The following is a 42484-nucleotide window of genomic DNA, read 5'->3' on the forward strand; positions in this document are numbered from 1 at the left end:
TCCAGTCGGGTGCTCGGAAAGTTCGGCTGATTCGGCGAGTCCGGATAGTGCTGGGTCTCCAGGGTGAACGCGCCCCAGTGCGGATAAACCTTGCCTCCCTTGCCCTTGACCGTGCCGTCGAGAAAGTTGCTGGTGTAGAACTGCACGCCCGGTTCATTGGTGAACAGCTGCAAGTGGCGACCGGATTGCGGGTCGCTGACTTCGGCGGCGAGTTTGCTTGCGTCCCCTTTGGTGTCCAGCGCCCAGTTGAAGTCGAAGCCGCCGTGTTTCGGTTCGGCGAATTTCAACTGCGGGTGATCGGCCTTGATGTGCTGGCCGATGGCGGTGGGTTGGGTGAAGTCCATTGGCGTGCCGGCCACGGGGGCCAGTTCGCCGGTCGGGATCAGTTTGGCGGTGACCGGGGTGTAATGGCTGGCGTGCAGGGTGGCGACTTGCTTGAGGATGTCGCCATTGCCGGCGCCGGCGAGGTTGAAGTAACTGTGGTTGGTCAGGTTGAGCACCGTCGGTTTGTCGGTGCTGGCCTTGTAGTCAATGCGCAGCTCGTTGTTGTCGGTGAGGCGGTAGGTGACTTCGGTGGTGAGGTTGCCGGGGAAACCCATTTCGCCATCCGCCGACAGGTAGGTCAGGGTCACGCCGACCGAATCCTGGTCCTTGGTTTCCTTCGCCTTCCAGACTTTTTTGTCGAAGCCCTGAGTGCCGCCGTGCAAGGCATTGGTCTTGTCGTTCTGCGGCACTTGATAGCGTTTGCCGTCGAGTTCGAAGGCGCCATCGGCCAGGCGATTGCCGAAGCGGCCGATGGTCGCGCCGAAGTACGCGGTGCCTTTCTGGTAACCCTGCACATCGTCGAAGCCGAGGACGATGTCGTCGAATTTGCCGTGTTTGTCCGGCACCTGCAGCGCCTGCAAGGTCGCGCCGTAGGTGATGACCGTGGCCTGCATGCCGTGGCTGTTGCGCAGGATGTATTGTTCGACGAGCGTGCCGTCATTGGTTTTGCCGAAGGCTTTGTGTTCGCTGGTCAGGCCGGCGGCCTGGGCGGAGAGGGTGGCGATCATCAGGGACAGTCCGAGGCCGCAGAGTGAGTGTCGGGATTGAAGCATGGTTGACCTTCCATTTTGTTGTTGTTTTGAAAATCGTTAAATAGTCATGCTAATTATCGTGTGAATGGAAATTTATAGCGGATTAAACGTTTATTGCAAAAATAAAGTCCGACTAAATTGAAGAGGCAACCCGCGCCGAAGGTCGGGAAATCGCTGCGGCACTGCACTTTTGCGAAATCCCCGGCTCTATCCATGGCCAGGTTGCGGTGACTCCCGCCGCACAGGAATGTGTCCTTCAAAGAATTCATGTCGAGAGTTTTTCGCCCAATCGCTGCATTTATTCATCGCCCGTGCCTGTTGCTGGCCTGCCTGTCGACGCTGTTGCTCGGCGGCTGCAGCCATCAGGACGGCAACAATTTCATCAACCAGATGCGCGAGGGCAGGCCTCAGGAGTTTCTCCAGTCCAGCGTCGATCGCATGGCCACGCTGGCGATGCGAGACAACCTCGACAGCCTCTATCGCTTGATGGGCAAGTTGTACTTGCGCAACCCGGACGAGCTGCGCAAATCCGGCTTCCTCGACATTCGCACCGCGGTCAAGCAGGTGCGGCTGGCGATCGAACAGCAGCAGCCTTTGCCGACGCTGGGCGGCAAAAAAGATCTCGCAGCGTTGAGCTATGCGATGAGCCCGGAGTTTCTCGGTGACCGGGTCGGTGCGTTTATCTATGCGATCGGCAGCATGCTGGTCACCGCCCACGGCAACCGCACCGAGTTCTACATGACCGACGAGATCAACCCGACCTTCGTCAACAACGCCGCGCGCAACATCGAGAAAGCCACGTGGATCCTCGCCCAGCGGCAGAACAAGGAAGGTCAGCCGCTGCTGTTCTCCAACGAGATTTCCGAGGAGGGCAGCAATCTGAGCTTCGCCACGGAGTTCGGCAAAGTCGTGGCGCGTCTGGACTTGCTGACCCAGATGCTCGACGAGCGCTACCGGCGCATCGGTTTGAATTACGCCCAGAGCCTGCTGTTTTTGAATTTTTTACCAGTGCAGTAAAAGTGTCGGACCGACTCTCTTTTATTGGTTGGGGAGACGGCAGACGACACTCGCGATTTTTTGATCGTAGAATTTCAGGTTGATGAAAACATGGCCTGGGTAGTCGATGATTTGATAGGCGAAATACTGCGGGTTCAGGCCATGGCTTGGAAACTCTTCAAAATCGCAGTGCGCCAAGGCAATCAGGTCGAGAATTTTTTCGCGTGCCTCAGGTGTCGCACTTTCGTCGATGCCCAGAAAGAGAGGGTGAACTGCAAGCACCGAGTCAATTTTCTGTTCCTCTTTCGTGTGATGGTGATAGACACCCTTGGCAATTTTTTCGAGTGCCTGTTCGATTACCTCGAAATTAACTGGCCCGGTCGGATGCTGGATGTACTGTTTTGGCGCGACTTTTTCTATGCCGAAACGGCCAATGATCTGACTGTCCTTCTTAACGTGGCGAATAATCCCTCGCACAGTCCGCTGGAGTACTTCCGGGTGTACGCCAGCTGAGGTCCCGACCAGCATTTGCATGAGTTGCTCATCAATGTGAGATTGATCAGGGTTGTGTTCGGCGCAGGAAGGCACAGTGATCAGATCTGCCAACCCTGCATCTTCGCCTTTGGGGAACAGGCAGCGTGGGGGGACATGCTCCCGTCCTTCACTCGGTTTGTCACAGCAATAACACGTCTCTTCAGTGGTGCTCGCTTGCATTTCTTCTTCCTTGGAATGTTTCAGTGGGTGACAGCCTTCACATACTGAATGGTGTGCCTGTGACTAGTGGCTGAATGATGGCGTTGCCGAGCATGTCACAGGACTTTCTCTACAAACCACTATCCGAAGGTATCAGGACGATCCATGGTCCATCGGTTGCCTGATCGGTTGCCGTTGCCCATGAAAAGTTGATGAATGAAAAAGAATAACGATAGATCCTATCGATATAGGGCGTTATAAGAAAACTGGTTATGCTGCGGGCCGGATTTTCCTGTGGTTCGTCTGGACGTCTTAATGGAATTGGCAAATTTCGGCCTGGTGATTGCCGGGCTGGTCGTGGGGTTCATCGTCGGCATGACCGGTGTCGGCGGCGGTTCGTTGATGACGCCGATCCTGCTGTGGTTCGGCATCAATCCGGCCACGGCCGTGGGCACGGATCTGCTGTACGCTGCCATCACCAAATCCAGCGGTGTGCTGGTGCACAGGAAGAACAAGAACATCGACTGGGCCATCACTGGCTGGCTGACCCTGGGCAGTGTCCCAGCGGTGGCGATGACCTTGTGGTTCCTCAGCACCCTGCACACCGCGCCGGACGCGATGAACGCGATCATCAAGCAGGCGCTGGGTTTTGTGCTGTTCGCCACGGCGCTGGCGATTCTGTTCAAGAAACGCCTGCTGGAATTCGCTCACAAACGTGCCGGCGGCAACTACAACCCCAGCGGTGCACGCCTGAATGTCATGACCGTCATCACCGGTCTGATCCTCGGCACCATGGTCGCCCTGACCTCCATCGGCGCCGGCGCCCTCGGCACCGTCGCATTGTTCATCCTTTATCCGCTGCTGCCGACCCGCCGTCTGGTCGGCACCGAAATCGCCCACGCCGTACCGCTGACCCTGGTCGCCGGCCTTGGTCACGCGAGCATGGGCAACATGGATTGGGGCGTGCTGGGCTTTTTGTTGATCGGCTCGTTGCCGGGCATCTGGCTCGGCAGCCACCTGACCGGGCGCGTCTCCGATGAACTGCTGCGCCCGTGCCTGGCGACCATGCTGGTGCTGATCGGCTACAAACTGGCCTTCTGATCGGCAGGCAGCCATGAGCGAAACCACATTCCATTGCAATGGCCGCCTCGCCATCACGGTCGAGCCCCGGGAAATACGCATGAGCCACTGGCTCTACGCGCCACTCGTCGTCGATCGGCAGCGCCAGCAGACGCTGCTGGACTTGAGCGACAGCCAGTGGGATCTGATGTCCACCAGTAAAGAAAGCGACCACGGCATCGAGTTGTTGTTGCGCAAGTATCCGGGCGACAAGCCTGCGGTGACGTTGAGCCTCAGCCTCGATGACGGAATAATTCGGCTTGACGGCCGATGCGTTGATTCATCCGGGCTGGAAGCGGCGCTGAACCAAGCGATCACTGGCTGATAGAACGTTTCATCACCGTCACCGGCAAGCCGTCGTATTCCATTTCTTCCACCACCTCCCAACCCAGTCGCGCATACAGCGACTGCGCCGCATCGGTGTACAGGTACAACTGTGGCAGGCCCAGCGCGGCGGCTTCCTCGACGATGCGGTTGACCAGTTGCGAGGCGATCCCGCGGCCACGCTGTTCGGCCTTCACGTAGACCCCGGCCAGCCACGGCGTCAGTTGCGGACGCGAGTCCATGTCGCTGTCGATCAGCAGCGCACCGCCGAGCAGTTTTCCGTCTTCGATCGCCACCACCACGCTGGGGATCGCACCTTTGCCGCAGGCGGCGCGCATACGTTCGGTGCGGCTGGCGAGGGTGTCTTCGGGTTTGTACTCACCCCACTCCTTGAAGTTGAGCTCGGCCAGTTCTTCAATCAGTTCGGGGTGATCGCACAGGTAGTCTATGTGCATGGGGCTTGAACTCCGTTTCATCAGCAGGACAAACACCCTAATGCGGTCATGAAAGGTAATCAAATGCACGACATGATCGAGCGCATCCGGTTGCGCAAAATCGTTGCTGACCTACGCTTTGAACAAGGCGAAACATATTTGCCGGGTAACCCCGGAACAATCGCCACGATGCGCAATCATTAGAGCGTGGATATCAAAAGGAGATGCGCATGCTCATCAGGTCACTGACCCTGACACTCTTGCTGGCGATTGCCGGCCCCCTGTTCGCTGGCGACAACGATTCCCCGCTGGACGTCGACAAAGGCAACTACCGTCCCTTGATCGTGATCGCCAGCAGTACGGTCGACCCTGTCTGGCTAGGCCTGAAAAAGTCGCTGGAAGATCCGGCCAACAAGCAAGGCATCGCCGACCGCAAGCTCAAGGTCTACACCATCCTCAACATGTTCGGCCAGCTCGACGGCAAGGACCTCGGCCAGCAGGACACCATGGGGCTGTTGCGCTCGTTGAAGCTGGGTGCCGGGGCTTACCCGAAAATTTTCCTGGTGGGCAAGGACGGGGAGACCAAGCTTTCCGTTTCAGGTGACGAGGCGAAATCGGTCGACCTGAAGAAAGTCTTCGACACCATCGATGCACTGCCTGCCGCCGAGAAAGAACTCGCAGCGCCGCCTCCAGCACCGGTGGCCGCTGAAGCGGCACCCACCAAAGGGACGAAGGGCGGCAAACCGGCGAAACCCGCGAAGCCAGCCAAACCTGCGGAAATGCCGGATGATTGATGGCGTGAGTCGAATGACCTGAACAAAAAATGGCGAACGGTTTTATCCGTTCGCCATTTTTATTGCCCGGCCATTACCAGTTGAAGCGATACCCGACATTCACCGCCCAGGGCTGTTCGATATCGTTGCCTTTGACGTACTGCCCCTCGACATACACCTGATGGTTTTGCGCGGCCGTCAGCATCAATCCGCCCCCCAGCTCCGCCCGTGAGCCCGGCAGCTGGCTGTCCAGCCGTGCGCCGTTGACCTTCACGGCGCTGTCGCCGGCATGTTCAGTCACCCAGGCGGCTTTGACGTACGGCTTGATCCGCAGGCCCTTGTCCAGTTGCAGTTCGCGCCCGAACAGACCGCCGACCCGGCTCTGCACCGAGGTCATTGCATCCTGTTGCACCTCCAGTCCGTTGCTGGCGGTGTAACCCGCGCCGCTGATGCGCGTCACTTGCATGCCGATCTGAGGTTCGACGAACCAGTCCCGCCCCAGATCGATGACCTTGCCGATCTGCGCCTCGGCACTCAGGGCGTGGTTGTTGTAACGGGCCTTGACCGGTTCACCGAGGTTGCTGATGATCTTGATCTCGTTGTCCAGCCGCGAATATTTCAGGGCACCGTCGACATACAACCCGCCCTGATCCTGATAGCTGGCGTAGGCACCGAGTGTGGTGCTGTCGATCGTGCCCTTGCTGCGCTCACCGAAATCCTGGCGGCCCTGACCCTGGCCGAACAGGGCTCCGACGTACAGCGTGCCATTGGCCATTGGCAGCGCCTGGTCAGCACCGATTTCCATGCCGTTGGCCTGCTGCCGGAAGGCGCGACTGGTGCGAGTGTCCAGACGTTGTTCGGCGCCGTAACCGCGAGCCCAGATGCCGCCCTGATCCTTGCCCGAACGCAAATCCGAAAAGTGCTGTCGGGTGCTGCCGTTCTGTGCGTCGAGCAATGCGGCGGTGGCGGCCTGACTGGCGATAGCGGCGTTCGCGCCTTTACTGAGCGTTTGCGGTTGTGGCTGCGGTGTTGCTGGCGGCTGAATCACCAGCGGTTGCACCACGGTTTCGGGCTGGCCGTCGACGGGGGGAATCTGCGGCTCCTGAATATTTTCATCCGGCGTACTGATCGCCGGTTTGCCCAGGTACCAGTCATTCCCCTGTTTTTGCAGCGAATAACGGTAGGCTCCGGCATCGACCGTGCCACCGAACAGCTGGAAGTCTCCGCTGCCGCCGTTGCCCTCGACCAGTTTCAGAGACTGCTGTGTGCCACTCGGCGCGTTACCGGAGTCGGCCACCACCAAGGTGTGCAGATCGCTGATCGAGCCTTGTACCTTGAGCAGGTCACCACGCAATGAGGCCAGATCGGTGTTCATCGCGAACGTCCCGGCGCCGTTCAGCGGACCGTTGATGGTCAGGGTGTGGAATGCTCCGCTGATGGCGGGGTCGGCAAACTCGACGCGGCCGTCGACGCGGTTGGCGCCGCTCAAGGTTGCATCGCCTTTGAGGCGCAGCATCGCACCGTCGTTCAGGGTGGTGTCGCTCGCAGCGGCTCCGGCGCCCAGTACCATCAAACCGCCCTGATTGACCGTAGTGCTGGAAACCGATGTGCCAGCCACACTGGTCATCGTGCCGCCCTGATTGATCTCGGTTTCGTCAGCCGATGCGGCGTCGTTGATCGCCAGTTCGCCTCCGGCATTGACCGTGGTCTGCTGCGCATGGCCGCTCTGATAGACCGTCATCAAGCTGTTGGCGACGCGGGTGTTTTTGGCCAATGCATCGCCGTAGACATACATCTGGCCACCGTCGAGCCGGGTGTCGCTGACCGCCGCATTTTGCGTCACTTCAAAAAAACCGTCGTTGACCCGGGTCGTCAGCGCCGTGGCGGAACCGGTCAATAACAGTATGCCGTTATCCATCACGGTGTCGGCGAGCTTCGCGCTGTCCTGGGCGTGCAGCCTGCCGCTGTCCTTGATCGTGGTGCCGCTGGCCACGCCGGCATCCAGCAACCGAATCTCCCCGAGGCTTACGGTGCTGTCGCTCAGCATTGCGTCGGTGCCGGCATAAACCGTCGAGCCGTTATCGACCAACAGGTTGGCCTGTGGCGAGGTCAGGCAAGGCACGCTGTCGCAACTGGCCGCCTGCGCGACCATGGGTAACGCACCCAGCGCCAACATTGCACCCGATATCGAAACCCGAGAAAACCGCATACCCGACACAAACATGATGATCCGCCGACAACAGGGAGAAGAGGCGGCGAATTCTGCGCAGGCGAGGGGGCGGGGTAACGCAGGCACTTCCCAAGTTTTTGTAGGAAGCGTCCTACACAGAGGCGCTGTGCAAGGCCATTTGCAGGTGTGACTGCAAACGCTTCATCTGCTGCCCGAAAGCTTCAAACAACCGATGCACTTCCTGGCGCGTGGTGCTGACTTCACAGGTCGACTCCAGTTGTTCGCACGCAGCGATCAACGGCGCGGCGTGAATGATCCGCGCGCTGCCGAGGATCTTGTGGCAGCAACGTTTCATCCCCGGTAAATCGCCGGCCTGAAACAACGCCTGCATCGCCTCGAAATCTTCCTGATTGGTGCGTAATACCGTCGCGAGCAGTTGCCGGGTAAGGCTCATGTCTCCCGCCGTGATAGCGGTGACTTTCGACAATTCGAAACACGGCGCGCTTGCCTGCCGGGTTTGTTCGGCATCGCGCAGATAACGTTCCAGCGCATCACGAGTCAGCGGCTTGAACAGGCAATCGTTCATCCCGGCATCGAGGCAGCGCTGGACTTCCTCAGATTGGGCATTGGCGGTCAGCCCCAGTACATGGGTGGGAGCGCGCCCCTCGGCGGCTTCGATGGCGCGTAACTGGCGGGTCATCCTGTCGCCGTTGAGCAGCGGCATGTTGCAGTCGGTGATCAGGTAATCGAACGTGTCTTCGCGCCACAGGCGCAGGCCTTCGATGCCGTTTTCGGCGCAGGTGACACGCATCCCCAGTGATTCCAGCTGACGCTGCAGCACCACGCGGTTGAACTCGTGATCCTCGACGATCAACACGTGGCGTGCGGGCAGCGGTGGCAGGTTTTCGTTGTCGATTGCCGGTTGCAACTCGTCATCCGGCAATCGCTTGAGCTGCAGGTCCAGGGTGAAACACGCGCCCTGTCCGGGCTGGCTGTCGCAGGTCAGACGGCCACCCATCAATTCGGTCAATTGCCGGCATATCGACAACCCGAGACCGCTGCCGACTTGCCCATCGTCGGCCTCGAACTGGGTGTAAGGCTGGAACAGGCGTTCGCGCTGCTGTTCGTCCAGGCCGATACCGGTATCGCGCACCGTCAGGTGCAGTCGGGCAAGGTCGCCGTCGGGCACAAGGCTCAGTTCGACCGTGACTGTGCCCTTGGCGGTGAACTTGATCGCATTGCTCAGCAGGTTCGAAAGAATCTGCCGAAAGCGCAGAGAGTCCAGCTCCACGGCGCTGTCGGCGTTGTCGCTGATGAAGTTCAGTTCGAGGTTTTTCTGTCGGGCCAGGCTGGCGAATCCTTGCAGCACTGTGCGCGCCAGCCGTTCGGGATGGCAGCGGCTGTTGCGCAGTTCGAACTGCCCGGCTTCGATCTTGGTCAGGTCAAGAATCTCGCCGATCAACTCCATCATGCCGCCGGCGGATTGCCGGGCGATGTCGATCAGTTCGGTGTCGTCCGGGCGCGGGGCGTGCTGGTGGCGCAGCAGTTCAAGCACGCCGATCAGCGCGCTCATCGGTGTGCGGATTTCGTGGCTCATCACCGCCAGGAAGTGGCTCTTGCCCCGGTTTGCGGCCTCGGCCTGATGCTTGGCCGCGAGCAAGGCGTGTTGCAGATGTTGCTGTTCGGTGAAGTCGATCCAGCCGCCGATCACTCCGGTCATGGTCCCGTCGGAATCGCGGTAGGGCAGGGCCCAATGGTAGATGTGATAAGTCTTGTCCTTGACCGACATGGTGAAGTTGTCGAACGACGGTTCGCCGCTTTCCAGTGTCGCGCGGTGGATGCGTTTGTACTGGTGGGCAGTGTCCAGCGGCAGTATGTTTGCCTCGATCAGCCCCTTGTTCAGCACCTGCTGCGGCTCGACTTCCATCACCTGCAGATACGCGCGGTTGCAGCTCAGCAGCAGACCTTTGCGGTCGCGCACGTAGATCGGATGCGGCGTGCCGTCGACCAGCACCTGCATGAACAGCAATTGATCACTCAAGGCTTTTTGCGCTTTTTGCCGCTCGGCGATCTGCCGGCGCAGGCCGTGGTTCCACGCCAGAATGGCCAACAGCACCGTCAACAGCGCGAGCACCGCGCGCAAAATCCAGTTCTTGTACGTGCTCCAGTCGTCCTGGCTGTCTTGCGAATTCTGCCAGCGATTGGCCAGGTCGCTTAACTCATCCGGCGCGATATCGAGCAGTGCCTTGTCGAGGATCGAGATCAACATGGCGTTCTGTTTGCCGCTGGAAAAACCGATCAGCGCCGGTTGCGCACCGAGTACCGAGTCGATTTGCAGGCGGCCGCGGAAGAAGCGATCGATCAGATACGCCGCGCCCATCTGCGGCTGTATCACGCCATCGACCTGGCCTTCGGCGAGCAGTTCGTAGGTCTCGATCGGTGTGTCGACCTGCACGGTGCGGATGTCCGGCCATTCACGCTCCAGCCAATTGGCGGCGGCCGAATCCTTGATGATCGCGACCCGTTGCCCCTTGAGACCGGCCAGGCCCGATCGTTCCGGTTGCGTGCGGGTGACCAGCACGAACGGGTTGATCACGTAAGGCCGGGAGAACGTCAGGCGCTCGTCGCGCCGGGCGCTGTAGGTCATCGCACCGATCAGGCTGGGCGGGTCCCGTTGCGCGCGGCCGGTCATGGCGTCGACGGAGGACATCTTGCTCGGCCGGAACGTCAGGCCGGTGCGGTCGTTGATCGTCTCCAGCAGGTCGGCCGCCATGCCGCGCAACTGGCCTGCGTTGTCGAAGAAACTGAACGGTGAATAGCGATCGTTGGCCAATACCTCGATCTGAGGATGATCCTTGATCCATTGCTGTTCGGCGGCCGTCAGTTGCAGGCGGTTGTAACCGAGTTTCGGGTTGGCGCCGATGCCCCAGCGTCGGGCGATGACGGTGCGCTCCTGAGGCGTGATCTTCGCCATCGCGGCATTGAGCAGGCTCAACAATCGCGCATCATCCTGTTGCACGGCGAAGCTGAAACCCAACCCCTCGGAGTCCCGTTGGATGGTTTGTTTCAGGCTCTGCTGGTAGCTGCGTTCGAGCAGGTACTGCGCGGTGATCGCATCGGTCAGCAGCACCGTGCCTTCACCGTAGGCCACCAGACCCAGACCTTGCTGAGTCGAATCGACGGCTCGCAGCGGATGACCCTGAAACAACGATGCCACCCGTTCTTCGGTGATCCAGTCCTGATCGAACAGCACGGTGGTGCCGGCGGGCAACCGATCATTGGGCCAGTGGGTGCCGAAGTGGCTGATCAGCACGGCCTGATCGTAAGCGTAAGGCGCGCTCAGGCGCAGATCGCTGTAGTTCGCCTCGAGGTGATTGATCCGTGGCACCAAATCGACTTCGCCCCGTTGCAGTGCGGCGAGGGCATCCGCCTGGTTGGCATATGGCTCGATCTCGACCCGCAAGCCAAGGCTGCGCGCCAGCAGGTCGAGGTAATCCGCCGACAGCCCTTCGTAATCCTTTTGATTGGCGGTGCTGTCCAGCGGTGGTCGATCCGGCGCATACACCCCGGCACGCAGCACGTTTTTGCTGGCCAGCCATTGGAGTTGGGCACTGGTGAGGGACAATGCGACCTGATCGTCGCCAGCGCGGCTGAGCAGGGTCAGTGGCCCGGCATTCGCTGCCAGTGCCAGCCATGTCAGGGTCAACGCGCTCAGCAGTCGCCCGAACCTCATAGTTCAGACCAGGTGATTGCGTTTGGCGAAATCGATCAGCTCAAGCAACGTGCCTGCGTTGAGTTTCTGCATCAGACGCGTCTTGTAAGTGCTGACGGTCTTGTTGCTCAGCAGCATGTCATCGGCGATCTCCTTGTTGCTTTTGCCCTGGGCCAGACCGTGCAACACCTTGAGCTCACGTCGCGACACGCCATCGAGCAGTTGCGCATCGTCCCGGGCAAAATCGCTGGACCGCACCGAGTTCAGCGCATTGACCGGAAACCACGTCTTGCCACTGGCCACCGCTTTGAGCGCGGTGATGATCTCCACCGGATCATCGACCTTGGACAAAAACGCCGACACCCCGGCTCGCAGGCATTGCGCCGCATAGGCCTGACTTTTCAAACCCGTGTGCACTAGCACATGAGCCTTGCTGCCGCCGATGCGCAAGCGGTCGATCACCGCCATGCCGTCGAGCTGCGGAATATCGAGGTCGAGCACAATCGCATCGGGCTTGAGTTCGAACGCCTTGCTCAACGCATCTACGCCGTTGTCACACTCACCGACAATTTCATGGCCCTCGCGGACCAGAATCATCCCTATCGCCATGCGTACAACCGCGTGATCATCGACCAACAGCACTTTCATGGATCAATCCTCAGGCCCAGTTTCAGCATAGTCCGCGGGGGCTGATGAACCCGGCGGATCGGATGCGTGGTGGGAGGCGATGAAAAAAAGAGGCGGATCCTACAAGGTTTGCGAGGGGAAGCAATGGGATGTGTCGCGCAGAGGTATTTTTGGCGCTGGGGTGTATCTTTTTGTCAGGAGTGGGTGAGGGAGTGCTTTTCAAATCCTTAAAAAACGGGCGACCCTCTCAGGTCGCCCATTTTTCAGTGCGTGATTACCGGGTCAATTCCCCCAGAATCTTGTGCGCAATCTTCACCCGCTCTCCATTCGGGTAGTTGCGGTTCGCCAGAATCACAATCCCGACTTTCTTCGATGGCACGAACGCGACATACGCGCCGAAGCCACCCGTAGCGCCGGTCTTGTTGAGCAGCACGTTCGCCGGTTCCGGCTGTGGCGGGTTGAGCCATTTGACCTTGTGCGCTTCCATGGCCATTGGCGTGGAGTTGCCGTCCAGCAGGCGGTCGAGGCTGATCGGGTAGGCGTAGCGTTCCCAGCCCAGGCCCTGGGTCATGTCGCCAACGGTGTAGTAACCGGTGTGGGTGAGGGCGATGGCTTTTTGCAGCGGTGTTTCGAGTTTGGCGGTGTCGAGGTTGGCTTCGACGAATTGCAGCAGGTCCGCAGCGCTGGTTTTCACGCCGTAGGCTTCGGAATCGAGTGCGCCGGGGCTGACTCGCACCGGTTGGTTGTTCTTGTCATAGCCCTGGGCGTAGAGCTTCTCTTCAGAGGCTGGCACTGACAAGAAGGTGTGCTTGAGTCCAAGCTTCGGCAGCAGGGTTTCGGTCATGACCTGATCGAACGGCTGGCCGAGGCTTTTCGCCGCCAGATAACCGAACAGGCCGATGCTCGGGTTGGAGTACAGGCGATGGCTGCCGGCGGGATACGTCGGTTTCCACTGTTGGTAATAGCCGAGCATTTTGTCGGAAGAGTCCGCAGCATCCGGGAATTGCAGCGGCAGACCGCCGGCGCTGTAGGTGCCCAGTTGCAGCAGGCTGATACGGTCGAACGCGCTGCCTTTCAGCTCGGGCCAGTGCTGGCTGGCCTTGTCGGAAAACGCCAGTTTGCCGCTGGCCTGGGCGTAGGCGCCGAGGGTCGCGGTGAAGGTTTTGCTGACCGAGCCGATTTCGAACAGGGTGTTTTCACTCACCGTTTGCCCGGTGCTTTTGTCGGCAACACCGTAGTTAAAGTAATGCGCCTTGCCATCGACGGTCACGGCCACGGCCAGACCCGCGATGTCCTGTTGCTGCATGACCGGTGTCACGGTGGCCTTGACCAGCGCCTGCAACTGATCGTCGGTTTGCGGGGCGGCCAGGCAGGTGGTGGCGCTGAAGAAAAGTCCGAAAGCGCAGAGGGACTTGAGTTTGTTCAGGTTGATCGAAAGCATGCTTGAACCACTCTCCATGAGTGTTGATGGTGTTATCCCGCTACACTGCGAGCGTTTTTCGTCGGGCCGGCTGATCGGCGCCGCCAAATCTAGGCAGTCCGGCGTCTTTCGACAAACGATGAAAACTCGGACGAGCCATTAGAAAAATTTGGGACTTGGCATGATTCGACCTCAATTGCCCTTGAATGCATTACGCGCTTTTGAAGCTTCTGCGCGTCATTTGAGCTTCACTCGCGCTGCCGTGGAGTTGTGCGTAACCCAGGCGGCCGTCAGCCATCAGGTCAAAAGCCTGGAGGCGCAACTCGGTGTGATCCTGTTCAAACGCTTGCCCCGTGGGCTGATGCTGACCGGCGAGGGCGAAACTTTGCTGCCGGTGCTGACCACATCGTTCGATCATATCGCGCAGATGCTCGAGCGTCTGGCGGGTGGGCAATATCGGGAAATGCTCACGGTCGGCGCGGTGGGCACTTTCGCCGTGGGCTGGTTGTTGCCGAGGCTGGCGGACTTCCAGGCGAAACATCCGCTCATAGATTTGCGACTGTCGACCAACAACAATCGGGTGGACGTCGCCGCTGAAGGGCTGGATTACGCGATCCGGTTTGGCGCCGGGGCGTGGCACGGTATCGAGGCGACCCGTTTGCTGGAGGCTCCGTTGTCGGTGCTCTGCGTGCCGGAAATCGCCCGGCAACTGCACGCGCCGGGGGATCTTCTGCAGCAGCGCTTGCTGCGTTCCTATCGCACCGATGAGTGGCCGGAATGGTTTCACGCGGCGGGTCTGGCGACCCATGCCGCGCCACCCCAGAGCATCGTGTTCGACTCGTCGCTGGCGATGATGGAGGCGGCGTTGCAGGGCGGTGGGGTGGCGCTGGCGCCGCCGTTGATGTTTGCCCGGCAACTGGCGGCGGACCTGATCCGCCAACCCTTTGCCATCGAAATCACCACCGGCAGCTATTGGCTGACGCGGTTGCAGTCACGGCCGGAGACCTCGGCGATGGCGGCGTTCAGGCACTGGCTGCTGGAGGCTGCGCAGGCTTAGCGCACCAGGCACGGCTTCTTGTTATCGAACGTCCAGCCCGGAATCAGAAACTGCATCGCCACGCTGTCATCCCGCGCGCCGAGTCCCATGCCTTTATAGAGTTCGTGGGCCTTGGCCACCTGATCCATGTCCAGTTCCACGCCCAGCCCTGGCTTCTTCGGCACCTGCACGCAGCCGTCGACGATTTGTAGCGGCGCCTTGGTCAGGCGCTGGCCGTCCTGCCAGATCCAGTGGGTGTCGATCGCGGTGATGTCGCCCGGTGCGGCGGCCGCCACGTGGGTGAACATCGCCAGGGAAATATCGAAGTGGTTGTTGGAGTGCGAGCCCCAGGTCAGGCCCCATTCATGGCACATCTGCGCCACGCGCACCGAACCCTGCATGGTCCAGAAATGCGGGTCGGCCAGCGGGATGTCGACTGACTGCAACTGGATCGCGTGACCCATCTCGCGCCAGTCGGTGGCAATCATATTGGTGGCGGTTTTCAGGCCGGTGGCGCGACGGAATTCGGCCATCACTTCGCGGCCCGAATAGCCGTTTTCCGCACCGCACGGGTCTTCGGCGTAGGCCAGCACATGATGCTGGTCGCGGCACAGACGGATTGCTTCTTTCAGTGACCACGCGCCGTTCGGATCAAGGGTAATGCGGGCGTCGGGGAAGCGTTCGGCCAGTGCGGTCACCGCTTCGATTTCCGCATCGCCGCTGAGCACGCCGCCCTTGAGCTTGAAGTCCTTGAAGCCGTAACGCGCATGGGCAGCCTCCGCCAGACGCACCACGGCGTCGGCGGTCATGGCTTTCTCGTGACGCACGCGGAACCAGTCGTTGTCGGCATCCGGTTCGCTGCGGTAGGCGAGGTCGGTTTCCCGGCGATCGCCCACGTAGAACAGATAACCGAGCATCTTCACTTCATCACGCTGCTGGCCTTCGCCGAGCAATGCGGCCACCGGCACGTCGAGGTGTTGGCCGAGCAGGTCGAGCAGCGCGGCTTCCAGCCCGGTGACGGCGTGAATGGTGATGCGCAGGTCGAAGGTTTGCAGGCCACGGCCGCCGGCGTCGCGGTCGGCGAAGGTCTGGCGCACCTGGTTGAGGATCTTCTGATACGTGCCGATCGGGCTGCCGACCACCAGGCTGCGGGCGTCTTCGAGGGTCTGGCGGATGCGTTCGCCGCCGGGCACTTCACCGACGCCGGTGTGCCCGGCGTTGTCCTTGAGGATGACGATGTTGCGGGTGAAAAACGGCCCGTGGGCGCCGCTCAGGTTGAGCAGCATGCCGTCGTGGCCGGCCACCGGGATGACTTGCATCTCGGTGATGAGCGGGGCTTTGGCGATGTCGTGTGCGGTCATTTGGCGTTGTCCTTTCAAGCGTGTTTCGGCGCGGCATCGGCCACGGCGACGTCAGGTGCGGATTTGGGTGTCATGCGAGCGGCGAACACGATGATCGCGGCGATGATCGAGGTCGCGGCCAGGCCATAGAGGCCGCCCTGGATCGAACCGGTGTGTTGTTCCAGCAGGCCGAAGGTGGTCGGGGCAACGAAGCCGCCGAGGTTGCCCACCGAGTTGATCAGCGCGATCACGGCAGCGGCGATCCGCGCATCGAGGTAGGCCTGCGGAATCGGCCAGAACAGTGACGAGGCGGATTTGAAACCCAGCGCGGCAAAGCAGATTGCGACGAAGGCAAAAATCGGCCCGCCAGTAGTGGACATGAACATCCCCGCGGCGGCGATCAACAGCGCCGTGGCGACCCACGCCTGCTGGTGTTTCCACTTCGCCGAGAACGAGGCGAACGCATACATGCCGATGATCGACAGCAACCACGGAATCGAGTTGAACAGGCCGACCTGGAAGTCGCTCATCTCGCCCATCTTCTTGATGATGCTCGGCAGCCAGAACGTTGCAGCGTAGATCGTCAGTTGAATGAAGAAGTAGATCAGGCAGAACAGGATGATCTGGCGATCCTTGAGCAGTTTGCCCAGCGACGGCTTGATCGGGGTCGCGGCTTCGCGAGCCTTCTGTTCATCGTCGATGGCCTTGACCAGCGCATCCTGCTCGGCGCGGGTCAGCCACTTGGCGTCGTGGGGTTTGGCGTCGAGCCAGAACCACACGAATACGCAGAGGCCGACCGAGAACATCCCTTCAATGAAATACATCCACTGCCAGCCATGCAGGCCCAGGCCTTCGATCTGCAACAGCAGGCCGGACAACGGGCCGGAAATCAGCGAGGCCACGGCCGAACCGCTGAGGAAGATCGCAATCGCTTTGCCGCGCTCGGCCCCTGGCAACCAGCGAGTGAAGTAGTAGATCACCCCGGGGAAGAACCCGGCCTCGGCCACGCCGAGCAGAAAACGCAGGATGTAGAAGTGGGTTTCGTTCTGGATGAACGCCATGCCGGCGGCCACCAGGCCCCAGGTGAGCATGATGCGGGTCAGCCAGATTCGCGCGCCGACCTTTTGCAGCAGCATGTTGGAAGGGACTTCGAACAGCGCGTAACCGATGAAGAACAGCCCGGCACCGAACCCATAGGCAGCGGCACCGATACCGAGGTCATGTTCCATGTGGGTGCGGACGAAACCGATGTTCACCCGGTCAATGTAATTGACGATGAACATGATCACGAACAGCGGCAGGACGTGGTGTTTGACTTTGGCAATGGCGGAGGACAGCACCGAATCGGCGCCCTCGTTCATCCCGGCAATGGATGATTTCACTTGGTTTTCTCCCACTCGTTATTTTTATGCGGGGTGTGGCTGAATGCTGCGTTGTTGATAGACATCATACAACTAGATTTTTTTGTCCTACAAGCGGGAGGGCTCAATCAAATTTGTCTACGGGGAGCGGTTTTTATGCTTTTCGGATTTTAAGTGCCGTATTTGTTGGGGTTTGAGAGATTTTATCAAGCGTGATACAGAGTTCTGTGTCAGTGATCGTTGGTTGATTGTCCGGCGAAATGGAAGTTTTTCTAGCTAAAATCGATTGTTGTCATACAAGTTGAGAGCCGGAAATCATAGGAGCTCATACAAGTCATCCCCCGCAGTGCTACGATCGGTTTGCCCCGATCACCGGAACCGACCATGCAAGAAGACCTCGACGCTCCCGCCCGTAAACGCGCGCACAACCTGGCCCATGACCTGGTGGAAAAACTCACCCAGAGCATCCTGCTCGGCCAGATGTTGCCCGGTGACAAGTTGCCGTCAGAAAACTCGATCGTTCAGGAACACGGCGTCAGCCGCACCGTGGTGCGTGAGGCGATTTCCAAGTTGCAGGCGTCGGGGCTGGTGGAAACGCGACACGGCATCGGCACATTCGTGATCGAGCGTGCGCCGGAGCAGGGGTTGCGGCTGAATGTCGACACCGCGCTGGGGGTACGCAGCATTCTCGAATTGCGCATGGGCCTGGAGACGCAAGCGGCAGCACTGGCCGCGCAGCGCCGCACCGAACAACAACTGGTGCAGATGCGGCAGGCGCTGGACGACTATCAGCGTCTATTGGCCAACAACGACAGTTGCGTCGAGGCCGACCGGCGCTTTCACCTGTTGATTGCCGAAGCCACCGGCAACGTCTGCTTCACCGAGATCATGCAGCACCTGGGCAACGCGATGATCCCGCGTACCCGGGTCAATGCCGCCGAGCGCGGGGCGGTGGATTTGAGCAAGCTCGGGCAACTGGCGAATCTTGAGCATGAGGCGATCCTCAACGCGATCAGGCGTCAAGACCCGGACGCGGCGCGTGCGGCGATGTGGCTGCACCTGACCAACAGTCGCGACCGGTTTTCGGCGGGCGGCGCATAACGGTGTCGCAACTCAAGTCTCAATGGCCCGCACCGCCGCCGGCCGTTCCAGATTCAACGCCAGGACACTGATCAACACCACCGCCGAACCCACCAGCACCAACAGGGTCGGTCGCTCACCCAAGCCCACCGAAGCAATCCCCATCGCGGTCGGCGGAATCAGGTACAGCGTCATCGTCGCCCGGCTCAGGTCCACATGCTTGAGCACGAATGCCCACGCCAGATAGGCGAGGGCGCTGGGAAACACGCTCAGACCAAGCACTGCCCATTGCACCCGCAGCGGCGCACTGGCCACGCTGTCGGCCAGCCCCGGCAAGTAGATCAACAGCAACAACGTGCCGGACCACACCGTGTAGCAAACCAGCGTCAGCCCGTCGTAGCGCCGGGCGTGGTGTTTTTGCAGGGCGAAGTAAACGCTCCACGACACGGCGGCCAGCAGGATCAGCAAACCGTGGGCGTCGATGCTGCCGAGGCCGCGATCGCCGCTGACCACAATCACCACGCCGACGAATCCCAGCAACACACAACCCCAACGCCAGACGCTGACCCGATCCTTGAACAGAAACCGCGCCAGCAGCGTGCTGAACAGCGGCGTCGATTGCGCCAGCACACTCGACGCGCCGGCACTGACGCTTTGCTGGCCGATGTTCAGCACGACGTGATGCAGGCTGACGGCAAAAAAGCCCAACGCAAACAACAGCGGCAAATCCTGCAGGCGCGGCAGGTGAATACCCTTGAAACTCGCAATCACCGCCATGAACAACGACGCCAGCAGAAAGCGCAGCAACGCCAGATGACCGGGCTCGTAGGCTTGCAGGCCGATGTGGATACCGGTTGGCGAATAGGCCCAGCAGCCGACGACGAAGGCCATGGCCAACAGGATTTTCAAAGGCGAAGTGGAAGGCATGAGCGAGGCACCAAGAGGGTTGATGCGCCGAGTATCCGGGCGGCTAATTATTCGCCACAACTGACTTATACTGCGTAAACCATTCACTATGAGTGACGAGTCATGGAGCTGGCGCAGATCCGCATGTTCAAGACCGTGGCCGAGGTCGGCAGCATCGCCAAAGCGGCTGAAAAGCTGTTTTGCGTGCCGTCGAATATCACGGCGCGGATCAAATCCCTGGAAGCGGAGCTGGGTGTGGCGCTGTTTCAGCGCGAAGGACGCGGGCTGCGGATCAGTCCTGCCGGGCAGACCTTTCTCGCTTATGCAGAGAAGATTCTGGCGCTGACAGCCGAGGCCAAGCGCGCGGTCGATCCTGCCGCCGAGCCGTCCGGGCCGCTGCGCATCGGCGCCATCGAATCCTCGGCGACCGGGCGTTTGCCGCGCTTGCTGGCGAAATTTCACAAGCGCTATCCGAACGTGGCGCTGGAGTTGACCACCGGCACCTGGGGGCAACTGCTCGACGATACCGCCAGCCATCGTCTGGACGGCGCCATCGTCGCGGTGGATGTCGAGCGCTCCCAGCTCAAACGCACCCCGATGTATCGCGAAGAATTGCTGCTGATCGCGTCGACCTCATTCGGGCCGGTGCGCGACCTCGATGATTTGCAGGACAAGACCGTGTTCATGTGGCCGCAGGGCTGTCCGTATCGCGCCGCGCTTGAGCACTGGCTGTTGCGTCAGGGCCTGGCGCTGCCGATTGTCAGCCTGGCCAGTTACGGGGCGATTGTTGGTTGTGTGAGTGCCGGCGCTGGCGTGGCCCTGGTGCCTAAAGGCGTGTTCGAGCAGTACGCCAAAGGCGCGGGGTGTGCGGGTTACGAGTTCCCGGAACTGACGGCCATCGACAACTTGTTCTACTGGCATGAAAACGCCGGGGTGCACCCGGCGCGTGAGGCGTTTGTGGCGATGTTGCGCGAGGAGTTTGTCTGAGCTGGATCAGGCTCCGCTCACGTCGCGCATCAACAAGCCGAAGCGTAAATCCACCGCATCCGGAATCGGCAAGTACACCGTGTGCCCGTCCCCCGGCGCCACGTCGATGGCGTCGCCCTTGAGGTTCTGCAGTTCATGCAGATCAAAATGGAAGTTGCCCTTGGGCGTCATCAGTTCCAGATGATCGCCCAGTGCAAAGCGGTTCTTCACTTTCACCTCGGCCAGCCGGTCCCGGCGTTCGCCGGTCAGTTCACCTACAAACTGCTGACGTTCCGACACCGAGCTGCCGTTCTGGTAGTTCTGGTATTCGTCATGCACGTGACGGCGCAGGAAGCCTTCGGTGTAGCCGCGCTGTGCGAGGGACTCCAGATCGGTCATCAGGCTGCGGTCGAATTCGCGACCGGCCACCGCATCGTCGATGGCCCGCCGGTAGACCTGGGTGGTACGGGCGCAATAGAAGTGCGATTTGGTCCGGCCTTCGATCTTCAGTGAGTGCACGCCCATGCGGGTCAGGCGTTCGACGTGCTGCACCGCGCGCAGGTCCTTGGCATTCATGATGTAGGTGCCGTGCTCGTCTTCGAATGCCGGCATCAGTTCGCCGGGGCGATTGGCTTCCTGTAGCAGGAACACCTGATCGGTGGGGGCGCCGAGGCCTAGGGTCGGCTGCGGTTCGAAGGTCTGCACGATTTCGCCGAGCTGGTTTTCGGTGGCTTCCTGCGCCGAGTATTTCCAGCGGCAGGCGTTGGTGCAGGTGCCCTGATTGGCGTCACGCTTGTTCATGTAGCCCGAGAGCAGGCAGCGGCCGGAATAGGCCATGCACAGTGCGCCGTGGACGAACACTTCCAGTTCCATGCCCGGCACCTGTTCGCGTATTTCGCCGATCTCTTCCAGCGACAGCTCCCGGGACAGGATGATCCGGCTCAGACCCTGTTGCTGCCAGAACTCGACACTCGCCCAGTTCACCGTGTTGGCCTGCACCGACAGGTGAATCGGCATCTGCGGGAAGTGCCGGCGTACGAGCATGATCAGACCGGGGTCGGACATGATCAGCGCGTCCGGCGCCATCTCGATCACCGGCGCCAGATCCTTGAGGAAGGTCTTCAGTTTGGCGTTGTGCGGCGCGATGTTGACCACCACGTAGAAACGCTTGCCCTGGGACTGGGCTTCACGAATCCCGAGGGCGAGGTTGGCGTGATCGAACTCGTTGTTGCGCACCCGCAGGCTGTAGCGCGGCTGGCCGGCGTAGACCGCATCGGCGCCGTAAGCGAAGGCGTAGCGCATGTTCTTCAGGGTGCCGGCGGGGGCGAGCAGTTCCGGGGTGAAGGAGGGCGTCATGGCGGTGTCGGTCGCAAAAGCGCGGGAGGGTAAACGAGGTGCGACGAGGGTTTATTGATCTGGATCTATGTTTTATGAACGGGGAGGGAATAGCGCAGGTCGCTCTGGCACATGATTCGATCAATGCTTTTCATGATGCCCGGGTCTCTCTTCGAATGTCTGGCGATGATGTCCAGTCCGAGTGCAATGCCCTCTTTCCCCTGAAGTGTTGCGGAGGCGAATTGATGCTGAAAGAAATTCATGGCCAGGAAGGGGGTGTAGCATCGGGCTATTAGATCACCCAGGTGCCAACATAGATCGGTTTCAGTGTACTGATGATAGTTTGTAGATATCGTATGCAGAAGCGCTGTTTTCTGGGTGTCTGAAATGATATCCATGTCGGTGTGTATTTTGACTATGAATATATGCATTCCAGGTTTGTTGAACAAATCTTGCGCAGAGAGTAGGTGGATGATGAAATCCAGGCATTCATCCGATAAGTATTCATGGGCCAGAGTGGCGTTCTCATAAATGTCGGCTTGCGCTGCAATGACCTTGCGTGCTCCTTTGCCGGTCGCTGCATGGAGTGCAGTCTTTATTCTCTTCAAAACGTTCATCAGCTTGTAAATAGGAGCATGGCAGGTTTATCAAGTGGTGAGTTGTTGTTATAAAATGCAGATATTCATGCAGGTGTGAGTGGGTTTGTTAGGATCTTGTTGGAGGTCAGAGGTGTAGTTGTTCATCTGTTTTTGGCCATTTTCTATGCTTTATGTTATATACGGCGACATCGTGTGCACGTTCGTCAATGTCGTAACATAACTTTGTCAAGGTCTCGTGTGAAGTCTTTTGGTTGGCTGCAACGGCAATTCTAACCAAAGCGTCTTCATCGGCAGGCAGTAAATCAAAAGCGTCGGTTCCAGATCGTCGTTTTCATGCGCACCACCCTTTTTCTTCAGTTATGTATTTTTGGCCGGTGAAGTAGGTGTAAGCCTCGATGATAGAGTATGAATTCACCCGGCCGCCTAGCTGATTGGACAAAATTAAAGACGCCAAATATACCCGTCTTTCTTGCGGCTTAACTGCGTGTTTACTTTAACTTCTCAGGTGTGTCTCAATCCATTGCGCAAGATTGGGTCGGTTTATACGCTTCGCCATGTTCACCAGATATTGTGATTCATCTTCACTCAAAGTTAATCCATGCTGCCGAAGCGTCTCAAGACCTTCAATAGCATGTTTCTCTTCTCCTATGTGGTAAACCGCTTGTCGTGCCGGGGTCAGACCGTTATCTGCGACAGAATAAATACTCGCTCCACTGTCAATCAATCGTTTTGCACGTTCAATCGGGCCGATTTTCAAAAGTGACGAAAGCACTGTAATTCCGTTGTCGTCAGGGGTGTCAATAATGTTCTTGTTTTTATACCAGCTCAACACCCATTCGAATACATGGTCATCACTTTCCGATGAGGTTCGATGAAGAAGATTTCCCCCTCCCAAACAGCTTTTTTGTAAGAAGTCGACTCCGTTTTCCTCAAGGAAGTCCAGTGTTTCTGTATTGTCAGCCACATAGAACAATAAGGGTATGTCGTCATACAGCTCGCCATTTTTTATATGCGGCAGTAAACGCTCCATCCCGCTCTTATCACCGTGAGCGAGCAATTCGCCGGCTTCATACAGATCCACTAAAAGTTCATCATCGATCATCGATTGCTACCTACAGGAATGTATGCAACTCCTGGTGGAGTTTCAACGTGTCTATTTGCAAGGCCTTCAGCTTTATCAATGATTGGCTTTGCCTTGATGCCGAGGCATTGGCAACTGCATTCATTATCTGAATAGTCTTTCAATGAGTTCTTTATCCCTCTCTGGAGATCTCGAATTTCCTTGTAATGTCCTCCGGGTACAGTAACCCCATGTTTATGAGTATGACCACCTTTGGCATCTTCGTCTGGATCATATTTACGGAACTCGTTGTGAAGAAGTTCTGATTTTGTCTGTACTTTTGCTAGCTTCGCATAGCAGGCAGCCTTCTTGGGCGTTAGTCCTGACGGATCAACCCACCCTACCGGGTTAGGAGCATATTGATATAGGTTGATGCCACCTACGAATCCAATAGGGTCCTTCGAAATAAACCGCCCAACCCCCGGATCATAGTAGCGGTGCCGGTTGTAATGCAGCCCCGTCTCATGATCGTGGTACTGACCTTGGAACCGAATCGGGTTCGTCAGCCCTTGCTGTTGCGCCCATTCCGAGCGCTGTTCGCGTATTTCCCCCCACGCCTTGTATTGCGCGCTCCACGCGGTATTACCTTGCTGGTCGGTCAGTTCCTGCGGAGTGCCAAGGTGATCACATTGATACCAGGCCAGCATCTCGAAGGGTAGAGCGGCCGGTTTGTGATTCCACAGAGGGTCGTCATCGAGGCTGTAGCTGTCGCTGTAGTCGGGTTGACCACTCAGGTGAATCGGTTGATGCCGCAGTGCCTGTGCCACCGGTACGAAACTGCCCGGTTCGAAAATGTAGTGCACGGTGCGACCGGTGCCGCTTTCGTGTTGGGCCGGGCTGCTTTCCCACGCCAGTTGGTCACCGTCCCAGCCGTACAGCGTGAAACCGCAACCCAGCTCGCGTTGTTTGCGCGCATGCTCATTGCGATTCCATTGGGAACCGGCTTCGGGGCGATGTTTGTAGTGCGCCGTAGAGTTTTTGTGTAGGCGTCGTCCAAGTGCGTCGTAGGCGAAATCGGCGGATAGTCGTGAATCTTCGTATTGCACCAGCCGATCAAACAAGTCCCAGCGCAGGTCGCAGCGTTGACCGTTGTGCCAGCGCTGAATCTGGTTACCGCGTTCGTCGTAGTCATAGTGGGTACCGGCGTATTCGCGCAGCAGGTTGTCGACCAGCTTGCTGCGTGGCGGGTCTTGATCCAGTGGTCTACGAATCTGCCGGACGCTTTCGTCAAGCAAGTTACCGGCCGGGTCGAAGGCGAAGGTTTCCACGCCCTGGCGAGTGGTGGCGCTGAGCAGTCGGCCTACCGGGTCATATTGATAGGCGAGAGGGCCGCGGCGGCTGTCATTGATGTCAGTCAGTTGGCCGACGGCGTCGTACTGGTATTCGCGTTTCAACAGGGTAGATTTGTCGTCGGCACGGGTCAGCAACTGCTCTTGCAGACGCCCGGTGGGGCTCCATGTTTGCGTTTGCAGCAGGCGATTGCCTTGATGGCGGGCGACTTCCCGGTGCAGGTCGTCCCGTTCGTAGCCGATCAGATCATGCTCATCCAGGCGCATGCCGAGCAAGTGCCCGCTGCCATAGGTCAGCCAACTGACGCGATGGCCGTCCGGACGCACGGTGGCGATACGCTGGTTGAGCACGTCGTATTCGTGCTGCCAGACCGCAACCTGAGGTTTGTCCAGGCCCAGATAGTGCTGATGTTCGCGCACCAGGTTGCCGGCAGGATCATGGAACCACTGCAAACGACTCTGCTCGTTGCAGGCCATGACCAGGTTGCCATTGTTGTCGTAAGCAAAGGTTTCCTGTTGTGTTTGCTCGCCTAGACTGGCGTGGCGTTCGGTGAGACGGCCCAACGGGTCGAATTTGACCGAGATCACGCGTGCGCCATTGACCGTGCTCTGCAAGCGACCGGTGTTCGGATCATATTGGTAGCACGTGGTATGACCGTCGAAACCGCTTTCTTCCAGCAGTCGACCCATCGGGTCATAGTGGAAATGGGCGCGCCGCTCGTTTTCGTTTTCCAGGCTCTGCAAGCGCCCAAGGCGATCCCAGCGGTAGCGCAGGGTCTGTTCGGCGGCATCGACGCGCTCGGCGATCTGCCCGGCGACGGTATAACTCCAGGTGGTGCGGCGATCCATTGCATCGACATGCACCAACAGACGCCCCTCGGCATCACGCTCGAAGCGGTCTTCGGTGTTGTCCGGGTACTTGATCAGTACCATTTGACCAGCCAGGTACTGGTACTCGGTAGTCAAGCCGGCCGCGTCGGTGAAGCCGACCATTTGGCCGCGATCATCGTACTCCCATGCGCTGGTCTTGCCCGAGCAGTCGACGTACTCAATCAACTGCCCGGCATCGTTGTAAGCCAGGGTTTTTTCATTGCCGTGGGCGTCTTTGATCGCTGTAGGCTGGCCCGCCGCGTTGTAGGCGTACTCGGTAATGTTGCCGAGAGGGTCGATGGCTTCGATCGGATTGCCGCGGTCGTCATAGGCCCGTTGCCACTGGCCGCCTTCGCCATCGCTGATCTTGATCAGTTGGCTGTGATCATCGTAGGCGTAGTGCACGACACTGTGATCGGCGCGAATGTGTTCCAAGAGATTGCCACGGTTATCGTAGCTGAAGCGGTCGGTAGTGCCGTCGGCGTGAACGTGGCGCACCACGTTCTTGGCCTGGTCACGGAACAACCACTCGGAACTGCCATCGGCATGGCGAATGCGATAGGTGTAACCAAGGAGATCGTAGTAGTGCCAGGTTTCGTAGCCATGGGCATCGGTGACGTAAGTCAGGCGGATATTTTTGTCCCATTCCAGGCGAGTATCGAAACTGCCATCGTCGGCCCACTCGCGCACGGCTCTGGCGTCGGCGCCCAGCCCTTCCCATTGCAGATTCATCCCGCGTCCGGTGCGATCGGTGTAGCGGGTAAGCAAGTGATGCTGATACTGATAATTCCACGTTGCACCGTGCTCATCTTGTGCCAGGACCAGATCGCCGCTGCTGTCGTAGTGATACCCGCAGAGCTGGCGCAGGGGAGTACCGTCACTGATTTCCCACAGGCCGCTCAAGCGACCCTGCTCGTCGAGCATCGTGCCCAGGTGCAGGTGTACCTGAGTTAAATCGTCCTGATAGGTCATCAGGTCGGACAGTACTGGCAGATCGTCATGCCGATGCTCGTGATGCAACATCACCCCCGCACCGTTGCGCAGGACCACGCCGCTCAGCAGGTAGCGGTGGCCATGGCGGACGTAGGTTTCCTTGCGGTCGTACCCCCGGCACAGCACCAGTTGCTGCTCGCTGGCACGTATCAGCGTGAAGTCTTCGATCGGGTCGTAATGGAAGAGGCCTACCTTGGGCAATGCATAGTCATGGCTGCGCCCATCGGCATCATGAAACACCAGACTGTCGTCGATGCAATCGAAGCGTGTGGTGAACTCGCTGACCCAGCGCGCGCCCAAGACATCCTGGTCGTAGGCGCTCAGCGCGGAGCTGTAAGTGCGTGTCCATGCCACCGGGAACGGTCCTGGCAAGCTGAAGTCGGTGTGCTCCATGGATTCTGAACCCATGGCAAAACTGATGCTTTTACATGTACCGGGGCAAACGCCGTTTTTCTGTTCTTTCGGCCGCTTTTTTCCACGCTTCTGGCGTCGGATTACTTCCAGCGCATTGGCACTCGCCAGGAACATTGCCTGGCTGACGGCATCGGGTTTGACGCTGGCACCCTGGCCATTTTCGTTGCGCAGCGTCCATTCTTTCACGCTGTCGGCCAGGGTTTGGCGCAGGCGTTCGAGGGAGTCCGGGTTCTGTGGGTCAGACAGCTTGTTGAGTTCGCGACGTAGCTTGGGTGCAAGAGCACGTAACTTGGGTGTGTTTTGCTGTATGAGCGCGCTGATCTCTGACGGAATAACCCACTGCGCTGCGGCGTTGGCAGCGCTCTTGTAAGTGAGCTTGAGGATGCTTGCGGCAGCTCCGTAGGAGTTTTCGATGATCTCCCGAGGATTGTGCAGTAACGCGTCCGTATGTTTGGCGAGGGCGTCGATGTCCGCCCGGGTTTTGAAGGTGCCGGTTGCCAGCTCGTCCAGACCCCGGGCGAGATCGTTGACCATTTCTTCGCCGTACAAGCCGACGGCGTCCAGCAAATCCTTGAGTTTTGTCTTGGCCTTGTCGCCGACAAAGTCTTCGAGTGTACCGACGATATCGGTGTTCAAGTGCCCGATCAGGATATTGATCAGGGCATCGCCAAGCGCTTTTTTGCCCTCCTGACGCACCAGAAACAGCATCGGCCGCAGACTCATGCGTGCTGCCGCCATCGTCGGCGGAATCGGAATGACACCGATCAGGTTGATGCCCAGGCTGACCCAGACGAAGGGATCAGGCTCGTCACTGGTGGCCAGTGTGACGATGTCTCCCAGGGCATCCATCAAGGCAATGACGTTGCCCACTGCCGGCAGGGCGCCCGCCACGGTTTTGATTCGCTCCAGGTTGATCCAGTCATCACTGATGTCTCGCAGCCAGGCATCGAAATGCTCGGCACCCAGCCCCACGTCTTCGAGATACACCTCGCTCAGCGGTGTTAGCGCAACTTGCGGTTCGCGTTGTGGCTTAATGGCTTTTTGCGCGCTCATGAAAGCACCTCGGCGGCCACTTGGCCTGGAGACAGATGGGCTTTCACGGACAGGTATTCGAAGTCCGGTGAGCTTTCGTTGCTCCACTTGAGTGGTAACGAAACAGACGCGGCCAGCGCTTGAGGGCTATTAGCGGTCAGAGCCTGAAAGGCAGGCAGGCATGAGTGAATCGCCGGGCTATGGAAGGCCTGGATGGCTGGGGCAAACATTCCGTGTTATCCATCTATAAAATCCTTTTTTTATGATGAAAGGGAATTGAGCAGACTGTCAATCTGAGTGGTGGCTATTTGATTCTCCGTTGCCAGAATCATCGGTACAGCCTCTGGGGACCCCGTTTGAAAACAGTCATGGATAAACGAGCCAAACTGACCGGCAACCCTATTCCAAATGGGCAATGTTTGCCCCCCATCGAGACCTGATCGATCTGGATCTATGCTCCATGAACAAAGATGGCACTCGCGCGGGCGTGGGCTGACTAAGTTGGGCGGGTGCGCGTGGCGCCTGACTGACATGGACCGGACATGAACCAAAAGAGTCTGCAATTCAAATCCCTCACCGTGCTGCTGTTTCTGGTGACGGTGGCCTTCATCTGGATCCTGCTGCCGTTCTACGGTGCGGTGTTCTGGGCGGTGATCCTCGGCATTCTGTTCGCGCCGATGCAGCGCCGGTTGCAGCAGAAATTCGGCTGGCAACGCAATCTGACGTCACTGTTTACCCTGAGTGTCTGCGTGGTAATCGCGATCCTGCCGGTGATCGTCATCAGCGTGTTGCTGGTGCAGGAAGGGGCGGTGCTCTACGACAACATCGAAAGCGGCAAGCTCGACATCGGCGCGTATCTGGCGCAGTTCAAGCACAGCCTGCCGCCGTACTTTCAGCATTTGCTAGACCGTTTTGGCGTGGGTGAACTCAATGCCTTGCGCGAGAAAATCGTCAAGGCTGCGATGCAGGGCAGTCAGGTGCTGGCGACCCAGGCGTTCAGTTTCGGCCAGGGCACGTTCGATTTCGTGGTGAGTTTTTTCATCATGTTGTACTTGCTGTTTTTCTTTCTGCGCGATGGCGCCGAACTGGCGCGCAAGGTGCGCACGGCGGTGCCGCTGGAGGAACATCACAAGCGTCGGCTGCAACTGAAGTTCAACCGGGTAGTACGCGCCACGGTCAAAGGCAACCTGCTGGTGGCTATCACTCAAGGCGCATTGGGCGGGGCGATTTTCTGGTTTCTCGACATTCCCAGTGCGTTGCTCTGGGCGGTGTTGATGGCGTTTCTGTCGCTGTTGCCAGCGGTGGGCGCGGGGATTGTCTGGGCGCCGGTGGCGGTTTATTTCCTGCTCAGCGGGATGATCTGGCAGGGCGTGGTGCTGGGGTTGTTCGGGATATTCGTGATTGGCCTGGTGGACAACGTGCTGCGTCCGGTGCTGGTCGGCAAGGACACCCGCATGCCCGACTATATGATTTTGATTTCGACGCTGGGCGGGATGGCCGTGTTCGGCCTCAATGGTTTCGTGATCGGGCCGCTGATCGCTGCATTGTTCATGTCGAGCTGGGCGCTGTTCATCGAAACCAGGCCGAAGGTGCAGTTGCCTTAAGCCTTGAACGGGCCGTTGATCAGCCGTTGAGACAATGCCTGAGCGGCTGGCAGTGAAGTGAGCGGGCCGCTGACCGGCTCGCCGTCGCGCACCAGATACCAGCAGGCGAGCAGTCCCATTTCTCTGAGCGATGCGGGAACCGCGCTGCCGATAACGGACATGATTTGAACCTGAGCCATGAGAAGTACCTCCATCAATCTATGGAGCTACCTTAAGGACTCGTCCGTTTCAGGGACAATCAACGCTTTCGATAGTGGACATTGATGCCAGTGAGGGCTGGCTCAATCCACCACTTGATCGAGCATGTGCACGATCTCGTGCTCATTGAGCAAGCCCTTGCGCACCAGGTTTTCCGCCAGCAGCGACACAAACTTCGCCGTGCGATGGCCTTCCAGGTGTTTGAGCTCGGTCAGTGCGTTGTACACCTTGCTCGAGGTGCATAAACCGACGATGCGGTGCGGATTCTGTGTAGGCATTCAAGTCGTCCTTGTTGTTATCAACCTGTTGTATGCGGACGGATTCAGATTGCGGTTCCGTCATGACAAATAGATGACCGTTTTGTGTTTTGCCCCGGCGGTCGAGTCCATCATGCCGACTTTAACGGTTCAAACTGTCCCCACAGCGACCTTGGCGAGATTTTTTCAGACTTTGTCCGACAGACGGCGCCCTTTATCCAGGGCAAGAAAAAGCCCCGCTAAACAGCGGGGCTTTGTGTTTTGGTTACCAGCGCGGGCCGCCGTAGTAGTGCGGACGACCGTAATAGCCGTGCGGAGGGCCGTAATACACCGGGGCCGGTTGCACGTAGACCGGTTGCTGTACGTAAACCGGGGCCGGCTGGTAGTAGACCGGTGGTGGCGGCTGTTGCACGTACACCGGTGCCGGTTGAGCGTAAACAGGCTGTTGAACATACACCGGACGATCCTGGTTGATGAGCGCCGAGCCGATGATGGCCGAGCCGACGATCGCACCAAATACCGCCGGGCCCTGCCAGCCACCGCCATGGGCTTCTGCCTGACCTGTGATAGCGCATGCACCGATCAACAAGGCCACGATGGGGAGTTTACGAATCATGATAAATCCTCGGTTCTTCGACCCGGCGTCCAGGCCTGCAACAGGCTCGGGATGGCGCGGGGATACTTCTAAGACAGCAACATTTGGAAAAACAGCACGGCGGCTGGGTAAATTTTGTGTAAGGTCTGTACCGGCTTGCTTACCGGGTTTCATGCCATGGCTGTGATGCCCGGAACAGACCGCCTTATGATCGTTCAGAACCCGATGGTCTGGCTAATCCCGTCCATCCGAAAGTGCATTAGAAGGAGACTCCCATGCAGATGAGCCCCAACAAAGACACCCAACTGTGCATGTCCCTGTCTGGGCGTCCCGGGAATTTCGGTCTGCGTTTTCATAACCATTTGTACGAGCAACTGGGCCTGAATTTCTACTACAAGGCGTTCAGCAGCCAGGACCTGACCGGTGCGGTCGGCGGGATACGCGCGCTGGGTATTCGCGGTTGCGGAGTGTCGATGCCGTTCAAGGAGGCCAGCATTGCGCTGGTCGATGAGCTGGATGCGTCGGCGGCAGCAATCCAGTCGATCAACACCATCGTCAACACCAACGGCCATCTCAAGGCCTACAACACCGATTACATCGCCATCGCCCAATTGCTGGAAACCCACGCGGTGCCGAAGGACTCGACCTTCGCCCTGCGCGGCAGCGGCGGCATGGCCAAGGCTGTGGCCAGTGCCTTGCGTGATGGCGGTTACAAGAATGGTTTGATCGTGGCGCGCAACGAACGCGCCGGCCGTGCGTTGGCGGATTCCCTGGGCTATCGCTGGCAGGCGGAGTTGGGCGATGAACGCCCGCAGATGCTGATCAACGTGACGCCAGTCGGCATGGACGGTGGTCCGGAAGCGGGTCAGCTTTCTTTTGACGTGGATGTGATCAAGTCTGCCGAGACTGTGTTCGATGTGGTGGCGATCCCCTCGGAAACCCCGCTGATCGTGCGTGGCCGCGTCGAAGGTAAAAAAGTGATCACCGGGCTGGAAGTGATCGCGATCCAGGCGCTGGAGCAGTTCGTGCTGTACACCGGCGTGCGGCCGACGGTCGAGCAGTTTGACGCAGCAGTGGCGTTTGCCCGTAGTTGATGGATCATCCTGAGCAACGGCAAATCCGCCCGGATTTACCGCTGCCTATACTGTCTGACCAGCAAGCCAAGACTTGCCCATCACAAGAACCGAGGTCTGCATGCATCCGCCCATTCTCAACCTGAATGACGTCGAACTCGAATCACTCCCCGAAGCCCTGGCCCCCGAAGGCGAAACGGCCGGGCGTTATCAGCAACGATTCGCCCGGGTCGGCCAGCAATTGGGCGCGCAAAAGCTCGGTTATCGGTTGTATGCGCTGCCACCGGGCATGCGCGGCAGCCCGTTTCACAGCCATCGGGTCAATGAAGAGATGTTTTACGTGGTGGCTGGGGAAGGGGAGGTGCGCCTCGGCGCCGAGCGGTTCCCGATCCGCGCCGGCGACGTGATCGCTTGCCCGCCGGGTGGCCCGGAAGCCGCGCATCAGATCATCAACACCAGCTCCGAAGAACTGCGCTATCTGGCGGTCAGCACCCAGCAGCAACCGGAAATCTGCGAGTACCCGGATTCGAACAAATATGCGGTGATGGATAATTTCAGCGTCGATGCCGAAGGCAATGCCTCGGGCTTCGTGGCGGTGGCGCGGCAGGCGGACGGGGTGGATTACTGGGACGGCGAATAACGCCGCCCCATTGCACTTATTCGAGTCGGGCCAGACGCTCTTCCAGCGCTGCAATCCGCGCTTCCAGTTCTTCGATGCGTTCGACTGAAATACCGCTCGCTGCACCGCGGTCACTCGGATTCTGCCGCGCGGCGATGATCGCCTCGATGTCCGCCGGATCACCCAGTGCATGGGTGTAGCGATCTTCACGCTGGCCGGCCTGACGGGGAATCAGCACCGCCAGATCTCGAGCGATCAGGCGTTCCAGCTGATGCACCACTTGTTCGGCGTCTTCGAATTCATGCATGCGACCGCTGCGGGTCAGCAGTTCGTTGACGGTCTGCGGGCCGCGCAGGAACATCAGTCCGGTCAGAATCAATTGCGCCGGCACCAGCTCCAGCGCCTTGTCGACCTTGTGCTCCCAGCGGTCGGCGCGACTGCCCATGACCAGTTTGGCGAAACCGCGACCTTCGAGGGCGCGCAGGCTCTGGCCGACCTGGCCCTGAGTCAGGTTCATCACCGGTTCCCGGCTGGTTTTCTGATTGCAGGCCAGCACCAGGGCGTTGAGGGTCAGCGGATAGGTTTCCGGGCTGGTGGCCTGTTTCTCGATCAGCGAACCCAGAATGCGGATTTCCGTGGCGTTGAGCCGTGGTTCGTTGGCGGTGGTTTCAAGTTCGGTGGTCATCGCGCGTTCCCTCTGCAGTCGAAGGCGCCTAGCCTAATCCTTGCTGGATAAAAGACAAGCCGCGCGGCGCGCGAGCATGGCTATAATCGCCCCACGATTCACCCAGCCACCACGTGAGACTGCCATGACCATTCCCCTGTACGCCGCATCCGTCCCGGTTTTCCAACAAATGCTCTACGCCTTGAGCGGTGTGTTGAAAAAGGCTGAGGCCCACGCCGCCGAGAAAAACATCGACCCGAACGCCTTCCTGCAGGCGCGTCTGTACCCGGACATGTTCCCGCTGGTGCGTCAGGTGCAGATCGCCGTGGACTTCGCCAAAGGCGTTTCTTCGCGTCTGGCTGAAGTCGAAATCCCGAAATACGACGACACAGAAACCACCTTCGCCGAGCTGCAAGCGCTGATCACCAAGGTTCTGGCCTTCATCGGTGAAATCAAGCCTGAGCAGATCAATGGCAAGGAAGGCATCGAGATCGTGACCCGTCCGGGCACACCGAAAGAGAAGCGCTTCTCCGGCCAGACTTACCTGCTGAGCTACGGTCTGCCGCAGTTCTTCTTCCACGTCACCACCGCTTACGACCTGCTGCGTCACAACGGTGTTGAAGTGGGCAAGCGCGATTACATGGGCGCGTTCTAAACCGCCTTGCAACGAAAAAGCCCGCCAAGGCGCAAACCTTGGCGGGCTTTTTATTGCGCTCGGTGTTTACGCCGGACGCTGGGTTTTCTGCTCTTCGCCCAGGCAAGCGGCGGCGGTGAACAGCACGTCGGTGGAGGAGTTGAGCGCCGTCTCGGCCGAATCCTGCAACACGCCGATGATGAAACCGACTGCGACCACTTGCATGGCGATTTCGCTCGGGATGCCGAACAGGCTGCACGCCAGCGGAATCAGCAGCAGCGAACCACCGGCCACACCCGATGCACCGCAGGCGCAGATTGCCGCGACGACGCTGAGCAGGATGGCGGTCGGGATGTCCACCGCGATGCCCAAAGTGTGCACGGCCGCGAGGGTCAGCACGGTGATGGTGATCGACGCGCCGGCCATGTTGATGGTGGCGCCGAGCGGAATCGACACCGAGTAGGTGTCTTCGTGCAGGCCCAGACGCTTGCTCAGTTCCAGGTTGACCGGAATGTTCGCTGCCGAGCTGCGGGTGAAGAACGCGGTGATGCCGCTTTCACGCAGGCATTTCAGTGTCAGCGGGTACGGGTTGCGACGCAGCTTCCAGAACACGATCAGTGGGTTCATCACCAGTGCGACGAACAGCATGCAGCCGAGCAGCACCGCCAGCAGATGCGCGTAACCGACCAGTGCACCAAAACCCGAAGTGGCCAAAGTCGAGGCCACCAGACCGAAAATCCCCAGCGGTGCGAAGCGGATCACCACGCGCACGATCAGGGTCACGCCGTTGGACAGGTCGCTGACCACTTCCCGGGTGGTGTCGCCTGCGTGGCGGATGGCTACGCCCATGCCGATGGCCCAGGCCAGAATGCCGATGAAGTTGGCGTTCATCAGCGCAGTGATCGGGTTTTCCACCACGCTCAGCAGCAGGCTTTGCAGCACTTCACCGATGCCGCCCGGCGCGCTCACGGCGATGTTGTCGGTGGACAGCACCAGATGCGACGGGAACATCGTGCTGGCGATCACCGCGACCACGGCGGCGGCGAAGGTGCCCAGCAGATACAGGAACAGAATCGGCCGGATGTGGGTTTCCTGGCCGTGCTTGTGGTTGGCGATCGACGCCATGACCAGCACGAACACCAGGATCGGCGCCACGGCTTTCAACGCCGAGACGAATACCTTGCCGATGAATGCGGTGCCTTTGGCCGCTTCCGGCGCGAACAGCGCGAGGGCGATGCCGGCAATCAGGCCGATCAGGATCTGCGTGACCAGGCTGAGGCTTTTAAGGCGTTGCAATAGAGAAGGGGATGAAGCGGTCATAACGGCATCTCTGCTTTTTTATAGGGTGCAAGGTTGCGTGATCCGGGCGATGAATCGGGGGCAGGCCACAGACACGAACCGAAAGGAATGACGCGACAGCCACGCCGTTAAACGGGCGGCTGAACAGGGTGTACGTTTTGCAGGGCGCGGACTTTATCACAGCGTCGTCCGGATCCTTCAGACCTGTGACGATCTGCCACCGGATTGTTCGGCAACTTCGACAGGTTTGTGCAAGTCACTCTGGAAACACTCTGTTAAGATTGCGCATCCTTATTTTCAAGTTCTGCCGGCGGGCCTTCGGGTCAGCGCTGGTGTCGTCGTTTTGCTGGAGTTCCTCATGCTGTTGCCCATCCTTCTGTTGTCTGCCGCCGGGTTCACGGTGCTGACCACAGAGTTCGTCATCGTCGGCCTGTTGCCGGCGATTGCCCGCGACCTGGCCGTCACCATCCCGCAAGCCGGGTTGCTGGTGACTCTATTCGCTTTCACCGTGGCCATGTTCGGCCCATTCTTGACGGCATATTTCGCCCGTTTCGAACGGCGCAAACTGTTCATCACCATTCTGATCATGTTCGGACTGGCCAATACCGTGGCGGCATTCGCACCGAACATCTGGGTCATGGCCATTGCCCGGCTGATTCCAGCGCTGGGGCTGCCGGTGTTCTGGGCGCTGGCCAGTGAAACCGCCGTGGATATCGTCGGCCCGGACTTCGCCGGTCGCGCGATCGCCAAGATCGGCTTCGGCATCGTCTGCGCCACGGTATTCGGCATTCCGGTCGGCACGCTGATTTCCGACGCGTTCGGCTGGCGCAGTGCGTTCGGTATTCTGGCGGTGATCGCGTTTGCCAAGGCGTTGCTGCTGTTTGTCTATCTGCCGAAAACCAGCCTGCACCAGCATCAGGTCAGCTTCGCTTCGCAGTTCAAGATCCTGCGCAGCCCGCTGATGCTTGGTCATGTGCTGCTGTCGATCCTGGTGTTCAGCGGCATGTTCACCGCCTACACCTATCTGGCGGATATCCTCGAACGTCTGGCCGGCTTCAATGGCACCGTGGTCGGCTGGTGCCTGATGGGCTTTGGCGCGGTCGGCCTGATCGGCAACTCGCTGGGCGGTCGCGCGGTGGATCGTCATCCGTTGATGGCGTCGGTGATGTTCTGTGCGTTCATGATCCCCGGGATGGTGGCGCTGGTGCCGAACATCAATTCGTCGCTGGGTCTGGCGGCGGCGATGGGGATCTGGGGCGTGACGCAGGCGGCGCTGTTTCTGGTCAGCCACGTGCGCTTGATGAAAGCCGCACCTGAGGCGCCGGCCTTCGCCGCGTCGCTGAACATTGCCGGGGCCAACCTCGGGATTGGTCTGGGCGCGATCATTGGCGGTCGAGTGATCGACAGCGCCGGTCTGGGCTTCGTCGGTTTCGCCGCAGCCGGGTTCATTCTGCTGTCGATCTTCCTCGCCATGGTATTGATGGTGCTCAAGCCGCGCGACGTCTGCGCGCCGGCTTAAAACTCTGTAAACAGCTCTCGTCGGGCACCTTCGGTAATCGCTTTGATGCCGGGGTGCTTGACCTTGCGTTCCACCGAGATCGCGTAGAACGACTCGCTCACCGCATCGGTCTGACCGATCAACTCGACGCCGTACTGGCGCATCACCTCATCGGCAATCACGCTCGGGCCAATGAAAATTCCGCTGCCGGATTGGCCGAACGCCTGCATCAAGGCGCTGTCATCGAACTCCCCGACAATTCTTGGCTGAATCTGTTGCTCGGCGAACCAGCGCTGCAAACGGCTGCGCACTACGGTTTCTGCGCCGGGGATCAACAGCGGCGCACCGTGCAGGCTGCGCGGGAAGTCCTGACCGTATTGTGCTGCCAACTCGGCGGTGGCGAAGAAGCTGATCCCGCATTCCCCGAGTTTCTGGCTGTAGCCCTTGATGTCCAGGTGCGAGGGCATCGGGCTGTCGGAGATCACCAGGTCCAGGCGCTGGATCGCCAGATCCGCCAGTAACCGCTCGAGTTTGTCCTCGCGGCAGGTGATGCGCAGCGGTTCGCTCAACTCCATGGTCGGCGCGATCAGACGATAGACGATGGATTTGGGCACGACGTCCGCCACGCCGACGCGAAACAGGATCTGCTGTTCATTGGGCTGGGCGCGCAGCATCAGTTCCAGTTCGCCGCCGAGCTGGAACATCTGCTCGGCGTAGGGCAGGGCCTGGCGCCCGGCCTCGGTGAGCTCAAGTTGCCGGCCGACCCGTTGAAACAATTCGATGCCGTAAGTCTGTTCGAGCAGGGAGATCTGCCCGCTGATGGTTTGTGGCGTCAGGTTCAGTTGCTCGCACGCGCGCACGATGCTGCCGGTCTTGGCGACCACCCAGAAGTAGTGCAGTTGTCGGTAATTGAGCATGGGGTTCGGTCCGTCAAATACAGTTCGTATAAATCGAAGTATAGCCGCTAAAAATACGAATTTTCCTGAAGTGTTTGTCTCCCTAGAATGCCCAGCCATCGACGGGTGGTTTGCGACCCTGTCTGTTCATTGGAAGGAAACCTCATGAAATACACGATCCCGGCACTGATGTTTACGTCTTTACTGCTTATGACTGGTTGCGATCAGGCGGAAAAAAGCGCCCAGCAGTTGATGGGCAAGGCGGCCGAGAGCGCCAAACAGGCGATCGACGACACGCACAAAGCCGCTGAACAAGCGCTCAGCGACGCCACCGGCGGCCTGATCGAGAAAAAAGAAGCACCGGAAAAAGATGAGGAAAAATCCGAATCTTCCTCCAAGACCATCTAAATCGTCTTACAAGAGTCAGGACTGACCCATGGAATATCTGTTAGAACTCGCTTCCAGCCCGACCGCCTGGATTGCCTTGGCCACACTGGTGGTGATGGAAATCGTGCTGGGCATCGATAACCTGATCTTCATCTCGATCCTGACCAACAAACTGCCCGAGCAGTACCGGCAGAAGGCCCGTCGCCTGGGCATCGGCATGGCGCTGATCATGCGTCTGGCGCTGTTGAGCACCATCGCGTTCATCGTTCAGTTGACCGCGCCGGTCATCGAGATCCTCGGCCAGGCGTTCTCCTGGAAGGACATGATCCTGATCGCCGGTGGCCTGTTCCTGGTGTGGAAAGCGACGACCGAGATCCATCACAGCATGGACCCGGCGCCGGAAGATCCGAAGTCCGCGACGTCGACAGTGACCCTGGGCTTTGCCGCCGCCATCGGGCAGATCCTGATGCTGGACATGGTGTTCTCGATCGACAGCATCATTACCGCGGTCGGCATGACTGAACACTTGCCGATCATGGTGATTGCGGTAGTGGTCTCGGTGCTGGTGATGCTGTTTGCAGCTGATCCGCTGGCCAAGTTCATCAACGACAACCCGACGGTGGTGATGCTGGCCCTGGGCTTCCTCATCATGATCGGCATGACGCTGATCGCCGAAGGCTTCGGCGCCCACGTACCGAAAGGTTATGTGTATGCCGCCATGGCGTTCTCGGCTTCGATTGAAGTGCTGAACATGATGTCCCGCCGCGCCAGGCAGAAGAAACTGACTGCCGAAGCGTAATCGCTGGAAAACCAAAGGCCGCCTGAACTCGCGAGAGTCCAGGCGGCCTTTTTTGTTTGAGTCGGTTACAGGAGGTCAGTGCGCGGTGGCGTGACGGGCGCTGTGTTTCTCGATTTTCTTGATCGGTGCGGGTTGTACGGGGTGATGATGGCGCCGGGAAATCCGCAACACGCCCCACAGCATGGCGGCGGCGACGGCCAGCCAGCCGGCAATCAGCATTACGATGGTCATGGTCAGGCTCATCTGTGCCTCCTCTTTGCCCTGCGTCGGGCGCTCGCTCTTTTGCGCTTGTCTGGATGACAGTCTAGTCGCTGGCGTGTTTCAGGCTATTGACCAAAGGTCGGTGGTGACCAATCACTTCGCTCTATGCAGGCGATGCATCTGCCCCTTTGGGCTATACCGCAGCGTTACGCCGTCCTATGATCCTCGACCAAGCCGGAACACGATGACCGGTAACTGATCAAGAGAGTGACGATGGTGCAGCTATTTTCCCGGATTCGCATGGCGTTGCTGGTGGCCGGTTGCGTGACAGCATTGGTGGGTTGTGCGGGCAGTGTGGCGCCCGAGGTCCAGCGCCTGCCGGAGCGCGTCGAACTCAGCGGCACTTTCTATCGCGGTGAAGCCAATCAGAGCGGGCCGCAAGTGCTGGCCAGTCTGCTGTCGCAACAGGGCGTCATGATCACGCCGGGCCTGTTGGAAAAGCCGCTGCACCTGCCGGGCGCCGAGGACAAGTTGCAGCAGAACATGCAGAACCTGGCCCGTGAGTACGGCATGGTGGTCTATCCACTGGATAGTCAGTTGCCCGCACTGCTGACCCAAGTGGCGGCCGGTTATCCGGTGATGGTGCGTTTCAGCGAGGGTTCGGCGTTCTGGGCGGGACCGCGCTACGCGATCCTCTCCGGTTATGACCGGAAAAAGCAGAAGGTGCTGCTGCGCGCCGGGATGAACCGTCGCGAATTGATGAGTTTCAGTTCTTTCGAATCGGCGTTCGAGAAGTCGGGTGGTTGGGCGGTACTGATTCAAAAACCTTCGCAGATTCCCGCTGGGGTCGATCGCCAGCGTTGGTTGAAAGCGGCTGATGAACTGGCACAGGCCGGTCAGGAGCGCGAGGCGGCACAGGCCCGCAAGGCGCTGGAAGCGAAATGAGGTTCCGTCCGTCTTCTGACGGGCACGATGGCGCGGGGCTAAGCTCTTAAAGGTAACGCCCGATTTTTCGGGTGATGACCCGAATGAGAGGTGCGTATGAGTACCGATTCGAGCTTCGACGACCATAAACCGGACAGTGTGCCGACTACGCCGGAACCGGACGTGGATCCGGTGCTGGACCCGGACAGCCCGCTGCGTGATCCGCTGGCCCGCCCTGTCGTCGTGACGCCGGAACATCGGCGCGATCCAAGTGCCGGTGACGGCATTCCCGATGATGACCAGATGCCGCTGCCCAACGACTGATTCAGCAGACGAAAAAAAGCCCCGAATGTTCGGGGCTTTTTCTTGTGTCGCGGATTACTTGGACGCTTCGACGACGCCGCTGTGACGACCCTTGAGGTTCTTCTCGGCCTTGTATTGCTGAGCCACCGCCGGAACGTTGGTGCTTCTGCCGGTTTCCATCCAGCTGCGGATGCGGCTCGCATCGGCAAAGTGGGTGTACTTGCCGAATGCGTCGAGAATCACCAGGGCGACCGGACGGTTGCTCATCTTGGTCACAAGCACCAGGCAATGGCCAGCCGGATTGGTGAAGCCGGTTTTAGTGATCTTGATGTCCCAGTCGGCTTTGTTGACCAGGTGGTCGGTGTTGCGGAAACCCAGGGTGTAGTTGGGTTTGCGGAACGAAACGGTTTTTTCCTTGGTAGTGGTGAGCTCGCTGAGGATCGGATGTTTCTGCGCGGCCATCAGCAACTTGCTCAGGTCACGGGCGGTGGAAACGTTGCGTTCCGACAGGCCGGTCGGTTCGACGAAGTGGGTGCTGGTCATGCCCAGCGCCTTGGCCTTGGCGTTCATCGCCGCGATGAATGCCACGTAGCCGCCTGGGTAGTGGTGGGCCAGGCTGGCTGCCGCGCGGTTTTCCGAGGACATCAGGGCAATCAGCAGCATCTCTCGGCGCGGCAATTCGCTACGCAGTTTGACCCGGGAAAACACGCCTTTCATTTCCGGGGTATGGCTGATGTCGACGTCAATCCATTCGTCCATGTTCTGGTGTGCTTCAACCACGACTAGACCGGTCATCAACTTGCTGACGGAAGCGATCGGCACGATCACGTCCGGATTGCTGGAGTAGATGACTTTATTGGTCTGCAGATCCATCAGCAGGGCGCTGCCAGAGGCGATTTTCAGTTGCGAGGCGTCTCGGGGGGCAGCGGTGGTTTCGGCGGCGTTGACCGTTGGCGTGAGGAGCGTGCCTGAAAATGCAAAAACCAGGCTCAGGATGGACAGACGAATATTCACGCGGGCGAACTCATGAAGGTTGGAAATGCCGTTATTTGTAACGGACTGTGTCGTAAAACGACGCATTCTAGGAGTATGGCTGAAGATCTGTCGATGGTTGTTTGTGGGGCATGAAAAAGTCGTGAAAAGCCCTGTAAAAATAGGGGTTTCCGGCGAACGGTAAAGGTTTTTTCGAGGACATGAAAAACCCCGCACGAGGCGGGGTTTCGGGAGCGCGGGAAAAGCGCCTCAGGCGTGCAGGGTTTCTGCCGCGTACAGCGTGTTTTCCAGCAGGCAGGCGCGGGTCATCGGGCCGACGCCACCCGGTACTGGAGTGATCCAGCCGGCGCGAGGCAGGGCGGTTTCGTACACGACGTCACCGACCAGTTTGCCGTCGTCCTGACGGTTGATGCCGACGTCGATCACGATCGCGCCTTCCTTGATCCACTCGCCCTTGACCAGACCCGGCTTGCCGGCGGCCACCACGACCAGATCGGCGCGGCCGACGTGGCCTGCCAGGTCCTTGGTGAAGCGGTGGGTCACGGTCACGGTGCAACCGGCCAGCAGCAGTTCCATGGCCATCGGGCGACCGACGATGTTGGAAGCGCCGACAACCACGGCGTCCATCCCGTACAGATCGACACCGGTGCTTTCCAGCAAGGTCATGATGCCTTTCGGGGTGCAGGGGCGCAGCAGCGGAATGCGCTGGGCCAGGCGGCCGACGTTATAAGGATGGAAACCATCTACGTCCTTGTCCGGGCGGATGCGTTCCAGCAGTTTGGAGGCGTCCAGGTGCTCAGGCAGTGGAAGTTGAAGCAGAACGCCGTCGATTGCCGGGTCGTCGTTCAGTCGATCGATCAGATCGGTCAGCGCTTCTTGAGTGGTTTCGGAAGGCAGGTCGTAGGCTTGAGAGAGGAAGCCGACCTCTTCACAGTCTTTACGCTTGTGCGAGACATAAACCTGAGAGGCAGGATCGCTGCCGACCAGGATCACCGCGAGGCCGGGAGTGCGCAAGCCTTGCTCGCGACGTTCGGCTACCCGTTGGGCGATCTGCTGGCGCAGGCTGGCGGCGATTGATTTGCCGTCGATTAGTTGTGCAGTCATTGCGCGTGATTAACCATCGAGAGGGGAAAAAAAGAGAACGCATTCTCGCATGTCAGACGGTGAGGGCAAAGGCGCTTGGTCAGCAAATTCCCCTAAGCCCTTTAATTAAATGAATTTTTTTTAAAAAGGATTTGACGACCTGCAGGTCGCTCTATACTATTCGTCGCACTTGTCGGGCACAGCCTAGCACTGGTTAAGAAGGTTGAGCGGAATCAAGGTTCTGCGAGACTGGAAAGCACTTAGTTTGTAGTCCTCCAAGGGTACAGCTAACAAGGCGCCCGTAGCTCAGCTGGATAGAGCATCCGCCTTCTAAGCGGATGGTCGCAGGTTCGAGTCCTGCCGGGTGCGCCATTAGGCAGCTTTGGCACAAGTAACGCGATATGGTGGGCGTAGCTCAGTTGGTAGAGCACGGGATTGTGACTCCCGTTGTCGTGGGTTCGATCCCCATCGTCCACCCCATATTTCGAAAGGCGCCAGATGTAACAGTCTGGCGCCTTTGCTTTAAAAAGCTTCATCCGCGGATGTGGTGGAATTGGTAGACACACTGGATTTAGGTTCCAGCGCCGCGAGGCGTAAGAGTTCGAGTCTCTTCATCCGCACCAGTCAAAGCTTCATTCATGCCGTTGGTAGGGTGAAGTTCTACAAAGAAGTTGTTTGGCTTCTTTGGCACGCAATATGGTGGGCGTAGCTCAGTTGGTAGAGCACGGGATTGTGACTCCCGTTGTCGTGGGTTCGATCCCCATCGTCCACC

At 59.1% G+C, this 42484-nt stretch carries 39 protein-coding genes and 4 tRNA genes (1 of these 43 only partly in view); 20 read left to right on the plus strand and 23 right to left on the minus strand.

Annotated features, from left to right (window positions below; translation table 11 throughout):
• Nucleotides 1–1097 carry the 5' portion of an aldose epimerase family protein gene (locus AC07VV_RS19955; RefSeq protein WP_495037239.1) on the minus strand. Its footprint begins 52 nt before the window's first position, so only the first 1097 of its 1149 coding nucleotides appear in the window; it begins with the start codon at nucleotides 1095–1097; the stop codon falls past the left edge of the window.
• Between the two features lie 246 nt (nucleotides 1098–1343).
• Here AC07VV_RS19955 and AC07VV_RS19960 point away from each other — a divergent pair, with 246 nt between their 5' ends.
• Complete coding sequence (locus AC07VV_RS19960; protein WP_495037240.1) at nucleotides 1344–2093, plus strand: hypothetical protein; 750 nt, start codon at nucleotides 1344–1346, stop codon at nucleotides 2091–2093.
• Between the two features lie 21 nt (nucleotides 2094–2114).
• On the opposite strand, the gene AC07VV_RS19965 is transcribed toward AC07VV_RS19960, so the two are convergent.
• Nucleotides 2115–2786, minus strand: coding sequence for a hypothetical protein (locus AC07VV_RS19965; protein WP_495037241.1), 672 nt, complete (start codon nucleotides 2784–2786; stop codon nucleotides 2115–2117).
• Nucleotides 2787–3080: 294 nt separating this feature from the next.
• On the opposite strand from AC07VV_RS19965, the gene AC07VV_RS19970 reads away from it, so the two are divergent.
• Together AC07VV_RS19970 and AC07VV_RS19975 are read left to right on the plus strand one after the other, a co-directional pair.
• Nucleotides 3081–3866 carry a sulfite exporter TauE/SafE family protein gene (locus tag AC07VV_RS19970; protein ID WP_007951595.1) on the plus strand — a complete coding sequence of 262 codons (786 nt, stop codon included), beginning with the start codon at nucleotides 3081–3083 and terminating at the stop codon, nucleotides 3864–3866.
• Nucleotides 3867–3879: 13 nt separating this feature from the next.
• Nucleotides 3880–4209, plus strand: coding sequence for a hypothetical protein (locus tag AC07VV_RS19975; RefSeq protein ID WP_495037242.1), 330 nt, complete (start codon nucleotides 3880–3882; stop codon nucleotides 4207–4209).
• Here AC07VV_RS19975 and AC07VV_RS19980 read toward each other — a convergent pair.
• Entirely contained in the window at nucleotides 4199–4663 is a 465-nt protein-coding gene (locus tag AC07VV_RS19980; protein WP_495037243.1) for a GNAT family N-acetyltransferase, read from the minus strand. The two genes, AC07VV_RS19975 and AC07VV_RS19980, sit on opposite strands and share 11 nt — an antisense overlap.
• 209 nt (nucleotides 4664–4872) lie before the next feature.
• On the opposite strand from AC07VV_RS19980, the gene AC07VV_RS19985 reads away from it, so the two are divergent.
• Nucleotides 4873–5436, plus strand: a complete 564-nt coding sequence (locus AC07VV_RS19985) for a DUF4174 domain-containing protein (protein WP_495037244.1) — start codon at nucleotides 4873–4875, stop codon at nucleotides 5434–5436.
• A 73-nt stretch (nucleotides 5437–5509) separates the two neighbouring features.
• Here AC07VV_RS19985 and AC07VV_RS19990 read toward each other — a convergent pair whose 3' ends face one another.
• From AC07VV_RS19990 to ampC, 4 genes are all read right to left on the minus strand, one after another.
• On the minus strand, nucleotides 5510–7567 hold the full coding sequence (locus AC07VV_RS19990; protein ID WP_495037245.1) for an autotransporter outer membrane beta-barrel domain-containing protein: 2058 nt from the start codon (nucleotides 7565–7567) through the stop codon (nucleotides 5510–5512).
• A 169-nt stretch (nucleotides 7568–7736) separates the two neighbouring features.
• The gene (locus AC07VV_RS19995; protein ID WP_495037246.1) at nucleotides 7737–11318 is read right to left on the minus strand and encodes an ATP-binding protein; all 3582 of its coding nucleotides are present in this window, start codon (nucleotides 11316–11318) and stop codon (nucleotides 7737–7739) included.
• A gap of 3 nt (nucleotides 11319–11321) precedes the next feature.
• Nucleotides 11322–11945, minus strand: a complete 624-nt coding sequence (locus AC07VV_RS20000) for a response regulator (protein WP_495037247.1) — start codon at nucleotides 11943–11945, stop codon at nucleotides 11322–11324.
• Between the two features lie 253 nt (nucleotides 11946–12198).
• Complete coding sequence (gene ampC, locus AC07VV_RS20005) at nucleotides 12199–13365, minus strand: class C beta-lactamase (RefSeq protein WP_495037248.1); 1167 nt, start codon at nucleotides 13363–13365, stop codon at nucleotides 12199–12201.
• A 160-nt stretch (nucleotides 13366–13525) separates the two neighbouring features.
• Here ampC and AC07VV_RS20010 point away from each other — a divergent pair, with 160 nt between their 5' ends.
• Nucleotides 13526–14401, plus strand: a complete 876-nt coding sequence (locus AC07VV_RS20010) for a LysR family transcriptional regulator (protein WP_096822360.1) — start codon at nucleotides 13526–13528, stop codon at nucleotides 14399–14401.
• Here the strand turns inward: AC07VV_RS20010 and gudD are convergent.
• A complete protein-coding gene (gene gudD, locus AC07VV_RS20015) occupies nucleotides 14398–15741 on the minus strand; it encodes a glucarate dehydratase (protein WP_495037249.1) in 1344 nt (447 codons plus the stop codon). The genes AC07VV_RS20010 and gudD overlap by 4 nt on opposite strands.
• A 14-nt stretch (nucleotides 15742–15755) precedes the next feature.
• Nucleotides 15756–17102: an MFS transporter gene (locus AC07VV_RS20020; RefSeq protein WP_495037250.1), complete on the minus strand. Its 1347-nt coding sequence runs from the start codon at nucleotides 17100–17102 to the stop codon at nucleotides 15756–15758.
• A gap of 363 nt (nucleotides 17103–17465) precedes the next feature.
• Between AC07VV_RS20020 and AC07VV_RS20025 the strand changes: the two genes are divergently transcribed.
• Nucleotides 17466–18182, plus strand: a complete 717-nt coding sequence (locus AC07VV_RS20025; protein ID WP_495037251.1) for a FadR/GntR family transcriptional regulator — start codon at nucleotides 17466–17468, stop codon at nucleotides 18180–18182.
• A gap of 12 nt (nucleotides 18183–18194) precedes the next feature.
• On the opposite strand, the gene AC07VV_RS20030 is transcribed toward AC07VV_RS20025, so the two are convergent.
• The gene (locus tag AC07VV_RS20030) at nucleotides 18195–19088 is read right to left on the minus strand and encodes a DMT family transporter (protein WP_495037252.1); all 894 of its coding nucleotides are present in this window, start codon (nucleotides 19086–19088) and stop codon (nucleotides 18195–18197) included.
• 102 nt (nucleotides 19089–19190) lie between these two features.
• On the opposite strand from AC07VV_RS20030, the gene AC07VV_RS20035 reads away from it, so the two are divergent.
• Nucleotides 19191–20054: a LysR family transcriptional regulator gene (locus AC07VV_RS20035; RefSeq protein WP_495037253.1), complete on the plus strand. Its 864-nt coding sequence runs from the start codon at nucleotides 19191–19193 to the stop codon at nucleotides 20052–20054.
• Between the two features lie 6 nt (nucleotides 20055–20060).
• On the opposite strand, the gene trhP is transcribed toward AC07VV_RS20035, so the two are convergent.
• The 4 genes from trhP to AC07VV_RS20055 form a co-directional block, all read right to left on the minus strand.
• Nucleotides 20061–21389 carry a prephenate-dependent tRNA uridine(34) hydroxylase TrhP gene (gene trhP / locus AC07VV_RS20040; RefSeq protein ID WP_495037254.1) on the minus strand — a complete coding sequence of 443 codons (1329 nt, stop codon included), beginning with the start codon at nucleotides 21387–21389 and terminating at the stop codon, nucleotides 20061–20063.
• A gap of 65 nt (nucleotides 21390–21454) precedes the next feature.
• A complete protein-coding gene (locus AC07VV_RS20045) occupies nucleotides 21455–21985 on the minus strand; it encodes a hypothetical protein (RefSeq protein WP_495037255.1) in 531 nt (176 codons plus the stop codon).
• A gap of 475 nt (nucleotides 21986–22460) precedes the next feature.
• The gene (locus AC07VV_RS20050; protein ID WP_495037256.1) at nucleotides 22461–23069 is read right to left on the minus strand and encodes an ankyrin repeat domain-containing protein; all 609 of its coding nucleotides are present in this window, start codon (nucleotides 23067–23069) and stop codon (nucleotides 22461–22463) included.
• Nucleotides 23066–27706, minus strand: a complete 4641-nt coding sequence (locus AC07VV_RS20055; RefSeq protein ID WP_495037257.1) for an RHS repeat-associated core domain-containing protein — start codon at nucleotides 27704–27706, stop codon at nucleotides 23066–23068. Before AC07VV_RS20055 ends, AC07VV_RS20050 begins: the two co-directional genes overlap by 4 nt.
• 521 nt (nucleotides 27707–28227) lie before the next feature.
• Between AC07VV_RS20055 and AC07VV_RS20060 the strand changes: the two genes are divergently transcribed.
• Nucleotides 28228–29289 (plus strand): AI-2E family transporter, encoded by a 1062-nt coding sequence (locus tag AC07VV_RS20060; protein WP_495037258.1) that lies wholly within the window; start codon nucleotides 28228–28230, stop codon nucleotides 29287–29289.
• Here AC07VV_RS20060 and AC07VV_RS20065 read toward each other — a convergent pair.
• The 3 genes from AC07VV_RS20065 to AC07VV_RS20075 form a co-directional block, all read right to left on the minus strand.
• On the minus strand, nucleotides 29286–29468 hold the full coding sequence (locus tag AC07VV_RS20065) for a hypothetical protein (RefSeq protein WP_096822349.1): 183 nt from the start codon (nucleotides 29466–29468) through the stop codon (nucleotides 29286–29288). The two genes, AC07VV_RS20060 and AC07VV_RS20065, sit on opposite strands and share 4 nt — an antisense overlap.
• 102 nt (nucleotides 29469–29570) lie before the next feature.
• Nucleotides 29571–29765 (minus strand): hypothetical protein, encoded by a 195-nt coding sequence (locus tag AC07VV_RS20070; protein ID WP_085712486.1) that lies wholly within the window; start codon nucleotides 29763–29765, stop codon nucleotides 29571–29573.
• 244 nt (nucleotides 29766–30009) lie between these two features.
• Nucleotides 30010–30360, minus strand: a complete 351-nt coding sequence (locus AC07VV_RS20075; protein WP_096822348.1) for a hypothetical protein — start codon at nucleotides 30358–30360, stop codon at nucleotides 30010–30012.
• A 254-nt stretch (nucleotides 30361–30614) separates the two neighbouring features.
• Between AC07VV_RS20075 and AC07VV_RS20080 the strand changes: the two genes are divergently transcribed.
• Together AC07VV_RS20080 and AC07VV_RS20085 are read left to right on the plus strand one after the other, a co-directional pair.
• Nucleotides 30615–31433 carry a shikimate 5-dehydrogenase gene (locus tag AC07VV_RS20080; RefSeq protein ID WP_495037259.1) on the plus strand — a complete coding sequence of 273 codons (819 nt, stop codon included), beginning with the start codon at nucleotides 30615–30617 and terminating at the stop codon, nucleotides 31431–31433.
• Between the two features lie 100 nt (nucleotides 31434–31533).
• Nucleotides 31534–32052 carry a cupin domain-containing protein gene (locus tag AC07VV_RS20085; protein WP_495037260.1) on the plus strand — a complete coding sequence of 173 codons (519 nt, stop codon included), beginning with the start codon at nucleotides 31534–31536 and terminating at the stop codon, nucleotides 32050–32052.
• 16 nt (nucleotides 32053–32068) lie between these two features.
• On the opposite strand, the gene AC07VV_RS20090 is transcribed toward AC07VV_RS20085, so the two are convergent.
• The gene (locus tag AC07VV_RS20090; RefSeq protein ID WP_495037261.1) at nucleotides 32069–32716 is read right to left on the minus strand and encodes a YceH family protein; all 648 of its coding nucleotides are present in this window, start codon (nucleotides 32714–32716) and stop codon (nucleotides 32069–32071) included.
• A 124-nt stretch (nucleotides 32717–32840) separates the two neighbouring features.
• Between AC07VV_RS20090 and AC07VV_RS20095 the strand changes: the two genes are divergently transcribed.
• A complete protein-coding gene (locus tag AC07VV_RS20095) occupies nucleotides 32841–33350 on the plus strand; it encodes a DUF1993 domain-containing protein (protein WP_495037262.1) in 510 nt (169 codons plus the stop codon).
• 66 nt (nucleotides 33351–33416) lie between these two features.
• Here AC07VV_RS20095 and sstT read toward each other — a convergent pair whose 3' ends face one another.
• Nucleotides 33417–34649 (minus strand): serine/threonine transporter SstT, encoded by a 1233-nt coding sequence (sstT, locus tag AC07VV_RS20100; protein WP_495037263.1) that lies wholly within the window; start codon nucleotides 34647–34649, stop codon nucleotides 33417–33419.
• 337 nt (nucleotides 34650–34986) lie between these two features.
• Between sstT and AC07VV_RS20105 the strand changes: the two genes are divergently transcribed.
• Nucleotides 34987–36147, plus strand: coding sequence for an MFS transporter (locus AC07VV_RS20105; protein ID WP_102621716.1), 1161 nt, complete (start codon nucleotides 34987–34989; stop codon nucleotides 36145–36147).
• Here AC07VV_RS20105 and nhaR read toward each other — a convergent pair.
• Nucleotides 36144–37043, minus strand: a complete 900-nt coding sequence (nhaR, locus tag AC07VV_RS20110; RefSeq protein ID WP_495037264.1) for a transcriptional activator NhaR — start codon at nucleotides 37041–37043, stop codon at nucleotides 36144–36146. The genes AC07VV_RS20105 and nhaR overlap by 4 nt on opposite strands.
• A 144-nt stretch (nucleotides 37044–37187) precedes the next feature.
• On the opposite strand from nhaR, the gene AC07VV_RS20115 reads away from it, so the two are divergent.
• Both AC07VV_RS20115 and AC07VV_RS20120 read left to right on the plus strand, forming a co-directional pair.
• Complete coding sequence (locus tag AC07VV_RS20115) at nucleotides 37188–37430, plus strand: hypothetical protein (RefSeq protein ID WP_495037265.1); 243 nt, start codon at nucleotides 37188–37190, stop codon at nucleotides 37428–37430.
• Between the two features lie 28 nt (nucleotides 37431–37458).
• On the plus strand, nucleotides 37459–38208 hold the full coding sequence (locus tag AC07VV_RS20120) for a TerC family protein (RefSeq protein WP_192558454.1): 750 nt from the start codon (nucleotides 37459–37461) through the stop codon (nucleotides 38206–38208).
• Between the two features lie 75 nt (nucleotides 38209–38283).
• Here AC07VV_RS20120 and AC07VV_RS20125 read toward each other — a convergent pair whose 3' ends face one another.
• Nucleotides 38284–38451, minus strand: a complete 168-nt coding sequence (locus AC07VV_RS20125; protein WP_167443780.1) for a hypothetical protein — start codon at nucleotides 38449–38451, stop codon at nucleotides 38284–38286.
• Between the two features lie 231 nt (nucleotides 38452–38682).
• On the opposite strand from AC07VV_RS20125, the gene AC07VV_RS20130 reads away from it, so the two are divergent.
• Entirely contained in the window at nucleotides 38683–39354 is a 672-nt protein-coding gene (locus AC07VV_RS20130; RefSeq protein WP_495037266.1) for a peptidase C39 family protein, read from the plus strand.
• 96 nt (nucleotides 39355–39450) lie between these two features.
• On the plus strand, nucleotides 39451–39657 hold the full coding sequence (locus tag AC07VV_RS20135; RefSeq protein WP_493065163.1) for a hypothetical protein: 207 nt from the start codon (nucleotides 39451–39453) through the stop codon (nucleotides 39655–39657).
• Between the two features lie 54 nt (nucleotides 39658–39711).
• Here AC07VV_RS20135 and pbpG read toward each other — a convergent pair whose 3' ends face one another.
• Entirely contained in the window at nucleotides 39712–40650 is a 939-nt protein-coding gene (gene pbpG, locus AC07VV_RS20140; RefSeq protein ID WP_493073795.1) for a D-alanyl-D-alanine endopeptidase, read from the minus strand.
• 228 nt (nucleotides 40651–40878) lie between these two features.
• A complete protein-coding gene (gene folD, locus AC07VV_RS20145) occupies nucleotides 40879–41733 on the minus strand; it encodes a bifunctional methylenetetrahydrofolate dehydrogenase/methenyltetrahydrofolate cyclohydrolase FolD (RefSeq protein WP_085712473.1) in 855 nt (284 codons plus the stop codon).
• 274 nt (nucleotides 41734–42007) lie between these two features.
• Here folD and AC07VV_RS20150 point away from each other — a divergent pair.
• The 4 genes from AC07VV_RS20150 to AC07VV_RS20165 all read left to right on the plus strand — a co-directional run bounded on the left by AC07VV_RS20150 (nucleotide 42008) and on the right by AC07VV_RS20165 (nucleotide 42484).
• A tRNA-Arg gene (locus AC07VV_RS20150) sits at nucleotides 42008–42084 on the plus strand.
• Between the two features lie 32 nt (nucleotides 42085–42116).
• A tRNA-His gene (locus AC07VV_RS20155) sits at nucleotides 42117–42192 on the plus strand.
• 58 nt (nucleotides 42193–42250) lie between these two features.
• Nucleotides 42251–42335: transfer RNA gene (locus tag AC07VV_RS20160), tRNA-Leu, on the plus strand.
• A 76-nt stretch (nucleotides 42336–42411) separates the two neighbouring features.
• Nucleotides 42412–42484: transfer RNA gene (locus AC07VV_RS20165), tRNA-His, on the plus strand.

The organism is Pseudomonas sp. GW821-FHT02C04 (assembly GCF_059421845.1).

Excerpts from the sequence above, each read along its gene's own strand:
- AC07VV_RS19960 (WP_495037240.1), top strand. The coding sequence starts at position 1,344 with ATGTCGAGAGTTTTTCGCCCAATCGCTGCATTTATTCATCGCCCGTGC.
- AC07VV_RS19965 (WP_495037241.1), bottom strand. The coding sequence starts at position 2,786 with ATGCAAGCGAGCACCACTGAAGAGACGTGTTATTGCTGTGACAAACCG.
- AC07VV_RS19970 (WP_007951595.1), top strand. The coding sequence starts at position 3,081 with ATGGAATTGGCAAATTTCGGCCTGGTGATTGCCGGGCTGGTCGTGGGG.
- AC07VV_RS19975 (WP_495037242.1), top strand. The coding sequence starts at position 3,880 with ATGAGCGAAACCACATTCCATTGCAATGGCCGCCTCGCCATCACGGTC.
- AC07VV_RS19980 (WP_495037243.1), bottom strand. The coding sequence starts at position 4,663 with ATGCACATAGACTACCTGTGCGATCACCCCGAACTGATTGAAGAACTG.
- AC07VV_RS19985 (WP_495037244.1), top strand. The coding sequence starts at position 4,873 with ATGCTCATCAGGTCACTGACCCTGACACTCTTGCTGGCGATTGCCGGC.
- AC07VV_RS19990 (WP_495037245.1), bottom strand. The coding sequence starts at position 7,567 with ATGGTCGCGCAGGCGGCCAGTTGCGACAGCGTGCCTTGCCTGACCTCG.
- AC07VV_RS19995 (WP_495037246.1), bottom strand. The coding sequence starts at position 11,318 with ATGAGGTTCGGGCGACTGCTGAGCGCGTTGACCCTGACATGGCTGGCA.
- AC07VV_RS20000 (WP_495037247.1), bottom strand. The coding sequence starts at position 11,945 with ATGAAAGTGCTGTTGGTCGATGATCACGCGGTTGTACGCATGGCGATA.
- ampC (WP_495037248.1), bottom strand. The coding sequence starts at position 13,365 with ATGCTTTCGATCAACCTGAACAAACTCAAGTCCCTCTGCGCTTTCGGA.
- AC07VV_RS20010 (WP_096822360.1), top strand. The coding sequence starts at position 13,526 with ATGATTCGACCTCAATTGCCCTTGAATGCATTACGCGCTTTTGAAGCT.
- gudD (WP_495037249.1), bottom strand. The coding sequence starts at position 15,741 with ATGACCGCACACGACATCGCCAAAGCCCCGCTCATCACCGAGATGCAA.
- AC07VV_RS20025 (WP_495037251.1), top strand. The coding sequence starts at position 17,466 with ATGCAAGAAGACCTCGACGCTCCCGCCCGTAAACGCGCGCACAACCTG.
- AC07VV_RS20030 (WP_495037252.1), bottom strand. The coding sequence starts at position 19,088 with ATGCCTTCCACTTCGCCTTTGAAAATCCTGTTGGCCATGGCCTTCGTC.
- AC07VV_RS20035 (WP_495037253.1), top strand. The coding sequence starts at position 19,191 with ATGGAGCTGGCGCAGATCCGCATGTTCAAGACCGTGGCCGAGGTCGGC.
- trhP (WP_495037254.1), bottom strand. The coding sequence starts at position 21,389 with ATGACGCCCTCCTTCACCCCGGAACTGCTCGCCCCCGCCGGCACCCTG.
- AC07VV_RS20045 (WP_495037255.1), bottom strand. The coding sequence starts at position 21,985 with ATGAACGTTTTGAAGAGAATAAAGACTGCACTCCATGCAGCGACCGGC.
- AC07VV_RS20050 (WP_495037256.1), bottom strand. The coding sequence starts at position 23,069 with ATGATCGATGATGAACTTTTAGTGGATCTGTATGAAGCCGGCGAATTG.
- AC07VV_RS20055 (WP_495037257.1), bottom strand. The coding sequence starts at position 27,706 with ATGAGCGCGCAAAAAGCCATTAAGCCACAACGCGAACCGCAAGTTGCG.
- AC07VV_RS20060 (WP_495037258.1), top strand. The coding sequence starts at position 28,228 with ATGAACCAAAAGAGTCTGCAATTCAAATCCCTCACCGTGCTGCTGTTT.
- AC07VV_RS20065 (WP_096822349.1), bottom strand. The coding sequence starts at position 29,468 with ATGGCTCAGGTTCAAATCATGTCCGTTATCGGCAGCGCGGTTCCCGCA.
- AC07VV_RS20070 (WP_085712486.1), bottom strand. The coding sequence starts at position 29,765 with ATGCCTACACAGAATCCGCACCGCATCGTCGGTTTATGCACCTCGAGC.
- AC07VV_RS20075 (WP_096822348.1), bottom strand. The coding sequence starts at position 30,360 with ATGATTCGTAAACTCCCCATCGTGGCCTTGTTGATCGGTGCATGCGCT.
- AC07VV_RS20080 (WP_495037259.1), top strand. The coding sequence starts at position 30,615 with ATGCAGATGAGCCCCAACAAAGACACCCAACTGTGCATGTCCCTGTCT.
- AC07VV_RS20085 (WP_495037260.1), top strand. The coding sequence starts at position 31,534 with ATGCATCCGCCCATTCTCAACCTGAATGACGTCGAACTCGAATCACTC.
- AC07VV_RS20090 (WP_495037261.1), bottom strand. The coding sequence starts at position 32,716 with ATGACCACCGAACTTGAAACCACCGCCAACGAACCACGGCTCAACGCC.
- AC07VV_RS20095 (WP_495037262.1), top strand. The coding sequence starts at position 32,841 with ATGACCATTCCCCTGTACGCCGCATCCGTCCCGGTTTTCCAACAAATG.
- sstT (WP_495037263.1), bottom strand. The coding sequence starts at position 34,649 with ATGACCGCTTCATCCCCTTCTCTATTGCAACGCCTTAAAAGCCTCAGC.
- AC07VV_RS20105 (WP_102621716.1), top strand. The coding sequence starts at position 34,987 with ATGCTGTTGCCCATCCTTCTGTTGTCTGCCGCCGGGTTCACGGTGCTG.
- nhaR (WP_495037264.1), bottom strand. The coding sequence starts at position 37,043 with ATGCTCAATTACCGACAACTGCACTACTTCTGGGTGGTCGCCAAGACC.
- AC07VV_RS20115 (WP_495037265.1), top strand. The coding sequence starts at position 37,188 with ATGAAATACACGATCCCGGCACTGATGTTTACGTCTTTACTGCTTATG.
- AC07VV_RS20120 (WP_192558454.1), top strand. The coding sequence starts at position 37,459 with ATGGAATATCTGTTAGAACTCGCTTCCAGCCCGACCGCCTGGATTGCC.
- AC07VV_RS20125 (WP_167443780.1), bottom strand. The coding sequence starts at position 38,451 with ATGAGCCTGACCATGACCATCGTAATGCTGATTGCCGGCTGGCTGGCC.
- AC07VV_RS20130 (WP_495037266.1), top strand. The coding sequence starts at position 38,683 with ATGGTGCAGCTATTTTCCCGGATTCGCATGGCGTTGCTGGTGGCCGGT.
- AC07VV_RS20135 (WP_493065163.1), top strand. The coding sequence starts at position 39,451 with ATGAGTACCGATTCGAGCTTCGACGACCATAAACCGGACAGTGTGCCG.
- folD (WP_085712473.1), bottom strand. The coding sequence starts at position 41,733 with ATGACTGCACAACTAATCGACGGCAAATCAATCGCCGCCAGCCTGCGC.